Source organism: Nitratireductor sp. WH36-1, assembly GCF_058725515.1.
Window position 1 is genome coordinate 3,800,330 of record NZ_CM178970.1, and the last position, 55,689, is coordinate 3,856,018.

Below are 55,689 nucleotides of genomic sequence, written 5' to 3' on the forward strand. Positions count from 1 at the left end.
ATAACGGAACGCCCGCCAACGGTTCGATCGATCTCGACCCTGCGCTGCTCGACGACATTCTCGCCATTCACGACCATCACATAGGTGCCGCTCAGATCGTGAAGCACGGAGCGCTGATCCACAGTGAGCTGGGGTTCCGGCTCGCTTGACGCGAGAACGACGCGAACCAGTTCCTGATCCAGCAAAACGCCATCGGCATTGTCAAAGCGCGCGCGGAGATTGATCGAGTCCGTGCCGGGACTGACCGTGCTTTCAATGAAGTCGAGATCTCCCGGCAGCGAATACTCCGACCCGTTTGCGAGCACCAGGTTTACAGACGCTTTGGTGCTGGCTTCCCCTGCCTGAACGCGCTCGGAATAGTCACGATAGATCGCGGTTGGCACAGGAAAGATCACGTGGATCGGATCGAGCTGCGTGAGCGCGACAAGGGGGCCGCCCTCAGGACCGATGAGCGCACCTTCATCAACTGTCGCAGCGCTAAGACGCCCCGCAAAAGGCGCTTCCACACTGGTGTAAGAGAGATTGAGCTCCGCCCGCTCCAGAGCCGCACGCGCCCGAATGAGCGCGCCATCGGCATTGCCGAGATTTGCAACTGCGTTGTCCAGCATGGCCTGCGACGTGGCCTGCCGCTTGACCAGTTCCGCCTGCCGCTCCCTTTCAAGCTCGGCAGACTTTTGCAGCGCCTCTGCAGACCGCACAGCGCCTTCCGCTTCTTTAACGGCGGCGGCATAAAGGTCATCATCAATCTGGAAAAGGATATCGCCCTTGTTCACCCGATCACCCGGCTGAAAATCGATGCTCTCCAGGGTTCCTGCGACACGCGGCCTGATGGCCACACGCTTCTCCGCCTCAAGGCGACCGTTGAAGACAGCGGTCTCCCCGACATCCACCAATGCAACGGGTTCCACGACCACCGCCGGCGGCGGCATGTCCTGAGCGACCGAGTTTGCAGAACCGCCCATCAGGAACAGCGCGGAAAGGAGCAATGCCCCCGTTGCGTTGCGCCCTCTGTCAAACCTCAGACCGGACACGCGACTGCTGCGGTTTCTGGACATCTAACCCCTCCCTCCGGCCTGAACCGGTGCCACCCCCAAGGCGCAACACGGTTTCGCTAATATAAACGGCTAATTAAACAATATACGGCGCAACCTCAGAGTCCAGAGGATGCACAATTTTGCTTTTTTGATCGCTGGCGACGATCACCGCGCGCTCATCGGCAAGCGTGAAAGCCAACTCATCATGCATGCATACATGCGGTTCATCTCATGCACGGGGATGCACCGCACGGTATCCATCCGGTCCGGGCCGTTACATGAAGCCCACTCCCAGGCATTGATGCAACGTCCCCCGCCTCGCCGGAGCGGCATCTCGCTTTTCAACCTGACCAACAACAACCGCACCACCCAGGTTCGCACAATCGGTCTCGCATCGATGAGAAACGATGGCGCGGAGAAGTGAGAAGGCGTAAGATGCGGCCTGTTCACTGATCCGGGCCCAGGCCGCCAGCGCGGTCATTTCGAGGTTCTCACTTTGCATTTCCATTCCGGGGAATGTCTTCGCATCAAATACGCCTTGCCGGACCCTGCGGACGGTCTTGACCGCACAGGCACATTTTTCGCGTCAGGGCGACGGTGGCATGCCTTTTGATATTCGAACGCCACATGCGCGCGACCTCGAAGCGCTGCTTGCGATTGAGAATGCAGCGTTCCCCGGCGACAGGCTGTCGCGCCGCTCCTTGAGACGCCTGATGGAGGCGAAGAGCGCCATCATCTGTGCGACCGAGGAAGACGGGCGCATCATTGGCTATGCGCTGGCGTTGACCCGGCGCACCAGCACCATTGCGCGGCTTTATTCCATCGCGGTTGATCCTGCCGAAAGCGGCAGGGGCGTGGCGGCGGCTCTGCTTCTGGAGCTCGAACGCCGGGTGCTGGACAGGGGCCTGCGCGCGGTGCGGCTGGAAGTGCGGGAAGACAATGAAGGGGCGATCCGGCTCTATCAGCGCGCCGGCTATCACCCATTCGGCCGATACGAGAATTACTATCAAGACGGCATGAGCGCGCTTCGCTACGAAAAGGCGTTGCGCGCTTTCAACACGGAGAGCGGCCCCAGATGAGTTGGGTCATCCTGACAGGCAAGAAAGGCGACCTCGACGAGACCGCCACCCCCTACAAGATCATCACCAATCGCGATTACCTGGCGCATCCAGCCCTGTTTCGGGGCCAGCGGCCGAAAATCATCAACCTGTCGTCCAGTTACGCCTATCAAAGCCGCGGATATTATGCATCGCTGCTGGCGAGCTCTCGCGGCCATCGCGTCATTCCCTCGGTCGAAACCATGATCGACCTGTCGGCGCGCAAACTCTATGAAAACGCACTTCCCGAACTGGAGCAGGCGCTCAATCGCTGCCGGGCGGAGACAGGCGGCGTCTTTCCTGCAAGCGTCAGCGTGTTCTTTGGCATTGGTCCCGACAGGGGCTGGGAGCGTTTTGCAAAACTCCTGTTCGACTGGTTTCGCGCCCCCGCGCTCGAAGTCGCCATCAAGGACGGAGAATGGGCGACGATCACGCGCATCGGCTTTCGCCCGCTATCGCGCATGAGCGCGGAGGAGAAAGAACGCTTCACCGCCTCCCTGCACAGCTATACCAGCCGGCAGTGGCGCGACAGCCGCACCCGCGTTCCGGCACGCTACAGTTTCGCAACGCTGATCGACCCGCGCGAGGAACTGCCGCCATCGAGCGTGACCTCGCTGAAGCACTGGTCGCGCATTGCTGCCCGGATGGGAGTGGAGGTGGAGCCGATCACCCGGAAGGATCTGCCGCGGCTGGCGAATTTCGACGCCCTTTTCATCCGCGAGACAACGTCCATCTCCAACCACACATATCGGTTTGCACGCCGTGCGCAGCAGGAAGGGATGCCGGTCATCGACGATCCTCTCTCGATGATCCGCTGCACCAACAAGGTCTACCTGAACGAGTTGATGGCAACGCACCGCGTGGCGGTTCCGCCGACCGTGATGATTGCCGGCCCCGCCGATCTTGAACGCGCGGCTGACCTGCTGGGTTTTCCGCTGGTGCTCAAAACGCCAGACAGCTCGTTTTCGCGCGGCGTGAAGAAGGCCTCGAACATGGCCGAATTGAAAACACTGGCGATGAAATGGCTGGAAGATTCCGATCTTCTCATCGCGCAGAAGTTTCTGCCGACCGCGTTTGACTGGCGCATCGGGGTTCTCGATGGCGAGCCCCTCTTCTCCGTGCAGTATCTCATGGCGAAGAAGCACTGGCAGATCGTCAATCACGAGCGGCAGGGCCGTCCCGACGAAGGGGGCTTCCGCTCGTTCCGACTGACCGAAACGCCGGCTGACGTTCTCGATACCGCAGTGCGCGCCGCCCGCTGCATCGGAAGCGGTCTCTACGGCGTCGACATCAAGGCGACACCGGAGGGCATTCACGTCATCGAGGTCAACGACAATCCCAATCTGGATCACGGCTGCGAGGATGCCGGAGAGAAAGACGAAGTCTGGACCCGTCTGACACAGTGGTTCATCGACCGGCTGGAGCGCTGAAAACTTTTCTCCGGCCAAAAACCTGCCCGACTGGCCGGGGTTGAGGCCCTCAGGCCCGCGACTTTCCACCGGCTGTCAAATCACCGTCGCACGCCTCCGCTAGGAGTCTGGGCATTTGCCGAGACAGGTCGGCTCGGTCCAGCACAAAGCCAGAGGAATGCCGTCATGAAAAAGCAGGATATCGTCAATCTCTCCTGGGATGAATTCGATGAAATGCGCGATCCCCGCCCCGATGCCAATGGCTTCGATGCGGTTGTCGAGCGCGCCATTTCGCGCCGTGGCTTTCTGGGCGGCGTGCTTGCCTTCGGCTCTGCCGCAGCCGTGATGGGCAGCGGAGTTCTCTCCTCCACCACCTCCGCAAAGGCGCAAGTCTCGGCCTTCGCGTTCGAGCCGATTGGCATCGCCACCGACCACGACATTCACGTCCCGAAAGGCTACGCCTGGAAGACGCTGGTGCGCTGGGGCGATCCGCTTTTCAAGGAAGCCGAGGGCGCCTATTCGCCGGAAACGGGCGTGTCCGTCGACATGTCCGACAAGGTGTTCGGTGAAAACACCGACGGCATGGAAACCTTCGTCGACGGCGACAAGACGATCCTCGCGATCAACTCGGAATATGTGAATCCGAAAATCAACCTGCCGGCCGCCTCCGAAGGCATGCCGCAGAACGCCGATGAAGTGCGTCTTCTCAAGAACATGCAGGGTGTCACCGTGCTCGAGATCGCCGACAGCGGCGACGGCTATGAAGTCGTGCTCGACAGCCCCTACAACCGTCGCATCACCCATGAAACGCAGATGACCATGGACGGCCCCGCCGCCGGCTCCGATCTGGTCAAGACCAACGCAGATCCTGAAGGCGTTTCGCCCAAGGGCACGATGAACAATTGCGGCTCCGGCAAGACGCTCTGGGGCACCTATCTGACCTGCGAAGAAAACTTCAATGGCTATTTCGGTGCGACCGCCGAGCGTGAAGCCACCGAAGGCGAAAAGCGCTACGGCATCGGCGGCGAAGGCCGTTACGCCTACGAAAAGTTTGAAGAGCGCTTCGACCTCGCAAAAGAGCCCAACGAGCCGAACCGCCATGGCTGGGTCACGGAAATCAACCCGCTCGACCCGTCCTCCACCCCGGTCAAGCATACGGCGCTCGGCCGCTTCAAGCACGAGAACGCCGAGATGGTGCAGGCCGCCGACGGACGCATCGTGGTCTATATGGGCGACGACGAGCGCGGCGAGTTCATCTACAAATATGTCTCCGACAAGAGCTGGGCCGAAGGCCAGCCGACCGATGGCCTGCTGTCGAACGGCACGCTGTATGTCGCAAAGTTCAATGACGACATGACCGGCGAGTGGCTGCCGCTGACCCCGGAAAGCACGGGCATGGAACTGGCGGACATTCTGGTGTTCTCGCGCATGGCGGGCTCCAAGGTCGGCGCGACCACCATGGACCGCCCTGAATGGGTTGCCGCAAACCCGCTGCGCGTGGAGGTGTATTGCGCCCTCACCAACAACAAGAACCGTGGCGTGAAGGCCAATGCCGGTGGTGATGAACAGCCGGTGGGCGGCCCCAACCCGCGTGAGACCAACAATTACGGTCAGATCGTGCGCTGGCGCCCGGCTGGCGAAGACCACGGCGCAGACGGCTTCACCTGGGATCTCTACGTCATGGCCGGCAACCCGACCGTCTACGACAACGTCTATGCCGGCTCGGAAAACGTCAACGAAGGCAACATGTTCAACTCGCCCGACGGTATGGCCTTCTCCTCCGATGGCATGCTGTGGATCCAGACCGACGGCGACGACAGCAATGAAGGCGAGTTCGCTGGCCAGGGCAACAACCAGATGCTGGTCGGCAATCCCGAAACCGGCGAGATCGCCCGCTTCCTGACAGCGCCGAACGGCGCGGAAGTGACCGGCCTCAGCTGGTCGCCGGACGGCAAGGTCGCCTTTGTCGGCATCCAGCATCCGGGCGGCAACTGGCCGGACGGAAACGGCAAGCCGCGCTCGGCGGTCATCGCGGTCTGGCGCGAAGATGGCCAGGCCATCGGCTGATTGCCCACCGCCGCAGATCAGAAAGGGGACGTCCTGCGGGACGTCCCCTTTTGCATGCGGGGGCGAATTCGGAGATGGCGCACCATCCCGCTCACTCTCTTGACCCGCACAGCGGACAGCCCTTTTCGTTTCAAAACGAGCCGTTTATGACGGCTTGACGCAGACACATTTCCACCCCACCTGTCAGCCGCCCCGCATAATGCAATTCACCAACCGGATCACCACACCGTGCAAGCGCTCAAGAGCCTGATTGAATCCCGCCGTTTCGAGGCGGTCATCACCGTCCTCATCGTCATCAACGCCGTCACGCTCGGGCTCGAAACCTCAGAGCGCGCCATGGCCGCCCTTGGCCCGCTGCTGCTGACGATCGACCGGGCAATCCTCGGCGTCTTCGTGCTGGAACTCATGGCGCGCTTCGCGGTCTACCAGAAGAATTTCTTCCGCGATCCCTGGCGCATCTTCGACCTGTTGATCGTGGGCATCGCGCTGGTGCCGGCAACGGCCGGCCTCTCGGTGCTGCGCGCACTGCGCATTCTGCGTGTGTTGCGGCTGGTCAGCATGGTGCCGTCGCTGCGCCGGGTCGTTGGCGGCCTTGTCGCGGCGCTGCCCGGCATGGGCTCCATCATGCTGCTTCTGGGCCTCGTCTATTATGTGTTCGCCGTGATGGCGACGAAGCTTTTCGGCGCATCCTTCCCAGACTGGTTCGGCACGATCGGTCATTCGGCCTATTCGCTGTTCCAGATCATGACGCTGGAAAGCTGGTCGATGGGCATCGTGCGACCGGTGATGGAAGTCTATCCGCTTGCCTGGATGTTCTTCATCCCCTTCATCGTCTCCACCACCTTCACGGTGCTCAACCTCTTCATCGGCATCATCGTCTCGGCCATGCAGGCCGAGCATGATGAGGAAGCATCGGCAGAGCGCACGGCGCTACAGGCCGAGCAGGAAGTCATCCTCGATGAAATCCGCGCCCTGCGCAAAGAAGTGCAGGCGATGAATGCCGAAAAGCAGAAGGTGGAGCGCTGATCGGAACGATCAGCGCATCCGGAAATGCTTGGAGAGCTTGAGCGACTGGCCCTGATAGTTTGACTTCAGGTCCGCGCCATAGAGCGCGCTCGGCCGCGACAGCATCCGCTCATAAACGAGCCGGCCAACGATCTGTCCATGTTCGAGAATGAACGGGACTTCGTGGCTGCGCACTTCCAGAACGGCGCGGCTGCCGGTGCCGCCTGCCGATGAATGGCCGAAACCGGGATCGAAGAAGCCGGCATAGTGAACGCGGAATTCGCCCACCAGCGGATCGAAAGGCGTCATCTCGGCGGCATGGAAAGGCGGCACATGCACCGCCTCCTGCGACACGAGAATATAGAACTCGTCCGGATCGAGAATCAGGCCGCCAGCGCCATCGCCGGTGAGCGGTTCCCAGAAATCGGCAACCTCGTGCTGGTCGCGCTTGTCCACGTCGATCAGCGCCGTGTGATGCTTCGCGCGGTAGCCGATCAGCCCGTTTGCGTCGCCACTCAGATCCACCGAAAGCGCAATGCCGCCCTTGGTGATGTTCGGCTCTTCCGCCGCGACCAGCGTTTCACGCGCATGCAGGTCAGAAAGCGCGCTTTCATCAAGCAGCGCCTTGCCGGTGCGGAAACGGATCTGCGACAGGCGCGAGCCGGTGCGCACAACGATGGGGAAGGTGCGCGGGCTCACCTCCATGTAGAGCGGGCCGGAATAGCCGGCGGGGATCTTGTCGAACTCCTGGCCATTGTCGGTCATCACGCGCGTGAAGATGTCGAGCCGGCCGGTTGAGCTTTTCGGATTGGCGGAAGCCGAGATGCCATCCGGCAGATCGAGCCCTTCCAGAAGCGGCACGATGTAAACACAGCCGGTTTCCAGAACCGCCCCCTCGCCCAGCTGGATCTCGTGCAGCTTGAGCCGGTCGAGCTTTTCCGAAACGCGATGGTTGGGACCGGGCAGGAAGCTGGCGCGCACGCGATACGCCACAGCGCCAAGCCTGAGGTCGAGACTGGCCGGCTGGATCTGGTCAGGGTCCAGTGGGCGGGCCGAGGCCAGCGCCCCGTTGTCGAACAGTGCCGCGATGTCCTTGTCCGGCAGAATTCCCGCTTTTGCCAACGCCCCTTCTCCTTGCACAGGGTTTAATTGAACGAGGTTTAGCGCCGCTTGTCGTTGACGCAAGGCGCTTGAGGGTCTAATGGACCTTTATCCCGTGGTGATTTGGCCGGTCGGCTTGCAGCCACGTTAAAGAAGTCGCTAAAAGGCCGCGCTCGATGGACGAACCGGCATGCGACTTTTCGCGGCCGGTTTTTTTGTTGGGTAAAGAAGCGATGACCGATCATTTCGAAGACAACTGGAAACCACAGACAGCCCTCGTGCATGGCGGGGTCACCCGCTCGCATTTCGGCGAGACCTCAGAAGCGCTCTATCTGACTCAGGGCTTCGTTTATGACAGCGCGGAAGCCGCCGAGGCGCGCTTCAAGGGCGAAGAGCCCGGTTTCGTTTACTCGCGCTATGCAAACCCCACCGTGGACATGTTCGAGCGCCGCATGTGTGCGCTGGAGGGTGCAGAAGAAGCCCGCGCCATGTCATCCGGCATGGCTGCCGTCACCGCCGCCCTTCTCTGTTCTCTCAAGGCGGGCGATCACGTGGTCGCCGGCCGCGCTTTGTTCGGCTCCTGTCGCTGGGTGGTCGAGACGCTGATGCCGCGCTACGGCATCGAAACCACGCTGATCGATGGCGCAAAGCTTGAGAACTGGAAAGCCGCCGTGCGGCCCAATACCAGGCTGTTCTTCCTCGAAAGCCCGACCAACCCGACGCTGGAAGTGGCCGACATCGCCGGTGTCGCCGCACTTGCCAACGAAATCGGCGGGCGACTGGTGGTCGACAACGTGTTCGCCACGCCGCTCCTGCAAAAGCCGCTGGAGCTTGGCGCACACGTGGTCGTCTACTCCGCCACCAAGCATATTGACGGTCAGGGCCGTTGCCTTGGCGGCGTCGTGCTTTCGGACCGGGAGTGGGTGGACGAGCACCTGCAGGATTTCTTCCGTCACACCGGGCCGAGCCTCTCGCCGTTCAACGCCTGGACGCTGCTCAAGGGGCTGGAGACACTGCCGCTGCGCGTGCGCCAGCAGACCGAGAGCGCCGGCCGCATCGCGGATCTGCTCGCCGGGCATCCGAAGATCGCGCGCGTCATCTATCCCGGCCGCAAGGACCACCCGCAGGCCGACATCATCGCCAAACAGATGAAGGGTGGCTCGACGCTTCTCTGCGTCGAACTGAAGGGCGGCAAGAAGGAAGCCTTTGCGTTTGAGAATACGCTGAAAATCTTCCAGATTTCCAACAATCTGGGCGATGCCAAGAGCCTCATCACGCATCCCGCCACGACGACCCACAAGAACCTGTCGGACGAGGCGCGCGCCGAGCTTGGCATTGGCGATGGCACGCTGCGCCTTTCGGTGGGCCTCGAAGACGGCGACGACCTTGTCGCCGATGTCGAGCGCGCGCTGGACGCGGTCTAAACCTCAGCCCCGCGCTCCAGGCCGGTTCAGCCGAACCGGCCTGCCGCCAGAACGATGCGCGACACGGTCGTGTAGAGCGTGATGAGAGCAAAGGCGTAGGCAAAGATCGCGAACCATTGCGGGAAAAGGCACATGGCCACGAACACGGCCAGCGTCTCGCTGGCCTCGGCAAGCCCCGTGGTGAAGAACAGCGATTTCTCGCCCCGCGCCCTGCTCTTGAGACGGTGTTTTTCGGCCATCACCGCATAGGCGAGAAAGCTCGCCCCATTGACGTAGAACGCAAGAAGCAGCACCCCGCCGGCAATGGCGTTGGCCTCCGGATCTGCAATGATGAAGCCAAGCGGCACCGCGCCGTAGAAGGCGAAATCGAGCACAATGTCGAGATAGCCGCCGAAATCTGTCTTGCCATTGATGCGCGCCACAGCGCCATCCAGCCCGTCGCACAGGCGACTGGCGAGAACAAGCGCCAGTCCGGCCCAATAAGCGCCGAATGCGATGGCCGCCGCTGCCGCCAGCCCCAGAACCAGACCTGCATAAGTGATGGCGTTCGCGCGCACTCCCGCCGCCGCGAGCTGCGTCGCCATGGCCGACAATCCGGGATCGATCTTTCGGTGCGCCCAACCGTCAAGCATGTTTCACCACTGTTTCCCTGCTGAACGGCCCATGATTAGCGTCTTTCCTGCTCTCATGCCGCTCACAATGGCGTCATGGGAACGTTATGGAGAGCGTCACTGGGGAGCATTATGGGGCCTTCCTGAGCGAAGACGCCATGAGCTCTGCCGTAATTTCTGCTATAGTCGCGGTCTTTCATGAAGACGCGCAACGCGATGCTCGCGTGGCGCGTCCAGCAAGAGCTTGCCCCAATGTATCGAACCGTCACCCAATCCATCGAAGTGTGCGCCGAGCCCAGCTATCTGTCGTCCCAGTCGGACCCGGAAAGCCGTCATTTCGTCTGGGCCTATCGGATCACCATCACCAACCATTCGCCCGAAACCGTTCAGGTGGTTTCGCGCTACTGGCACATCACCGATGAAACGGGACGGGTGCAGGAAGTGCGTGGCGAGGGCGTGGTCGGCGAACAGCCGGTGCTGCAGCCCGGCGACAGTTACACCTACACCTCCGGGTGCCCGCTTACGGCACCCTCGGGCATCATGGTCGGACGCTACACCATGCGCGGTCCGCATGGTGCATTCTTCGATGTGGACATCCCGGCCTTTTCGCTCGACCTGCCGGGCGCGGCCGCACGGATCAACTGAAGTCGGCGGGGTCGAACACGTATTCCGTCGAGCAGAACTCGCAGGTCACACGGATGGAGCCTTCATCCGTGCTCTCAGCCAGCTCTTCCGGCGTAAAACCGTCCAGAACCGCCTTGATCTTGTCGCGCGAGCAGGAGCAGTCGTCCAGCACGTTCGTGCCTTCATAGACACGCACGCCATGCTCGTGGAACAGGCGATAGAGAAGCCGCTCCGACCCCACGGTGGGATCGACCAGCTCGGTCATCTCGGCCGTGGAAAGCAGCATGCGCGCTTCCTGCCAGGCATCATCTTCGGGATGCGTCGAGCCGTCATGGTTCTCGTCGCCGTCACCGCCGTGCAGATCCGCGCCGCGCATGCGCTCATGCGAAGCCGGCAGGAACTGCAGGAGAACGCCACCCGCGCGCCAGTGTTCCTGGCCGCCATCGGCGCCCGGCAGAACCATCTTGGCCACGCCAAGCCGCACCTCGGTCGGGATCTGTTCGGACTGGCGGAAATAGGTCTTCGCCACGTCTTCGAGATTGGTGCCGTCGAGCTGGACGATGCCCTGATAGCGCTGCATGTCCGAGCCCTGATCCACCGTCAGCGCCAGAACGCCGGCACCGAGCAGATCTTCAGGCGAATCCTTGCCCGCTTCCACGGCCTGCGCCAGACGGTCCTCATCGAACCGCGCATAGGCGCGCACCGAGCTCGGCGTCGCGAAATCGGCAACCAGCATGTCCACCGGCCCGTCGGAACGGGTCTGCACGATGAACTTGCCCTCGAATTTGAGCGAGCTGCCCAGAAGCACCGTGAGCACGATCACTTCGGCAAGCAGCCGCGCCACCGGTTCGGGATAGGTGTGACGGGCGAGAATCTGGTCGAGCATCGGCCCGAGCTGGACCGCGCGGCCGCGCACATCCAGAGGCTCCACATCGAAGGGCACGACGTGATCGTCGCCGGCGAAGCCGAACTCGCCCAATTTTCTCGCTTCGCTCGTCACCGGGTTAAACACCATGCAAGGACTGCTTTCTGTGCGTGAAGACGGTTTTCAGCCTCGTCAAACACCACTGAATGCGGGCCGTCAATAACCTCGTCGGTCACTTCTTCGCCGCGATGCGCCGGCAGGCAGTGCATGAACAGCGCGTCGGACCTGGCGTGTTTCATCAGCGCTTCGTTCACCTGGTAGGGCATGAACACGTTGCCACCGCGTGCGCGATGCTCCTGGCCCATCGAAACCCAGGTGTCCGTGACGACACAGTCGGCGTCCGCCACCGCTTCTTCTGCGGTCTTGGTGAAGGTGATGCGGCCACCATTGGCGCGCGCCCACTCGACATATTTCGCGTCCGGCTCGCTGCCCTTCGGCACCGCGATGTTGAGACGGAAATCCATGCGCGCCGATGCCTCGATGAGCGAGTGCAGAACATTGTTGCCGTCGCCGGTCCAGGCGAACAGCTTGTCCTTCACCGGGCCGCGATGCTCCTCGAATGTGAGGATATCGGCCATGATCTGACAGGGATGCGTATCATCGGTCAGGGCGTTGATAACCGGGACCGTCGCGTTTTCCGCCAGTTCCAGCAGGCGCTCATGCGCCGTGGTGCGGATCATGATCGCATCGACATAGCGCGACAGAACCTTCGCCGTGTCGGCGATGGTTTCCGAGCGGCCAAGCTGCATTTCCGCGCCGGTCAGCATGATGGTCTCGCCGCCCAGCTGACGCATGCCGACATCGAACGACACGCGGGTGCGCGTCGACGGCTTGTCGAAGATCATGGCAAGCGCCTTACCCTCGAGCGGCTTCTCGCGCTCGCCGGCTTTCAGACGCTCCTTGCGCGCACGCGCATCGTCCAGCATGAAACGCAGGTCCTGCGCGTCCACGGTCGAAAGATCAATGAAGTGGCGAAGACCGCTGGCCATGCCCGTCTCCCTGGTTTTATCAAGCATCGGCTTTTTCGGTCGCGTTCACCGCGGCAGCGGCATCGTGAATGCGCTTCACCGCCTCGCGAATTTCGTCTTCGGTCACGATCAATGGCGGCAACAGACGCAGCACATTGTCGCCGGCCGGCACCACCAGCATCTTCTGGTCGCGCAGGGCTTCCAGAAGGCGCAGGTTCTGCACCTTGCATTTGATGCCGATCATCAGACCTTCACCGCGAATACCCTCGATCACATCGGGGAACGCGTCGGCAACGGCGGCAAGCCCCTGCTTGAGCTGGAGGCCGCGCGCGGCGATGTTTTCGAGGAAACCGTCCTCCAGCACCACATCGAGCACAGCATTGCCGACCGCCATGGCGAGCGGATTGCCACCAAACGTCGTGCCATGGGTGCCGGGCGTCATGCCCTTGGCAGCCTCGGCCGTGGCAAGGCAAGCGCCGAGTGGGAAGCCGCCGCCAATGCCCTTGGCAACCGCCATCAGATCCGGCGTGATCTCGGCCCATTCATGGGCAAACAGCTTGCCCGTGCGCCCGACGCCGCTCTGCACCTCATCAAGGATGAGCAGCAGACCGTGCCGGTCGCAAAGCTCGCGCAGACGACGCATGAAGGCATTGGGAACCGGGCGCACACCGCCCTCACCCTGGATCGGCTCCACAAGGATAGCCGCCGTTTCCGGGCCGATTGCCTTTAAGAGCGCATCTTCGTCACCGAACGGCACCTGATCGAAACCTTCGACCTTGGGGCCGAAACCTTCAAGATACTTCGCCTGTCCGCCGGCAGCGATGGTAGCGAGCGTGCGACCGTGGAACGCGCCCTCGAACGTGATGATACGGATACGCTCGGGCTGGCCGTTCACATGGTGATAGCGTCGCGCCGTCTTGATCGCGCATTCCAGCGCCTCTGCGCCCGAATTGGTGAAGAACACCTTCTCGGCAAAGCTGCTCTCTGCAAGGCGCTCGCCCAGACGGGCCTGACCGGGAATTTCATAGACATTGGAGACATGCCAGAGCTTGCCGGCCTGTTCCGTCAGCGCCTCTACGAGGTGCGGGTGCGCATGCCCCAGTGAATTGACGGCAATGCCGGCAGCGAAATCGAGATAACGCTCGCCATCAGCCGTTTCGATCCAGCAGCCCTCGCCGCGCTCGAATGCGAGGGGTTGACGGGCATAAGTTCCATAAAGCGCAGATTCACGCATCCACACGGTCTCCGCTGAGCCTGAGAATTGGTTCCTGCCTCGCGCGGACGCGCGTGCAGAAGGATGAAATCAAAATGCCGCCCCAAGGGCGGCACTACGGGATTTATCGGTTGTTTCCGCATAAGTGTCAACGCACGCGGCACGACAGCCAGGTGACACCGAAAACCAGCAAATTGGGGAAAACCCTAAAAAGCGAATCAGCTTACGGTAAGGACTCTTGTCACGGAGTCAGACGATAAGGTAGTTTCTGGTCAAGCAAAAAGACTACATTTTGTGCGGCGGACCACTTCTACCATGATTATATGGTGCTCCCTCGGCTTTGGCTGAGCGAGACTGGATTCGGATTCCGCACGCTGGACAGGAGCGTGTCCCGATGAACTGGACTGACGAAAGAGTCGAAACCTTAAAGAAACTTTGGGCGGAAGGACTGAGCGCAAGCCAGATCGCAGCCCAGCTTGGCGGCGTCAGCCGCAATGCCGTGATCGGCAAGGTGCACCGCCTCAAACTCTCCAGCCGCGGTCGCGCAACGAGCCCGCGCACGCGCCAGAAGAAGGCAGCCACCGCAGCGCCGACCACGACGACGACCACCACGCGTCGTCCGCGCGCCACGCGGCCAACCACGGTGTCCATCGGCGCAACCGCGCTTCAGGCGCAGTTCGACCAGGAGCCGGTGGCCCAGACCTATATCCGTCCGGTTTCGGACGTGGTTGTGCCGATCTCGCGCAAGCTGGAGCTGGTGCAGCTCACCGAAACGACGTGCAAATGGCCGAACGGCGACCCGCTGTCGGAAGAATTCAGCTTCTGCGGCAACGAAGCCGGCGAGAACGGCCCCTACTGCGCCTACCATTCGCGCATCGCCTACCAGCCCGCTTCGGAGCGGCGCCGGGCGCGCTGATCGCGAAAGACTTCTCCTCTGCACTACCCGGCTCGCATCATGCGCAGCCGGGTTTTTCTTTGCCTGAGTGAAATCTGAAGCACCGCACGGGCCGAGGGCGCGGGAAGCCCCTCGCCCTCGCCTCAATCAACGGCTACCGGCTTGCTTGCCCGCTCTCGTGGCTAGTTTTCGGGCGCCGCGACAACCCGGTGGCTCTGATCTTCCTTTGGACGCTCGAGCGGTAACTGCCGGCCCGTCACGATGTGATGCACCGTTTCCGCAATATTGGTCGCATGGTCGCCGATGCGTTCGATGTTCTTGGCGCAGAACAGAAGATGGGTGCAGGCCGTGATGTTGCGCGGGTCTTCCATCATGTAGGTGAGCAGCTCCCGAAAGAGCGACGTGTACATGGCGTCGATTTCCTCATCCCGGTCGCGCACGAAACCGATGCGCTCCACGGAACGGGAGGCATAGACATCGAGCACCTCCTTGAGCTGGGTCAGCGCCAGGCTCGCCAGCGCCTCCAGCCCGCGGAAAAGACGGATCGGCTGACTGCCCTCGGTCACCGCAACAACGCGCTTTGCGATGTTCTTGCCGAGATCGCCGATGCGCTCCAGATCCGATGAAATACGAATGGCGCCCACGATCTCGCGCAAATCGTCGGCGACCGGCTGGCGCTTGCCGATGATGATAACGGCGCGTTCACCGATCTCCCGCTCCTTCTCATCAAGGAACAGATCATCCTCGACCACCTTGCGGCCCAGTGCGGCATCCGACTGCACGAGCGCAGCGACGGATTCCGCCACCATGCGCTCAGCATAGCCACCCATGGCTGCAATCTGGTCCGACAGATAGTTCAACTCATCGTCGAATGACCGCATCGTGTGCTGTGTCTGCATGGTTTCAATCCTTCTCAGCCCGACCTTCTCAGCCCGGTCGGCCTCGTTGCCTGCCATCCCTACTAAGTTATTGTGATGGCGGTAAAATGAAAGTGGTGACGCAATCTGCGCCCGGACTGTTCTGCCTTACCCTGCCGGCGGCACGGGCGGGAAATGAACGGTGAACGAAGAGCCCTCTCCCGGCGCCGATTTCACGGAAAGCCGCGCATCGTGCCGCGTCAGAATGTGCTTCACGATGGAAAGGCCGAGGCCCGTCCCCTTCTGGATCCGGCTCGTTTCGATATCCACGCGATAGAAGCGCTCGGTGATGCGCGGGATGTGCTCTTCGGGAATGCCGGGACCGAAGTCGCGCACCGTGATCCGCACCTCATCCATCGGGCTTGCCTGCTCGGCCGATACGATAACACGCTCACCGTCACTGCCATATTTGCAGGCGTTTTCGATCAGGTTCTCGAAAACCTGAACAAGCTCATCGGAATGCCCGGCGATCAGCATCGGTTTGACACCGAGCTCCGAAACAAACTCGACATCATTCTCGCCGGCAATGTGACGCATGGACTCCATCACGCCCTTCACGAGCTCCACCACATCGAGTTGCGTGCTCGGCTTCTGATAGGGCTTCATCTCCAGCCGTGACAGCGACAGGAGATCATCGATGAGCCGCGCCATACGCTGCGTCTGGTTCTGCATGATCTGCAGGAACTTTTCCCGCGCCGCCGGGTCATCGCGGGCCGGGCCGCGCAGCGTTTCAATGAAGCCCGCAACGGAGGCCAGCGGCGTGCGCAGCTCATGGCTGGCATTGGCGATGAAGTCCGCCCGCATCCGGTCGATCCGGCGCGCTTCGCTCTGATCCTTGAAGAGAAGGACATAAAGGCCAGTATCATTGCCAATGCGGCTCGCCACCACCCGGTAGGCGCGCTCGACGGGGACCCGCTCCGCATAATTGATCGCGACGGACTCCTCCGCACCCGAGATCACCTTGGCGACCAGCTCATGCATTTCAGGCGCACGGAATTTCAGGCGCAGCGACACGCTCTTCGACACAGGGCCGAACGCAAGATCAGCCGCCTCATTGGCATAGAGTATGCCGCCATTGCTGTCGAAGATGTACAGCGGGTCAAGCACCGCCGCCGCCAGATAGACGGCAGGCAATGAATTGATGTCGCCCTTCTTCGGGCGCGGCTTCTCGGCCTTGCCATTGCTGCGTGCGCCCGCAAAAAGGGCGCCAGCGGCTTTCAGGGCCGATCCGATACGAGCAACAAGACCGCGCTCAACGCCGTCCTGATTTTCCTGCCCATTGTTCTCATTCGCACTCATTACGAAGTCCATTCCCGCGATCGTCAGGCACGCCCGCTTCAGGGTCTCTTGTTATGAAGAAGAATTGTCATTCCGTCTTCACTGCTGGACCTTGTATCAAGCTGCAAATAGCATTGACACTCTCATGATTCAGGATCGGTTTTATGAACAAGCCTTTGGAAAACCCTGCCCTCGAAAAAATCAAACCTTTCAAGCTCACGATTGCAGGCGAGGAAAGGACTTTCGACATTGACGAACCGGACCTTCCTGACTGGGTCAAGGAGCGGGAACTCACAGCCGGCGGTTTTCCATATGACGAAAAAATGGACCGTGACGACTACGAAAAGCAGCTCGAAACGCTGCAGATCGAACTGGTAAAGCTGCAGGCATGGATGCAGAAAAGCGGCGCGCGGGTTATGGCGCTCTTCGAAGGGCGAGACGCTGCTGGCAAGGGCGGTACGATTGCGCGCATTCGCACCTATCTCAATCCGCGCAATGCCCGCAATGTCGCGCTGCCCAAGCCCACCGAGACGGAGCGCGGGCAGTGGTATTTCCAGCGTTACGTCACCCATTTCCCGACGAGCGGCGAATTGGTGACCTTCGACCGCTCCTGGTACAATCGCGGCGGCGTCGAGCCGGTGATGGGTTTCTGCACGCCCGAGCAGCATGAGCAGTTCCTGAACGAAGCGCCCGACTTCGAGCGGGCCATCGTCAATGACGGCATCCATTTCTTCAAATTCTGGCTGAACATCGGCCAGGAAACACAGCTTGAGCGCTTTCATGACCGTCGTCACAGCGCGCTCAAATACTGGAAATTCTCTCCCATGGACGTGGCCGGCATTCAAAAGTGGGACGCGTACTCCCGCGCCCGCGACACCATGCTGGAACGCACCCACAGCGCCCACGCGCCCTGGACGGTGGTGCGCGCCAACGACAAGCGCCGGGCACGGTTGGCGGTCATTCGGCGCATGCTGCTCGCCATCGCCTATGACGGGCGTGATCTCGACGCCATCGGCCCCGAAGACCAGCTCATCATCGGCACAGGTCCCGGCTTCCTGGATTAACGGCCAGCTGCATTCAGGAACGGCAATGTCGGGCGGAGACGCCCGACACACGATCTTTCGCCCCTGCCTGAACGCCCGTTTCAAAAACACCGCCGCAGCCAGGCTACGGCACACCGACCCTTCAGGATCACGCCTGACGCTCCTGAACCTTTCCGACCGGCAAATGACCGCGGCTATGCCGCCTGTGCGGTGTTTTCTCCCAGTGATGCGGGGTCCAGTAGAGCTGCCAGATGCATCGCCATGCGGCCACCGACATCAGGCACCAATAGGCCGGCGTCCATACGATCCGCTTCCAGAAGGCGGGTCGCTCGGTCTTCTGCAAGGTCATCCAGCCGAGCAGCAGAAACGCGCCATGCCCGAGAACCACGTTCACTATATCGATATAGAGCAGCGACTGCTGGAAGGCCTGAAACTCGCCGCCCAGCATCAGATAGACGATGACGCCGAATGCGGTCAGGAAGAAAAAGCCATAAGCCAGCGCCGAGAGCACCATCCCTGCGAACAGAACCTGCATGATCACGAAAGAACCCAGCCCCAGCTCGCGCGCGGTCAACTGCGGATTGCGCATATGGACGAGCCATGTCTGCGCCCACCCCTTGAACCAGCGCGTGCGCTGCGGCAGCCATGTGCGCACATCCGTGGGCGCATCTTCCTGCGTCGGGTTCCAGATGACGCTCGCACGATAGCCAAAGCGGCTGAGGCGCGCCCCGAGGTCGGCGTCCTCGGTGACATTGTAAGGGTCCCAGCCGCCCGTCGCTTCCAGCGCCACACGCCGGAAATGATTGGAAGTTCCACCCAGCGGAAGCATCAAGCCGGATCGCGCCAGCCATGGAAGGACCGCCCGAAACAGCGCAGCGTATTCCAGCGCGAACATCGCTGAAATCCAGCTCTCCCGACTGTTGGATATGGTCAGCGGCGCCTGTACACAGGCCAGCTTCTCGTCGGCAGTCTCGAAAGCGTTCCAGGCCTCCACCAGCTGGAACGGATGCGGCCTGTCTTCCGCATCATAAAGCGCCACAAAATCGCCGGAGGTCATCGGCAGGGCGTAGGAAAGCGCTTTTGGCTTTGTGCGCGGGCCGCCCGCCGGCACCTCAATCACTTCGATATAGGGGCGCAGCTCCTGCGCCCGAAGCGCTGCAAGCGTTTCATGGTCATCCGCCTCGCAGACCAGCTTGATTTCCAGCTTGGCGCGCGGCCACACGATCTTGCCAAGCGACATCAGAAGATCGGGAACGATCTCGGCTTCCTTGTAAAGCGCCACCAGAACCGAATAGACCGGCATGTCAGCCGGCCCGATCGTGGTGAAGCGCGGCCCCGGCGAACGTTTGACACCCAAACCGACAACCACCCGCAGCAAGACGCAGGAAAGGAACGCCAGCGAAAACGCGCCATGGAGCACCAGCAGCGTGGCAGAAGGCGCAAAGACGGCCGCAAAAAGCAGCGCCACCACCGCAGCCCCGAGCGCCGCCCCCTGCCAGGCATTGACCACAATGCGCGCCGACATCTCCGGTGCTTCCCTGAAAAGCCGCTCCGTGGCGACCCGCATCAGTCTGCCCCGCGAGCGCCTGGTGATCGCATCCCGCAATGCGCTGGGCTGAACCACGCGAATGCGCTTCGATGCGCGCGGATACCGTTCCACGAAAGAGTGCAATGCGGGAATGTTGAGCTGGTCGGGCGCGATCAGGACAACGGACTGCCCCCGCGCATCGACGGAAAGGCTGACCCGCGCGCCACCACGCTGCGCCAGCGCCGCCAGCCCCTGCCACCCACGCATGACAAGCGCGTCAGCATCGGGATTGGCCAGAAAGGCCAGCCCCAGATTGTCTGCCAGCGCCCGAAAAAGCGCATGTTCAGGCACCAGACCGGACGCAAGCAGTTCCGTCTGAAACGAAACGCCGGCAAGCTTCGCCCGCGCCTCAATGCCGTGCGCTTCCGCTTCGGTGATCGAAAGTGTCTTGAGAATGGGCAGCCAGTCAGCGGCTGGCGATGGTGTTGTAGCGTCAGGCATTTCGCCTGCCCCACCAGAACGATCTGAACCAGATGAATGGCCAGAGGCCCGGTCTGTCTTTGATGTGTTCATCAGATGGTCCATGACAACCACCTAATTCAATGTGGACGCGTTGCTCTCGGCAAAACTGAAACTTCGTTTTCTATGAAATCCGGGCCCAAAAGGCCAAAATTCAAAACACAGTAGCGATACGAAAACTCTCCCAACAATCGAACGATCCATTCACCTCACCATTGAATGATTAATCCATCAATTCGATTTCCCCGCATTTCAGTCTGGATAAATCACCAATCACAGTCAACCAGAAATAGCACTCTGAAAGAAAGGCACGCCCTAGTCGAAGACGCCGCAGCGAATGGCTTCGGCAACCGCATGCACGCGATTGGCCGCCCCCAGTTTTGTCTTGGCATTCAGCAGGTGTTTTTCCGCCGTATGCTCGGAGATCCCGAGAATCTGCGAAACCTCCCATTCGGATTTTCCGAAAGCCGCCCATTCAAGACACTCTTTCTCTCTCGGCGTCAGGCGCGGCGCTTCCCCGAGGCGATAAAGCGTGTGACCGGGACCAAGCTTTCTCTTGGCCTGCTCGATGTTATGCGTGACCTCGTCATGATCGATGCACAACCGCTCGGAGATTTCACAATGAGAGCGACCACGGGCGGCGAGCTGAAGGCATTCCTTTTCAAGCATGTCCAGGTCGCCATATCGATCCGCGCCGCGCAACCCGAGCGCATGGGCAACGGCACAGGTTGCCGCGAAAGAGACGACACCGAGATCCTTCTTGGAAAGCTCGGCCTCTTCCCCTCCGAAAGACATGATGATCTGGCTGCCTTCGAGGGTAGGAAAAGACATCGCAATGCCGTCAACCAGCTTGAACCCCTTGGCCTCGCTCATCATTTTCGATGTCTGACGGGTTTCCTCGACATCATTCAGGATATCGCGCCACAAAACGGCATTTCCGCTTTCGCGGACATGTTTTACGATCGGGTCATGAAAAATGTATCCGCGCGAGACATATCGGTCGATCCATTCCTGGGGCCAGCTGCTCAGAACGAGGTGCCCAACCTGGTCTCCGGGTGCGGCTCCTCTGGGCGGCAGCGTCCCCGCACACACCGTATGCAGCCCGAAACGCTGCGTAAAAGCGATCAGGACGTTGCAAATCGCCGCCGGTGTCTGCGCCTTCTGGATAGCGTCAACAAAAACCCGCGTTTCCCGGAAATCACCCATACATGCCTGTCCCTGCCCCACATTCCTCGCGACTCACCCCCAGAATGCGGACAATTCGCCTTTGTCTTAAACAATAAAGCCTATCGGTAATAACAATGGAATTGTTCCATAGACAAAAAAAATCAGTAGAAGCAACAAAACATAATTCGTCGGCTACTATTCTATGAGAAAAATGCTGCACCGCAACAAGGCAATCCTTGCAATCATTTTGACGCTTGCATCAATACCTGCAGCGGCAGAAGAAGCGACGCCACCAGCCTTCACGGATCCAAAGCAGCAGCTGTCAAAACCGGATATTTCATCGCTTTCCAGACTGCGGTTTCTCACAACGGTCGATTTTTATCCGTTCAATTATCTGGACGAGGAAAACCGGATCAGTGGCGTTCACATCGATCTCGTTCGACAGATATGCGGCGTGCTCGGCATCTCGGAACGATGCCAGATACAGGCGCTGCCATGGAATGAAATCGGTCCGGCGATTGAAAACAGTCGTGCCGAAGCCGTCATCGCCGGACTGGCGATCACCGAGGAGAACCGCGAGCGCTATCTTTTCTCGCGCCCCTATCTGCGTTTTCCGGCAAGGCTTGTGACGCTTCGCTCGGCCCCTCTGGCAGAACCGCTCCATGAAGCGCTGAAGGGGAAGCGCATCGGCGTCATGGATGAAACCGCCCACGAACTCATGCTGCGCGACCTTTTCACGGAGGTGCAAAGCGTCGTCTACACGCGAAACGACTGGCTCCACGAAGATCTGAAATCCGGGAAGATCGATGGCATATTCGGCGACGGGGTGAAGCTGGGCTATTGGCTGGCGAGCAGGGATGCGCAGGACTGCTGCGTCTTTTCCGGAGGCTCCTATTTCGCACCCGAATATCTCGGCCAGGGCCTTGCCGTGGCGGTTCCGAAGGACATGCCGCAACTCGTCGAGGCCATCGACTTCGCATTGCAAAGCATGAATGCGACCGGCGGCTTCACCCACACCTATCTGCGATACTTCCCGGTCGACTTCTACTAGGGGTGCATTGTGATCTAACGCCGGCGAAGGCTGCGGAACGGCAGCACCAGCATCCACACGAGCTGCGCCGTGAAACTGCCGCGATAGTCCGACAGGCCGATCTCGATGTCGTCATGCCCGCGCTTCGGCTGCGCGATATAGGTACCGAAAAGGCGATCCCAGAACGGAAAATTGAACCCGTAATTGGAATCCGTCTCCCGCCTTATGGTCGAGTGATGCACGCGGTGCATGTCCGGCGTCACCAGCACAAGACGCAGGATCCGGTCGAGACCGAGCGGGATTTTCACATTGGAATGGTTGAACATGGCCGTGCCGTTGAGCACGATCTCAAACAGGAGCACTGCCAGAACCGGCGCGCCCAGCAGCACCACGATCGCCGCTTTCCAGAGCATGGAGACGACAATCTCCAGCGGATGGAAGCGCAGCCCCGTGGTCACGTCGAAGCCATTGTCGGCGTGGTGCATGCGGTGGATGCGCCATAGAAGCGGGATCTTGTGGCTTGCCACATGCTCCAGCCAAACGGCGAAATCCAGAATGATGAATGAGATGACGCCGGCAAGAAGCGGATGGACGCCAAGGGCATGGAAAAGCCCCCAGCCCTCCGCCTCGGCCCACATGGCGGCCCCCACGGCGGCGGCGGGAAACACCACCCGCATCATCGCGGACGAGATCAGCACCATTGAAAGATTGGCAAACCATCGGCGCGATTTCAGCGCGCCGACCATTTCGGGTCGCTCGAGCCGCGGCGACCACAACTCGTAAAGCGCCATGATCGAAAAGATGCCGACAAAGGCGAAGAGGCGGATGGCCGCTTCGGAGAAGAGAAAAGAAGTCATGCCGCCATTATTCCGTAGCGCCGTTCAAACGCCAGTCACATGCGCTTGAACGGCCATATGTGTCAGCCGAGCGCCCGCTTGCGCGCCTGCGCCGTGCGCTCGATGGCGGCGGCGACCAGCGGCTCCAGATGCAGCCTGCTGCGCACGATGTGCAGCAGGCGCTTTTCTTCCGGTTCCACATGCCGGTCTGCTGCGACAACCTCGACAGCCAGCGCATAGGCGGTGTCGTGCAGCCTGGCAGGCACGGTGTCGCGCACGGCGTTCAGAATACGCTCAAGCCCGTCATCTTCCTGAAGGATCTGCTGGCACTGCCGCGCCACCTCGATAATCCGGTTGTCGTCGAACTCCTGAAAAACCGGCCAGGAGCGGATCGTGTCGCCGATAATGGCAAGTTCTGCATCGGTCATGTCGCGGTCGGCGGCCGACATGACGACCATCAGGTAAATCAGGGCTTCGTGGGCGGACGGCTGCGCCATCTTGTTCTCCGCTATCACAATAAGGGAGCCTGAAAGTAGGTAGCCGGGCGTCATGCCGCAATGAAAAATCGTCGCTTCGATTGACGCACCGGCTGCGCCGCCTTACAGGCTTGGCCCTTGATCGAAACGAAATTCTGGAAAGCGACATGACGACGGCAAGCCAGGACGCGCTTGAATTGACGCCCGAAGTGATTGAGGCCGCAGCCGACAGCAAGGCGTGGCCCTTCGAAGAGGCGCGCAAAATCGTCAAACGCTACGAAGGCGGCTTCCCCGAAACCGTGCTCTTCGAGACGGGCTACGGCCCCTCGGGCCTGCCGCATATCGGCACTTTCGGCGAAGTGGCCCGCACCTCCATGGTGCGCCATGCCTTCCGCGTGCTCACCGAAGACAGGATCAAGACCAAGATCCTGTGCTTCTCCGATGACATGGACGGCCTGCGCAAGGTGCCGGACAATGTGCCCAACAAGGAGATGCTGCGAACGCATCTGGGCAAGCCGCTGACAAAGGTGCCGGACCCGTTCTCCAACGAATACCCATCCTTCGGCGCGGCCAACAACGCCCGGCTTCGCGCGTTCCTCGACCGGTTCGGCTTCGACTACGAGTTCGCCTCTTCGACCGAGTACTACGCCGCCGGCCGCTTCGACGAAATGCTGCTCACCATGCTCGAGCGCTACGATGCGGTGATGGACATCATGCTGCCATCGCTGCGCGAGGAGCGCGCGCAGACCTATTCGCCCTTCCTGCCCATCCACCCGAAGACGGGCGTGGTGATGCAGGTCGCTCTGGAAGAGCGCAAGCTCGGCGCAGGCAGCATTGTCTGGCGCGATCCCGAAAGCGGCGAATTGTTCGAGACGCCCGTGACCGGCGGCCACTGCAAGCTGCAGTGGAAGCCCGACTGGGCCATGCGCTGGGCCGCGCTGGACGTCGATTACGAAATGTCCGGCAAGGATCTGATCGACAGCGTCAAGCTGGCAGCGCAGATCTGCGCAGCACTTGGCAAGAAGCCGCCGGAAGGCTTCAACTACGAACTGTTCCTGGACGAGAACGGCCAGAAGATCTCCAAGTCCAAGGGCAATGGCCTGACCATCGACGAGTGGCTCGCCTATGCCCCGACCGAGAGCCTCTCGCTTTACATGTTCCAGAAGCCGAAAGCGGCCAAGAAGCTCTATTTCGACGTGATCCCGCGCGCGGTGGACGAGTATTACACCTTCCTGTCGGCCTATGACCGTCAGGACTGGAAGAACCGTCTGGGCAACCCGGTCTGGCACATCCATGACGGCACACCGCCGGAAATCGAACTGCCGGTGCCGTTTGCGCTGCTGCTCAATCTGGTCAGCGCCTCAAACGCGCAGAACACCGACGTTCTGTGGGGCTTCATCTCGCGCTATGCGCCCGGCGTCACGCCGCAGACGCATCCCGAGCTGGACCGTCTCACCGGCTATGCGCTGCGTTACTTCGAGGATTTCGTGAAGCCGTCCAAGGCGTTCCGCGCGCCCGACGAGGTCGAGCGCGAGGCGCTTGCCGGCATCAACGAAGCCCTTGGCGCGCTGCCGGCCGACGCCGATGGCGAAGCCATCCAGAACGCCATTCTGGATGTGGCGCGCGGCATCGAGCGGTATCAGGATCACAAGCGCAAGAGCCCGAATGGCGGGCCGGGTGTCTCGGTCGCCTTCTTCCAGATGCTCTATCAGGTGCTTCTGGGACAGGAACGCGGTCCCCGCTTCGGTTCCTTCGCAGCGCTTTACGGCATCGCCGAAACGCGCGGCCTCATCACTGCCGCGCTCAACGACGAGCTGTCGGCCTGACAAACGGATCTGGCCTTTTCGTGCTCCCTGAGCGGGAAGAGGCCAGTCCCTTCAAGATCTCGGATTACGAGCCGGAAGGCCCGCCGCTGAATATGCCCTTGCCGGCATTGCGGGCCGCCTTCGCCTCTTCGGCGTAAGGGCCATCTGGGTTTGCGAGCGCCCAGCCATTTTCCACCAGCCAGCTGCCCACATCGTAACCGGCGAGCGAGCAGCGCATCGGCGCATCACTCTCATTATCGGAAGCACCTTCGTCCGCCGCCCCGCCTTCAGCATGGCACTCCAGCGCACGACCGCGAAGCCAGTAACGAAACGCCGTCCGCGCCCGCTTGCCGCAAAGCCATGCGCCGCCACTGCTCGCATCACAGGACTGGTCCGCGCCGATGACGCGGATGCCGGCAATCGTGATGGTGCGCCCTTCGGATTCGAACATGCCCGCCGCAATGGCGACAGGCCGATAATAGAGCGTGTCCTGCGGCTTGGGCTCGGGAGCGGGGCCCGCCAGTTCACTGAGCGGTGACCGGGGCTGCGCCCGTTCAAGCCCGGTGGAATCGATCGGCGGCGGCGCGACAAGCTCCGGCGCGATGACACGCGGCTGCCGGCGCTCCTGCGCCTGCGCGGAACCGGGCGTCAGGAGTGCAGCAGCGCCAGAAAGAAGCGCCAGTGAAAGAACGCCTGCCCGCTTCATTACTGGCTCGCCCACACGATACGCGCCATCCATTCCATCTGCGCTATCTCGATCACACGATTGGGATGTTCGGGGTTCAGCGAAAGCAGTTCGACCTGCTCGCTCGTCTGCCGCAGCAGAACCTTGGCCATGACCTCGCCGCCCGCCGTCTTGACCACCACGCGGTCGCCACGCCGTAAGCGGGCCGTGGGATCGACGATCAGCGTATCGCCGTCACGATAGAGCGGCATCATGGATTCACCCTGCACCTGAAGCGCATACGCGCCTTCGCGCGCCGCGCCCGGCAAATCCACCTGCTCCCAGCCCTCGCCGAGCGGGAACCCGGCATCGTCGAAGAAACCGCCGGCGCCCGCCTGCGCAAAGCCGATCAGAGGCACGCTGGACGGTGGATTTCCATAAGGTTCGGTGGGCCTAGCGTCACGCTGCAGAAGCGCAAAGAACTCCGACAGCGTCGTGCCCGTGGCAAGCATGATCTTCGACAGGGATTCGGTTGACGGCCAGCGCGGGCGTCCATCGGCTGAAAGGCGCTTCGACTTGTTGAAGGCAGTCGAATCCAGGCCTGCCTTCCGGGCCAGACCGGAGGCGGAAAGCGAGTGACGCGCCGCCAGCGCGTCTATGGCTGCCCAGACCTTGTCGTGCGAAAGCACGCGACACATCCTTCCGGTATCAAAGAGACAGGAAAATATACCTGTCTTTTGCTTTTAGCGCCGGCGGCAGGGCTTGTCCACAAACCCATGCTTGCCGCCAGACGCGCCACACCCGCAAATTAAGCCGACTTACTATCAAGTGACATTGCGGGCTTCCCTGCACCATGCAGGGGGCATCACGTCACGGTCAGCGCGGAGCGCGCTTGGCCAGAATACGCTGCAGTGTGCGGCGATGCATGTTCAAACGCCGCGCCGTTTCCGAAACGTTGCGGTCGCACATCTCGTAGACCCGCTGGATATGCTCCCAGCGCACACGGTCGGCGGACATCGGATTTTCCGGCGGCGCAACCTTTTCGCCCGACTGCCGCGTCAGGGCGGCGTAGATGTCGTCGGCATCGGCAGGCTTTGCCAGATAATCGACAGCGCCAAGTTTCACCGCCGTCACGGCCGTGGCGATGTTGCCATAACCGGTCAGAATGACCGTCCGCGCATCCTTGCGCTTTTCGCGGATGGTGGCCACCACGTCGAGGCCATTGCCATCGGCAAGGCGCATGTCGACCACGGCGAAAGCCGGCGGCGTGGCCCTTGCGCGCGCAACGGCTTCTTCCACGCTCTCGGCCGTTTCCACCGTGAAACCACGGCTTTCCATCGCCCGCGCCAGACGCGTCAGAAAGGGTTTGTCATCATCAACGATGAGAAGGGAGCGGTCTTCGCCCAGAGCGGCGTCCGGGTCTTCCACGGTGTCGCTTGTCATATCCAACACGTTCAGCACGTTACTCTTCCTAGAATCTTTCTAGCCTAAATCTGTCAGCTTTCCAATTTAGGACTATTTTCGCCCATTTCCAGATTGTTATCCGGAGCAACAAATACGGCTCTGGGCCAGATAACCTCGGCATAAGCGCCTTTTCCGCTTTCGGCGAGGTTACCAAAACGAATCTGTGCGCCCGAGCGCTCAAGCAGTGTCTTGGCGATGAACAGACCAAGCCCGAGCCCGCCGCCGCTGCTGGAGCCCGGCGCGCGCTTGGACATATAGGGTTCGCCGATCCGGTCAAGGATTTCAGCCGGGAAGCCGTGTCCGTCATCGATCACCAGAAGGCCGACCTTGTAGGAATCCCAGTGCCAGCGGATCGTCACGCTCTCTTTCGCGAAGTCGACCGCGTTCTCGACCAGATTGCCAAGCCCGTAGATCACACCGGGATTGCGCCGCCCCACGGGCTCCGGCCCGTCGGTTACGCCGGGCTCCAGACGGATATCGATGCCGAAATCGCGATGCGGGGCCGCCGTTTCCTCGATCAGCGAGGTGAAGGGCTGCCGCGCCATATGCGCCTCGCCCTCCGATGACAGGCTGGTGAGCTGGCGCAGGATCTCGCGGCAGCGCTCGCTCTGGGTGCGCAGGAGCGTCACATCTTCGCTGAAGCGGTCGTCATTGCCAAGCGCACGCTCCATCTCGCGCGCCACCAGCGCAATGGTGGCAAGCGGGGTGCCGAGTTCATGCGCGGCGGCAGCAGCCAGACCATCGAGCGCCGAAATATGCTGTTCGCGCTGCAGCACGAGTTCGGTGGCGGCGAGCGCATTGGCCAGAAGCCGCGCCTCCTTCGCCACCCGGTAGGCATAAACACCGGTAAACGCGATGCTCGACACCACGGCGATCCACACGCCGATGATGTAGATCAGCGGCATCACCAGCTCCGTCCCCGGGAACCAGGGGAGCGGGCGATGGAACACGGCGAGCGCCGTTGTCAGCGCCACCACCAGAAAGCCAAGAAGCGCAGTCCAGCGCAACGGCAGCGATGTGGCCGAGATCACCACCGGCACCGTCATCAAAAGCGAGAACGGGTTGGTGAGACCGCCCGTCATGTAGAGCAGGCCCGCCAGCTGAAACGCATCAAATGTGAGAATGCCGAGAGCGGGCAGCGGCGCAAGCCGGTGCGCCACGGAATATCTGAGCGCCAGATGCACGTTGAGCCAGGCGGATGCCGCGATCAGCGCAAAGCACATGCCCACCGGCAGCGGGAAGTCGAGCCCGAAGGCGACAACAATCACCGCTGCGCTCTGACCGATGATCGCCAGCCAGCGCAGCTTGATGAGCGTGTTGAGCCGCAGGCCGTGGCTCGGATCGTGTGCCCTGATATCCTCAAGCATGGCGGCGTTATGGGGGAAGTCCGCCCGCACTCCAAGAATTATTTTTTGCGCGGTTTGGCGCGATGTGTCGCGGCTGCGTTCGCCGGATCTTCCGGCCAGACATGCTTGGGGTAGCGCCCGCGCATGTCGGCGCGCACATCCGCCCACGATCCGGCCCAGAAGCCCGGCAGGTCCCGGGTAGTCTGGATTGGCCGGTGCGCCGGCGACAGAAGCTCCAGCTTGAGCGGAATGCCATCGGCCACCGTCGGGTGTTCGGTCAGACCGAAAAGCTCCTGCACGCGGATCGCCAGAACCGGCCCCTCCGCCTCATAGCGAATGGGCACATGGCTGCCCGAAGGCGCGTCATAATGGCTGGGCGCCATCCTGCCGATGCGCCTTTGAAACTCGTGCGGCACCAATGCAGTCAGCCCTTCGCGCAGGATGTGCGGCGCCAGTCTGGAAAGCGACGCCTCGCCGGTGAGAAAGGGCAGAAGCCACTCATCCAGCCGGTCGAGAAGCGCCTCGTCGGACATGTCCGGCCATGGATCGCCCTTCGCCGCATGAAGCCAGGCAAGCTTGCCCCGAAGCGCCTTCGCCTCCCTGTCCCATGGCAGGAGCGACAGCCCGTTTGCCCGAACGGCGTCGATCACCGCGCGGTCGGCGGCAGCGCCCGATGGCGGCGGCAAAACCTGCTCGGCCAGCACCAGCGCGCCCAGCCGGCGCACCCGTCGTTGCCTGAGCGTGCCCGCGCTCCGGTCAAAGCGTGTCTCGGTAACCTCCTCGATCAGATGTCCGAGTGCCGCCACGATCTCTTCTTCGTCAATCGCCGCTGCCGAGGCGATGCGCGCATTCTGCGCCCGCCCCTGCAGATCGGCGACGACCAGAAAGGCGCTGCCGGCAAGCCGCTCCTCCGGGGCAAGCACGCCGCCACGACCATTCGCCATGACGAAATGCCCATGTGCGCCCCGCGCCTTTGCAACGCGGTCGGGCCAGGCGTTGATGAGCAGAGCGCCCGCATGCGGCGCATCGCCGGCGCGTTCGCCACCGGCAGACCTGGCAAGCCGCGCTGCCAGTCGCCGCGCCTGTTCCGCCCGCGCACCCCGCTCCCTGCGGAAGCGCTGCAACCGGTCGTCCAGATCGGCAGACCGGCCACCCAGCCCGCGCTCCGAAAGGAGTACGGCGAGTTCGGCTGCGGCCAGCGCGTGACCATCTTCCGCCGCGCGCGCAACCATATGCGCCAGGCGCACCGGCAGGGCGAGCCTGCGCATCGCTTCGCCCGCCGCCGTCAGCCGCCCCGCCTCGTCCAGCGCTTCGAGCCGCTGCAAGAGGCTGCGCGCCTCGGCAACCGCCGCAGCCGGCGGCGCGTCGAGAAAGGAAAGAGAAGCCGGATCGCTCACGCCGAAGGCAGCGCAGTCGAGCAGCAGGCCCGACAGATCCGCCTCCAGAATTTCCGGCGGCGTGAAGGCGGGCAGCGCCGCCGTCTGTTCCGCCCGCCAGAGCCGAAGCGCAATGCCCGGCGCGGTGCGCCCCGCACGACCCGCCCGCTGATCGGCGGAAGCGCGCGAGACGCGCACCGTTTCAAGCCGCGTCAGCCCCGTTGAGGGCTCGAATTTCGGCAGCCGCGACAGACCGCTGTCGATCACCACCCGCACGCCGTCAATGGTAACCGAGGTTTCCGCAATGGCCGTCGCCAGAACCACCTTGCGCCGCCCCGCATCCGCCGGGCGGATGGCCGCATCCTGCGCCCGCCCGTCAAGACCGCCATAAAGCGGCGTGATGTCCACATCGGCGGGCAGCCGTTCGGCAAGACGCTCCGCCGTTCGCTCGATCTCGCGCTGACCGGGCAGGAAGGCGAGCACGCTGCCCTCCTCCTCCGCCAGAACCGTGCGCACCGCCCGCGCCATCGTTTCCTCGATGGCCTCGCCGGCGGGCCGTTCCGCATGGCGCAGCTCGACGGGAAAGCTCCGCCCCTCGCTCTCGATCACCGGCGCATCGCCAAGAAGCGCCGCCACCCGTGCGCCATCGAGCGTGGCCGACATCACCAGAAGCCGCAGGTCCGGCCGCAATGCGGCCTGCGCATCAAGCGCCAGCGCCAGCGCGAAATCGCAATCAAGCGAGCGTTCGTGAAACTCGTCAAACAGCACCGCCGCGATGCCGGAAAGCTCCGGGTCATCAACGATCATGCGCGCGAGAACGCCTTCCGTCACCACGAGGATGCGGGTTCTGGCGGAGACCTTCCGCTCCATGCGCATGGCGTAGCCGACGGTCTCGCCCGGCTCCTCGCCAAGGATCGCCGCCATGCGCCGGGCCGCGGCCCGCGCGGCAAGCCGGCGCGGCTCCAGAAGCACGATGCGCCCGCGCGACGCCCATTCGGCGTCCAGAAGCGCGAGCGGCGCAAGCGTCGTCTTGCCCGCTCCCGGCGGTGCGACCAGCACCGCCTTGCCCTGCGTCTCCAGCGCCGCGCTCAGCGCCGGCAGCACTTCCGTTACCGGAAGATCGGGGAGTTTCAGTCTCTCCATCACGCGCCAATCCGCACGATGTCGCCGCCGGCGGCCTCCGCGTCGGCCTCGTCATGCGTCACCAGAAGCACCGGCAGCCCGCTATCGCACGCCTTGGAGAAGACCAGTTCGCGGGTCTGTGCACGCAATTCAGCATCAAGCTTGGAAAAGGGCTCATCCAGAAGCAGGGCGCGCGGCGAAGAGGCCAGCACACGCGCCAGCGCCACACGCGCCTTCTGCCCGCCCGACAGCGTTGCCGGATCGCGCGTCTCAAGCCCTGCAAGGCCCACGCCCTCAAGCACCTGTGCGACACGCGCCGCCCGCGCCGCGCGGCCGCGCACAGCCTCCGGCAGCGCAAACATCAGATTGCCGCCCACACTCATATGCGGAAACAGAAGCGGGTCCTGAAAAAGCACGCCCACATGCCGGTCTTCAGGCTTCAGCGCGGTCACCTCGGTTCCATCGACGAAAACCCTGCCGCGCGCCGAAAACACCGGATCGAGAAACCCGCCAATATAGGCGAGCAGCGTGGATTTTCCCGCACCCGACGGCCCCATGACCGTCAGCACCCCGCCGGGCGCAACCCGTCTGGTCAGCGAAACGATCTCGCGCCCTTCAAGCGCAATCGTCACCCGGTCGATGAAGAGTCCGGCTTCCGTCAAATCCCGTGTCCGTTCAAACATGCATGTCGCGATACCGGCGGAATATCAGCGCCGGTACGATTGTGGCAACGGCAAAGCCGGCGGCCGGCAGCACCATCTGCATGAAGGCATAGATGCCGATCACGCGGCGATTGCCACCCGAGGCGAGCGCCACCGCCTCCGTGGTGATGGTCGTCAGCCGCCCCGCGCCGATCAGCACCGTGGGCAGATAGAGCCCCACCGACACCGAAAAGCCAATGGCCGCAACGGCAAGAAGCGGCCGCGCCAACATGGGAAGGCGTATCTGGAAGAACCGCCGCACCGGCCCCTTGCCGAGCCCCGCCGCGATCTGGTCGTAGCGCCGGTCAAAGGCCCGCCAGGGGTCTTTCAGGGCGAGCCAGGCATAAGGCAACACGAAAACGAGATGCGCGAAGACGAGCGCCGCCAGCGTCGCCTCCACACCGGTCAGGATGAAGAGAAGCTGGAGCCCGAACAGGAACGCCACCTGCGGCACCAGAAGCGGCAGATAGAGAAGCGCCAGCGCGCCCCGCCCCGGCGGACGCCCCATCTCATCCTCCCGCACGAAACACAATATGGCGATCACCGCCGCAACGAATGTGGAAATGAACGCCACGAACAGCGTGGTTGCCAGCGGCTCCACCAGATTGGGCAGAACCCGCATCCAGTTGCGCAGGTCAAAGCGCGCCGGCAGCACGTCTGGATATTGCCACAGCCCCGCCACCGACCACAGGCCGAGCGCCACAAGCCCGGCAAAGATTGCGCCGGCAGACACAAGCATCGCGGCCAGCGCGCCCCAGCGCAGAACACGGTCGCGCCGAAAGCGCCGCCCGGCGCAGGAAAACCGGTCGCGCAGCCGCGCGCCGAGCTTCTCGAAGCCGATCCAGATCAGGATTGCGGCGGCCGTGACGCCCAGTTGAAGCACCGCCCCCGCCGACGCCAGAAAGCGCATGGAGAGGTCGGGATCGTTCATCCAGTCGACCAGCCGCACCGCCAGCGGCGCGGGCGTGGTCGGGCCCAGAATGGTGGCCACATCCACCACCGATGTGGCAAAGGCGATGACCGCGAAAACGGGCAGACGGATCTGCGGATAGATCGACGGCCAGAGGCCGAACACGAAACCGGAGATGCGCCCATATCCCATTGATGCAATGAGTGCCCGCATGCGCGCCGGCTTCACCTGCGGCAGTGCGGCCAGCGTGACGAGAAGCAGGAACGGAATTTCCTTCACGATCAGGCCCGCCATCATCGACAGGCCGAACGGATCATGCACGATCAGGAGGTCGGGCGGGCGCTCCCAGCCGGTCAACCCCGGTGAGATCAGCCGCGCGATCATGCCCGACGGCGCAATGAGAAAGGCGAGCGCGAAGGCGCTGGCCGCGTGCGGCACGGAAAGCAGCGGCGAAATCAGATGCTGGATGCGTGCAAAGAGCTGCGTGCCGCCCCAGGCGGCGGTGAAAAGCATCACCACCGCAAGCGAGATCGCCGCCGTCGCAAGCCCGCTGAAGAGGCTCATCAGCGCCGACATGAAAATGGCCGGCTCGGAAAACAGCATGGCGAAGGGCGCAAGCCCGAACTCCATGCCACCCAGCGCCGGCAGATAGCCGAAGGCCGGCAGCAATGTGCCGGCCAGCCCGAACGCGACCGGAACGGTCAGAAGCCCGATGGCGAGAAAAGGACCGAGGCGCGTCAGCATCAGGCTGGTCCCATGCCTTGGCTAATTTCCAACCCCATAGCGCCGTTTCCACTCGGTTTCGATGCGCTCCATCCAGCTCGGATGCGGCTCGTCCAGCGCCGGGCCGAGTTCGTCGGGCCGCAGCGTTGCGACGCCGAGATCGATGGCGTCGAAGCGGGCGCGGTCATCCACATCCAGCCTGTCGAGCGCGAGCACCGTCGGATCGCCCCAGATGGCTGGATCCTGCTTGCGCGCCTGCGCCTCGGGCGACATCAGGAAATTGGCAACCACCAGCGCCCCCGCCTTTGCCGAAGCATTGTAGGGGATGGTCAGGAAGTGGGTGTTGGCCAGCGTGCCGCCGGGAAAGGTGAAGGAACGCACCGTGTCCGGCAGCTCGCCATTGGCAATGGCGTTCGAGGCTTCAGCCGGATTGAAGGCGAAGATGATGTCGAGTTCGGAATCGGCCAGAAGCTGCTTCATCGCCGGGTAATTCTGCGGATAGGCACGGCCGGAGCGCCACATGGCCGGGTTCAGCGCATCGAGATAGTCGAAAAGCGGCTTTGCCACCTGATCGAACGCATCTTCATCAACCGGTTTTTGCAACACTGCCGGGTCTTCGACCGTTTCGGCCAGAACCTGCTTCAGGAAGGAAGAGCCGATGAAATCCGGCGGCTGCGGATAGGAGAAGCGGCCGGGGTTTTCCTGCGCCCATTTCAACAGCCCGTCGGCATCCTGCGGCAGGTCTTCCACATGGATGCGCGCGGTGTCGTAGAAGAAGACAAGTTTCGCCATGCCCCACGGGCTTTCCAGCCCTTCCACCGGCACGGTGAAGTCGGTGCGGATGGTCGGCTTGTTCTCGACATCCACAAAGGCCCAGTTCGGCAGTTTTTCCGCCCAGCCCGGCGAGAGGATCAGCCCCTGTTGCTTCATGGCGGCAAAGTTCTCGCCATTGATCCAGATGAGATCGACCGTTCCGCCCGCATCGCGACCGGCAGCCTTTTCCGCCACCACGGTGGCGACCGCGCTTGCCGTATCCTCAAGCTTCACATGTCTGAGCGTGACGCCGTAGCGTTCTTTCAGCGCGTCACCCGCCCACTCGATGTAATCGTTGATGTTCTGCGAACCGCCCCAGGCGTTGAAATAGACTGTTTCGCCACGCGCATCCTTCAGAACCGCATCCCAGTTCGAGGGATCGGGCTGCGTCGTATCGGCGGCGGCTGGAACCGCGCCAATGGCCAGAAGTGCAGTCGAGAATAGCAGTGCGCGCAAGCGAAACCCCTTTGTTGCCCTTGTTTGAAACCCGTTGGGATAGAGCACGTCAGGGCGGATCAAATCAACGCAAACCACCTCGCGTTGCGGTCACTTCGCGGTGAGTTGTGGGTGATGGGCGCTCTCAGCCGGTCTCGTCCGCGCCGGGTATGTGCAACTCGATACGGTCGGCGGCAAAGCGGGTCTCGGAATACTGCACGGGCTGTCCCTGCGCATCCACATTGATGGCAATGGTCACCAGAACGATCGCGCCGGGCGAAAGCTGCAGGTCTTTCAGATCGCCCGCTTCTGCGTGCCGGGCTGTTACAGTGGTGCTGTGGCGCAGATAATCGGCAAGGCCCAGTTCCCGGAACGAGGCCGTGATCGAGCGCGTTCGCGAAAAAATTTCCGCCATGCCCGCAAACCGCTCTGCGTCGAACCAGCCACGGGCGCGGGAAACGGGCCGTCCATCGGCATGCGAAAGCGTCTCCAGCCGGATCACCGGCGCGCCGGGCGAAAGACACAACGCCTTTGCAACATCAAGGCTCGCGGGCTCCACCGCATGATCGAGCAGATCGGCGGCCAGCCCGCGCGACTGCCCCGCCAGCCCTTCCGAAAAACGCGTACGGCTGCGAATGGGATAGGCCAGCCGCCTGCGTGCCTCGACAAAGGTACCGCGCCCCTGCTCTGCGCGTAAAACGCCTTCCTGCACAAGCGCCGCAATCGCCGTGCGCACCGTGTGCCGGTTGACGCCAAAACGCTCCGCAAGCGCCACTTCCGGCGGCATGCGTCCTCCCTGCCCCAGAAGACCTTCACTGATCTCGCGCCGCATGCGGTCGGCGATCTGCCGCCAGAGCGCAACGCCGCTGCGCCGCTCGATCACCGCTTCCTTTTTCTTCGCCTGCGCCAAAATCCCGTTCTCCCCGGCTGCGCTGTCATCAGCGCGTCATGGACACCCGTTAGGCAAAACCCATAATATGTTTGGTTGTCTAGAACAATAGACAAATTGGCGAACGAGGAAGGAGACATCATGGTCTCACGACAGGAAAGACAGGCGGTCACCGAGCGGCGGCGCGAAGCGATGGCGGTGCTGGCCATGGCGAGCGGCACCGATCTCATGCAGCTCTGGAACGAAGCCGGGCTGCCCGACGAGGCCGAAACGCTGCGCGGACCTGAAACCGGCCTTGTGACCGTTCGCGGCCGCATGGGCGGCGGCGGCGCGCCGTTCAACTTCGGCGAAGCCACCGTCACGCGCGCCACCGTCAAGCTTCCCGGCGGCGAGGTTGGCCACGCCTATGCGCTTGGCCGCGAGAAAATGAAGGTGCGGGTTGCCGCCCTCATCGACGCGCTGCGCCAGCAACCTGACCTTGAAGCCCGGATCGAGGAGAAGATCCTCGCGCCGCTGCGCGCCCGCCGCATCGAGGCTGACGCGATCCGTCGCGCCGAAACGGCAGCCACCAAGGTCGACTTCTTCACCATGGTTCGCGGAGAGGACTGATGACGCTCGATTCCATCGCCATCGAAGGCGGTTTCCAGAACCCGGTCTTCGACGCCCAGACCATTTTCCGCGCCGTCATGCAGGCCATGGCCGAGCCCGGCACGATCCACAGGGGCATTGCGCTCGCCAAGCCGCCCGCACCGCTGACGCCGGAGGCCGCAGCCGTCGCGCTGGCGCTTTGCGATCAGGACACGCCGATCTGGCTCGACCCCGCGCTTGCGGGCGATGAGGCGGTCCGCGCCTGGCTCGCCTTCCACACCGGCGCGCCGCTCGCCAACACGCCGGCCGATGCGCATTTCATCCTGGCGGCTGATCCCGAGCACCTGATCGGGCTGGAGAACTTCGCCCAGGGCTCGCAGGAATATCCCGACCGCTCGGCCACGCTCGTTCTTCAGGTGAACGACCTTTCGGGCGGCGAGGAACTGGTTCTCGACGGCCCCGGCATCGAGAGCGAGGCGCGCCTCGCGCCCCGTCCCATGCCGCGTCATTTCACCCGCCAGTGGGCGCAGAACCACGCCCGCTTTCCGCGCGGCATCGACCTGATCCTGGTCAGCCGCGAGGGCCTTGCGGCCCTGCCCCGCTCCACCCGCATCACCAGCCAGGAGGCCTGAGCCATGTATGTAGCCGTCAAGGGCGGCGAAGCCGCCATCCAGAACGCGCACCGGCTTCTGGCCGACCGTCGCCGCGGCGACCGCAACCTGCCCGCCATCACGCTCGAGCAGATCGCCAGCCAGCTTTCGCTTGCCGTCGACCGCGTCATGTCCGAAGGCTCGCTTTACGACACCGGCCTCGCGGCACTTGCCGTCAAGCAGGCGCGCGGCGACATGATCGAGGCGATCTTCCTTCTGCGCGCCTACCGCACCACCCTGCCGCGCTTCGGCTATACGCGCCCCGTCGACACGGCAGCGATGCTGGTCGAGCGGCGCGTCTCCGCCACCTACAAGGATCTGCCCGGCGGGCAGCTTCTCGGCCCCACCTTCGATTACACGCACCGTCTGCTTGATCCGGAACTGGCCGAAGACGCCGAACCGGCAGCGCCCGAGGCGCGCAGCGAGGCCGAAGAAGCCATGCCGCGTGTGTCCGACATTCTCGCCAATGAAGGCCTGATCGAGGAAGACGGCTCCCTGCCGGAAGACCGCGAGCCCGGCGACATCACCCGCGAGCCGCCGGAGTTTCCCATGGAGCGCGACCAGCGCCTTCAGGCCCTGTCGCGCGGCGACGAGGGGTTCCTTCTGGCGCTCGGCTATTCCACCCAGCGCGGCTATGGCCGCAACCACCCCTTCGCCGGCGAGATCCGCATTGGCGAGGTGGATGTGGAGATCGACGTGCCGGAACTCGATTTCCCGCTCACGCTCGGCCGCATCCGCGTCACCGAGTGCCAGATGGTCAACCAGTTCAAGGGCTCGCAGAAAGTGCCGCCGCAGTTCACCCGCGGCTACGGGCTTGTGTTCGGCCAGTCGGAACGCAAGGCCATGGCCATGTCGCTGTGCGACCGGGCGCTGCGCGCCAACGAGCTGGATGAAGACATCACCGCACCGGCGCAGGACGAGGAGTTCGTCATTTCGCACTGTGACAACGTGCAGGCGACCGGCTTCGTCGAGCACCTGAAGCTGCCGCACTATGTCGACTTCCAGGCCGAGCTCGGTCTGGTCCGCCAGATGCGCCGCGAATACGAGGAGCGCCGCGAGGGCGCAGCCGCAGACACCGAGCGCCGGGAGGCCGCCGAATGAACGCCCACACCGACAACATCGCCCAGTACAATTTCGCCTATCTGGACGAGCAGACGAAGCGCATGATCCGCCGCGCGATCCTCAAGGCCATCGCCATTCCCGGCTATCAGGTGCCCTTCGCCAGCCGCGAAATGCCAATGCCCTATGGCTGGGGCACCGGCGGCGTGCAGGTCACCGCATCGGTGATCGGAACCGACGATGTGCTCAAGGTCATCGACCAGGGCGCGGACGACACCACCAATGCCGTCTCCATCCGCGCCTTCTTCCAGAAGGTCGCCAATGTGGAGGTAACCACCCACACCGCCGACGCCACCATCATCCAGACGCGCCACCGCATCCCCGAGGAACCGCTGAATGCCGGTCAGGTGCTCGTCTATCAGGTGCCGATCCCCGAGCCACTGCGCTTCCTCGAGCCACGCGAGACCGAGACGCGCAAGATGCATGCGCTTGAGGAATACGGCCTCATGCATGTGAAGCTCTACGAGGACATCGCCCAGCACGGCCACATCGCCACCACCTTCGCCTACCCGGTCAAGGTCGAGGGGCGTTACGTGATGGACCCCTCGCCGACGCCGAAATTCGACAATCCGAAAATGCACATGTCGAAGGCGCTCCAGCTTTTCGGCGCAGGCCGCGAAAAGCGCATCTATGCCGTTCCGCCCTACACGCGGGTCGAAAGCCTCGACTTCGAGGATCATCCCTTCGAAGTGCAGACCTTCGATGAGCCCTGCGCGCTGTGCGGCGGCACGGATGTCTATCTCGATGAAGTGGTTCTCGATGATCGCGGCGGGCGCATGTTCGTCTGCTCCGACACCGACAATTGCGAGGCGCGCCGCGCCGAAGGCCATCGCGGACATCTGTCCGGCGAAGAGGCTGCAACGTGAGAAACGACAGCGCATCGATGACAGCGCCCGGATCGCGGCCCTCCTCCTTCTCCCCGTCGGCGGGGAGAAGGCGTCGGCAGGCGGATGAGGGGCTGCGCAAACTTTTGAAAATTCGCGGAGAAATCCAATGACTGACGAACCGCTGCTTCGCGTTCGCTCCATCTCGAAATTTTACGGCAACCGTATCGGCTGCAACGACATCTCCTTCGACCTGTGGCCGGGCGAGGTTCTGGCTGTGGTGGGCGAGTCCGGCTCGGGCAAGACCACCCTCCTGAACTGCCTCTCCACCCGCCTCCTGCCGACCTCCGGCACCGTGTCCTACCGCATGCGCGACGGGGCCTTCCACGACCTCTACCGCATGAGTGAGGCCGAACGCCGCTTCCTGATGCGCACCGACTGGGGCTTCGTGCACCAGAACCCCTCCGACGGCCTGCGCATGACGGTTTCCGCCGGCGCGAATGTCGGCGAGCGGCTGATGGCCGTGGGCCAGCGCCACTATGGCGACATCCGCGCCACCGCCACCGACTGGCTCGGCCGCGTGGAGATCTCCAGCGACCGCATCGACGACCAGCCGCGCGCCTTTTCCGGCGGCATGCGCCAGCGCCTGCAGATCGCCCGCAACCTCGTCACCGGCCCGCGCCTCGTCTTCATGGATGAGCCGACCGGCGGTCTCGACGTGTCGGTGCAGGCCCGCCTGCTCGATCTCCTGCGCGGCCTCGTTCACGAGCTTGGCCTGTCCGCCATCGTCGTTACCCACGACCTTGCGGTCGCCCGCCTTCTCTCCCACCGCATGATCGTCATGAAGGACGGTCACGTGGTCGAAAGCGGCCTCACCGACCGGGTGCTCGACGATCCGCAGGCGCCCTACACCCAGCTTCTCGTTTCCTCCATCCTGCAGGTGTGATCATGGCAACGCCCCTCGTCGTCTCCGAAGTCTGCAAGAGCTTCACCATGCATCTCCAGGGCGGCATCCGCCTGCCCGTGGTGTCCGATGTCTCCTTCTCGCTCTCCGCCGGCGAATGCGCCGTGCTTGGCGGCCCCTCGGGCGCCGGCAAGAGCTCCATCCTCAAGATGATCTATGGCAGCTACGCCATCGACACCGGTCAGGTAATCGTCAGCCATGGCGGCAATCTGGTGAACCTCGCCACCGCCGATCCGCGCACCGTCATCGCCATCCGCCGCGACACGATTGGCTATGTCAGCCAGTTCCTGCGCGCCGTGCCGCGCGTTTCCGCGCGCGACGTTGTAGCCGAACCGCTCATCGCGCGCGGCGAAGTTCTGGAAACCGCCCGCGGCAGGGCCGAGATGCTGCTCGAACGCCTCAACCTGCCCGAGCGCCTGTGGGATCTGCCGCCCGCCACCTTCTCCGGCGGCGAGCAGCAGCGCGTGAACATCGCCCGCGGCTTCATCACCGACCACCCCGTTCTGCTGCTCGATGAACCGACCGCTTCGCTCGACAAGGCAAACCGCGAAATCGTGGTTTCCATGATCGACGAGAAGAAGAGGGCGGGCGTCGCCCTTCTCGGCATCTTCCACGATCAGGATGTGCGCGAGATCGTCGCCGACCGCATCATCGACGTCACCGACTTCGCACCAGGCAGGAAAGCGGCATGAAACAGCTATCGGAAAAGCCGGCCATTCACCCCACCGCAAAGGTCGTCGAGTCCACGCTCGGCCGCTACACCGAGATCGGCGAGCGCTCCCGCGTGCAGGAAACGGCGTTCGGCGACTACTCCTACATGACGCAGGACTGCAGCGTCTGGTGCGCGCAGATCGGCAAGTTCTCCAACATCGCCGCCGCCGTGCGCATCAACGCCACGAACCACCCCACATGGCGGCCGACCCTGCACCATTTCACCTACCGCTCCGGCGATTACTGGCCGGATGCCGAGCATGACGCCCAGTTCTTCGAATGGCGGCGGGAGAATATGGTGCGGATCGGTCACGACACATGGCTTGGCCATGGCTGCACGATCCTGCCCGGCGTCACCGTCGGCGATGGCGCGGTGATCGGCGCAGGCGCGGTCGTGTCGAAGGATGTCGCGCCCTACACGATTGTCGGCGGCGTTCCCGCCCGCCCGATCCGCGAGCGTTTCGACCGCAAGACCGCCGAGCGCTATCAGGCGCTTGCCTGGTGGGACTGGGACCATGACCGGCTGCGCGCCGCACTGGACGACTTCCGGTCGCTGAACGCGGAAGAATTCCTGGAAAAGCACGGCGGCTAAAGCAATTCCAGGAAAAGCGGGAACCGGTTTTCCGTCCGGAACTGCGTAAAAGAAGATCCGATTTATTGATGGAGCATCGGAGAAACCGGAAGCCGGTTATCGCTTTCCGGTCCGATGCTCTCATCGCCGCGCCAACGGGTCGCAGCTTTCCCTGAATATGATTGTCATGTTTTTATTGACAGGAACGCCCGTCCGCGTGTTCTATGCGCCTGCATCTACGCGATGCGTCCATGGTGTTGGGGCCTTTAACCCTTTCGATCGCAGGACGTCTGTCGTCGCCCGCAAGCCCTGCCTGCCGCAAAACCTGCCGGCAGTCTTTCGCTGATACGGGCGCGTTTTCCGACACACTCCGGCACGAAGGTTCAACCCTTGCCTGTGGGCTTGACCTTGCAAAGCCACGGAGCGTTTGACGTCGCCATGCTCGTCTGTCAGTGCAACCTGATCACCCAGAAAGAGGTCGAGGACACCATCGTTTCGATGCTGGACGAAGACCCCTGGCAGCTCATCGTACCGGCCAAGGTCTATCACACGCTTTCCAAACGAGGTCGCTGTTGCGGCTGCTTCCCAAATGTGGTGGAAACGATCATCCGTGTAACGGAAGAATACCACCACCGTCACGCCGAAAGCGAAGGCGCTGAAGTCGTGACATATCTTGACCAGGTTCGCGCCCTGCGCGAGCGCTACGGGAGCAGGTTTAATGAAAGGCGACAAAAAGGTTATCGAGCGGCTTAACGAAGCCCTCACCCATGAACTCGGGGCGGTCAACCAGTACTGGCTGCACTATCGCCTTCTGGAAGACTGGGGCTTCACCAAACTGGCGAAGAAGGAACGCGAGGAATCCATCGAGGAGATGCACCACGCCGACAAGCTGGTCGAGCGCATCATCTTCCTTGAAGGTCATCCCAACCTTCAGGTCGTTGGACCGCTGCGCATCGGCCAGAACCTCAAAGAGGTTCTCGAAGCCGATCTGGCTGGCGAGCACGATGCCCGCAAGCTGTACAAAGAGGCCCGCGACGACTGTAACGCCGCCGGCGACTACGTATCCATGAAACTGTTTGAAGAGCTTCTGGCCGATGAGGAAGGCCATATCGACTTCCTCGAAACCCAGCTTGAGCTTCTTGAGACCATCGGCGAGGCCAAATACGGCCAGCTAAACGCCGGCTCTGCCGACGAAGCCGAGTAATCTGGCTTAGGAATGGCCGGTCGAGCACCCGCTCCCGGCCATTCCACTCCCGTGATCAATGCGCTCTTGGCCGCTGTTTTGTACCCGGAACGAGCGCCGCATCGCCCAGCTTGCGCGCCGCCCCGGTTCGCTCCGCCACCACGATCAGCCCTTCTATGGGCTCACCGCGATCCATCCGGATCACCGCCTTCTCCAAAAGGACCGGCTCGAACCCCGCTTCCGCCAGCGCTGCACGCAGATGCGGCTCGGAATGGGCATAACGGCGCGAGGCGCGCAGCACCATTGCCTCCGGCCCCGCGTGATGTTCGACCGAGAAGACGAAGAGCGCTCCCGGCGCAAGCGACGCGCCCGCCGTCGCAAAAAGCCGCTCCAGCGCGCCCAGATACATGAACACATCGGCCGCCGTCACCAGGTCGGCCCTGCGCGGCAGGGTCGAGAGCGCTGCCAGATCGGCCCGCTCCAGACGGTCGTATATGTGCTTTCCGCCGGCCCGCTTCAGCATCTCGGCGGAGATATCGAGCCCTTCCAGAAAGCTCACGCGGGATCGCAGGCGCTCGCCCATGAGGCCGGTGCCGCAGCCAAGATCGACCGCATGGGCAAAGCTGTCGCGGCCAAGGCGCAGAAGCGCCTCTTCCAGCAATTGCGGCACGCGGTAGCCAAGCTTGTCCACCAGCGAAGCGTCGAAGGTTTCGGCATATTGATCGAACAGCGTTTCGACAAAGGCGGAAGGAGCGGCTTCAAGACCGTCCAGCGCGCCATGCAGCTCAAGCTTGAGCGCCGCGCCCAGCCTGTCTTCGCGATCGAGCCGCAGCACCGTGCGCCAGGCGTCCACCGCCGCCGCGATCTCGCCAGCCTCGGCCAGCATTTCGCCATGTCGATAATGCCCTGCGATCCAGTCCGGCGCGAGCTCCAGCGCCTCGCCCATCAGGCTGGCAGCGGCCTCGAACTCACCGTTTTCCAGCAACATCTCGGCGTACTCCGCCCGGCGATCGGCCAGGAGGTTACCCGAGGTGAAGATGAATGGGTTCATACAGTTTGAATTTTTCCGGGGTGCCCTGGGTCAGGACCCACGCGGGCGGTGGGCGTTTATGCTCCCGGAAATCTCTCCTGACAAGCATATCTTTCACCATCAGAAAAAAATCCTATCTTGTGGTTCCATGAAGCCGCACGATCTGCTCCACCCGCGTCCGGCAGGGCTTTATTGCCCGCCCGGCGATTTCTACATCGATCCCGTTCGCCCGGTGGAGCGGGCGCTCATTACGCATGGCCATGCCGACCACGCCCGCGCGGGCCATCGCCACGTGCTGGCGACAGGGCAGACACTCGACATCATGAAGCTGCGCTACGGCGCGGATTTTGCCGAAAGCCGGCAGGCCCTTGCCTATGGCGAGAAGCTTTCCATCGATGGTGTCACCGTCTCGTTTTACCCCGCCGGCCATGTGCTCGGCTCGGCGCAGATCGCGGTCGAGGCCAACGGGCTGCGCATCGTCGCCTCCGGCGACTACAAGCGCCATCCAGACGCCACCTGCGCGCCCTTCGAGCCGGTGCGCTGCGATGTCTTCATCACCGAAGCAACCTTCGGGCTCCCCGTCTTCGTCCATCCCGATCCGCTGAACGAGATCCGCAGGCTGACCGCCTCGCTTGCCCAGTTCCCCGAGCGCGCCCACATCGTCGGCGCCTATTCGCTCGGCAAGGCGCAGCGCGTCATCGGCCTCCTGCGCGCCGCCGGCCATGATGCGCCGATCCTCATTCACGGCGCACTGGCCAAGCTCTGCCGCTACTATCAGGGTCAGGGCATCAAGCTCGGCAAACTCGCCCCGGCCACCGACGAGGAAGGAATTGTCGATCGCGGCGCGGGCCAGATCATCGTCGCCCCGCCCTCGGTTTTCGGCGAGCTCTGGACCCGCCGTTTCGCCGACCCGCTTAATGTCTTCGCCTCCGGCTGGATGCGCATTCGTCAGCGCGCCAGACAGCGCGGCGTCGAGCTTCCGCTGACCCTGTCCGACCATGCCGACTGGAACGAACTCACCGCCACTATCCGCGAAACGGAGGCGGGCGAAGTGTGGGTGACCCATGGGCGCGAAGAAGCCATCGTGCGCTGGTGCGAGCTGAACGGCATCGCCGCGCGTCCGCTCAACCTTGTCGGCTATGAAGACGAGGCCGAGTGATGCAGCGTTTCGCCGATCTCCTCGACCGTCTCGTCCTCACACCGTCGCGCAATGGCAAGCTGCGGCTTCTGGCGGATTATTTCCGCAACGTGCCCGATCCCGACCGGGGCTACGCGCTGGCCGCACTCACGGGCGGTCTGGATTTTCCGGCGGTCAAACCCGCCATGCTGCGCACCCTGATTTCCGAGCGCATGGATGAGGTGCTTTTCGCCTATTCCTACGATTATGTGGGCGATCTCGCCGAAACCATTTCGCTGGTCTGGCCCGCCGCCCCCGACAGTGAGACCCCGCCGCCGGCGCTCTCCGAGATCGTCGAAACCCTCACACAGCTTGGTCGCGCCGAAGCGCCAACAGTCATCGCAGGCCTGCTCGACCGGCTCGACCCTTCCGCCCGTTTCGCGCTCATCAAACTGGCGACCGGGGGCCTGCGGATCGGCGTTTCGGCGCGTCTTGCCAAACAGGCGCTTGCCGCCTTTGGCGACAGGGATGTGGGCGAGATCGAAGAGCTCTGGCACGGACTCGAACCGCCCTATGAAACGCTTTTCGCCTGGCTTGAGGGCAAGGCCGAAAAGCCGGTCAGCGCCGCACGGGCGCTGTTCCGCCCGGTCATGCTCGCCCACCCGGTCGGCGAGGGCGATCTCGAAAAACTCGATCCGGGCGACTATGCCGCCGAGTGGAAATGGGACGGCATCCGCGTACAGGCTGCGGGCGAAGACGGTGTGAAACGGCTTTATTCGCGCACGGGCGACGATATTTCCGGCGCATTTCCCGATCTTTTGGCGGAATTCGATGCCGAAATGACGCTGGATGGAGAACTTCTGGTCGGAAATCCGGGCCTCAAAACCGGCACGTTTTCAGATCTGCAACAGCGCCTGAACCGCAAGACGGTCTCGAAGAAGATGCTCGCCGAATACCCCGTTTTTCTGCGCTGCTACGATCTTCTCCAGATAGGCGATGATGATCTGCGCGCCCTGCCCTTTGCCGAGCGGCGCGCCATTCTGCAAAGCGAACTGCCGGCGCTTTCAGAACACCGATTCGACCTGTCTCCCATGGTCGGCTTTTCAGGCTGGGAGGAGCTTGAGGAAAAGCGCCGCAATCCGCCGCATCCCGTGATCGAAGGGGTGATGCTGAAACGGCGCGATTCCGCCTATGTGCCGGGTCGTCCAAAGGGGCCGTGGTTCAAATGGAAGCGCGATCCGTTCACCGTCGATGCGGTCCTGATGTACGCCCAGCGCGGCCACGGAAAGCGGTCGAGCTATTATTCGGACTATACATTCGGCGTCTGGAGAGGCCCGGACGACGCACCCGAACTGGTGCCGGTCGGCAAGGCCTATTTCGGCTTTACCGATGAAGAACTGAAGCTGATCGACAAATATGTGCGCGACAACACGGTGGAGCGTTTCGGCCCCGTGCGCTCGGTGCGCGCAGAGCCCGGCCATGGCCTCGTTCTGGAAATCGCCTTTGAAGGGCTGAACCGCTCGACGCGCCACAAATCGGGCGTCGCCATGCGCTTTCCACGCATCTCGCGCCTGCGCTGGGACAAGCCGGCGGCCGAGGCCGACCGGCTGGAAACCCTTATGGCGCTCTTGGCGGACTAGCGGGCAGTCACTGCGTTGCGACCGCTGCCCGGATCGCGAAAATATCGAGCGCCTTGCCGCCGCCCGTCACATCGGGAACGATGGTGATGGCGCCGCCGCCATTGGGCCGCTCATCCGGCAGCGTGACCTCGAACAGATAGTCCGCCCGTGAGGGGCCAACCACATAGCGGGTGCGTCCGCAGCCGCCGAGCGCGCCGAAATTGCACGACAGCGAAAGCTGTGTCTCCTCGCCATCCTGCGAACGCGCCTCAATGCTGAAGATCGCGCTGCGGCCTGCCAGCGTTTCGAGAATGCCCTGCCCCACATCGAAGGTGACGCCGGCATTGCCCGCCGTGCTGATGCGCAGGAACACACGATCATCATTGCGCATGACATCCACATTGCCGCCATTGGACGCGGCGACCGTCGTCGGGTCGGTCGGATCGAACACGGTGATCCACTCGCCCGCAGCGCGGCTTGTGCCCGATGCGCCCTGCGTGCCCGTGGTCTCGTCGCTGCCCGTCGAGAACTCTTCTTCCTCAAGCGCCAGCGGCGGATTGGGAACGCTGGTGTCGCGTTCGGCGCTGGACATCAGGATGCCACTGGAAAACGTCCACCAGAGCCCCATGGCGACAAAGGCCACCAGGGTCGCCACGAGAAACAGCATGGCGTAGGGGCGGCGCTGCCTTGGCAGGGCCGCGCGAATGCGGCGCTTGGTTTCCGCATCCGACGGCTGGTCGGGTGCGGAAGGCCGGTCTGCGCGGTCGATCTGCGGCGTGAAGTCGCTTTCGGCGCGCCGCACTTGTGCGCGACGCGGCTCGGACGCCACTTGGGGCGCCACCTCGGGCGTCACCTGAGGCGAAGGCGCCTGACGCGGCGCGGGCCTCGGCTCCTGCCGCTGTGGCGCTTCGGGTTCCGGTGCGGCCGGGCGACGGGGCGCGGCTGCGGGAACGAATTCCGTTTCGATTTCGGTGATCGTCGCCTTCAGGTTCTCACGCCGGGCGAGTTTCGCCTCGTCCGAGAGATCCTCGCGTGCCTCAAGCGTACGCTCCAGCGCGGCAAACGCCGAGCGGTAGACCTTCTCACGAAAGGACCGCTTGTCTGCGTCGCCCTTTTCGAACGCCTTTCTTATGGCTTTTTCTATTGCGTCCAAGGCTGGCTGCCCTCTTTGCCTGCTTTGCCCCATGGTTAACCGTTGGTGAGTATGCAATCAACGGTGATAACAAGGTGTGAACAATCCATCGTTCCGGCGCGACGCGCGGAAAACGGTTCACAATCCGCTCAAAACAAGGCCGGAGGAGACTAAAATGCGGGATTTCGCGCTCGAAGTTCATTTTTCCCGCTGGGAGTTCAATGCCCGGCATCACATGACCGCTTCGGACATGGAGAGCATGACGCTCGGCGAACTGACGCAGATGGCAGGGCCGGCGGCGCGCGAACAGCTCGACAGTCTCTGGCTCGGCTACACGGAAACCTGGGGCGCGCCTGATCTGCGCGAGGCCATCGCCGCCACCTATGACGGACTTTCCGCCAGCAACATTCTCTGCTTCGCCGGGGCGGAGGAAGGCATCTACGCCGCCATGCGGGTGATGCTCACGCCCGACGACCACGCCATCGTCTCGGTGCCCAACTATCAGGCGGCCGAGACCGTGCCGCTCGGCCTGTGCGCCGTTACCGGCGTGCCGCTTCTGGAAGACGAGAACTGGCGGCTCGACCTCGACGCGGTGCGCGCCGCGATCCGCCCCAACACAAAGCTCATTTCCGTCAACCTGCCCAACAACCCGACCGGCGCGCTGATGCCGCAGGACGATTTTGCGGAACTGGTGGAGATCTGCCGCGCGCATAATCTCTATCTTTTCAGCGACGAGGTCTATCGGCTTCTGGAGCGCGACGAGAGCAAGCGCCTGCCGCAGGCCGCCGAGATCTATGAGAAAGGCATCTCGCTCAACGTGATGTCCAAGGCCTACGGCCTGCCGGGCCTGCGCATTGGCTGGATCGCCAGCCCGGACACGGCGCTCCTGCTGAAATTCGAGCGCTACAAGCACTACCTCTCGATCTGCAATTCCGCTCCCAGCGAGCGTCTGGCGGTGTTGGCGCTTTCGGTGAGCGACCGCATTCTTGAGCGAAACCGCGCGCTGATTGCCGAAAACCTGGAGAAGATGGACGCGTTCTTCGCCGACCATGCCGACCTGTTCGACTGGACACGGCCCGATGGCGGCTGCGTGGCCTATCCGCGTTACAGGGGCGCCGACGGCGTGGAAGCCTTCTGCCGCGATCTGGTCGAAGAGCAGGGCGTGCTGCTTCTGCCCGCCTCGGTCTATCACTCGGAGCTGATGGATGCGCCGGCCGGACGCTTCCGCATCGGCTTTGGCCGCCGGGGCATCGACGCGGGACTGACCGCGATGCGGGCCTTTCTCGAACGCCGTCACAACGGTGTTGCGGCCGGGTGAGGAGACGCCCGGCGCAAAAAATGCGACAAGGGTTCCCGGGACGCTTCGGGAGCCCGCAAGATCAAGGGTTCCCAACAAGGGGTGAGATGCTGTAGAAGTTTTGACGTTTACGAATACGTCAATTGAGGGGATAGCCAATGGCGCTTCCGGCCGTTTTCGACAAATTGCGTTTGCCCGTGGTCGGCGCGCCTCTGTTCATCATCTCGCATCCGCCGCTGGTGGTGGCGCAGTGCAAGGCTGGCGTGGTGGGCTCGTTTCCCGCGCTCAACGCCCGCCCCAAGGAGCAGCTCGACGAGTGGCTTTCGCAGATCACCGAAGAACTGGCTGCGCATGACGCACAGAACCCGGATCGTCCTTCCGCCCCCTTCGCGGTCAACCAGATCGTTCACCGGTCCAATGACCGGCTGGAGCATGACCTGAGGGTCTGCGTGGACCACAAGGTGCCAATCGTCATCACCTCGCTGGGCGCGGTCGAGGAAGTGAACCAGGCCGTCCACTCCTATGGCGGCATCGTGCTGCACGACATCATTCACGACCGCCATGCGCGCAAGGCCATCGAGAAGGGCGCTGACGGGCTGATCGCGGTTGCAACCGGGGCCGGCGGCCATGCAGGCACGCTCTCGCCCTTCGCGCTGGTGCAGGAAATCCGGCAGTGGTTCGACGGGCCGCTGCTTCTCTCGGGCGCCATCGCCAATGGCGGCGCGGTTCTGGGCGCTCAGGCCATGGGCGCGGACCTCGCCTATATCGGCTCGCCCTTCATCGCCACCCATGAGGCGCGCGCCAGCGACGACTACAAGGAGATGATCGTCTCTTCGCGCGCAGCCGACATCGTCTATTCCAACCTGTTCACCGGCGTGCACGGCAACTATCTGAAGGGGTCCATCGTCAACGCCGGCATGGATCCCGACAACCTGCCGGAAGCCGACCCCTCGAAGATGAATTTCGCCAGCGCCGACGCAAAGGCCTGGCGCGACATCTGGGGCAGCGGACAGGGTGTCGGCGCGGTGAGCGAGATCACCGGCGCAGGCGCGCTGGTGGACCGGCTTGCGGCAGAATATGCCGCCGCAAAGGACCGGCTCTGCACACCGCGCTGAGACCAGATCCTGATCTTGGAGAGATCACCCCTCGTCGCTCAGACTGTCCTGTAGCGACGAGACGATCTTCTCGAGCAACGCCAGATAGTGCGCGCGCTCCGCATCGGTGAGGGTTTCGAGCGCAAGGCCGTTCACGGCACCAACCGCCTGCCTGACACGCACCGCCTTTTCCATCGCATCCGGGGTCAACCCGATCAGCCGGCTGCGCCGGTCTTCCGGGTCGGCCCGTCTCTCGATCAGACCATCGCGCTCCATGCGCAACAGCGTTGCCGCCATGGTCGGCTGCTCAATGCCGGCGCTTTTCGTGAGCGCCTTCTGCGATAGCCAGGCTCCCTCACCCAGCGCGAAGAACACCGGCAGCATGCCGCTGGTCACGCCGATGTCCCTCAAATTGCGGTCGATGGCGCGCGCGAAAAGCCGCGCCGCCCAGTTCGTCATATAGCCTGCAGATCGTTCACGCCTGAAAGTCATTTATATAGCTTGCTATTCATTTATATTGCATGCTATGTATATTGCATCGACGGTATCCCCGCAAGGAGAAGGACCATGCGCTGGAAAAGCACTGATGACCGCTATGGAGCGGTTGCGATTGCCATTCACTGGACGACGGCCGTGGCCATTGTCGGCATTCTGGCCTCCGGTTTTCAGGCGGCAGACGCGATGGAGGCGGCAGACAGGCTCGTGCTTCTGCGCATCCATGCCACGCTTGGCATCTTCGTTGTGCTTTTGACGCTGATGCGGATCGGCTGGTGGTGGCTGGGCGATGCCAAACCGGCCGATGCCGCCGGCACGCCGCGCTGGCAGGCGCGAGCCGCGCATATCGTGCACGGCCTGCTTTACGTGATCATTCTTGGCATGGGAGCCAGCGGCATCGGCATGCTGGCGCTCTCCGGCGCGGGCGCGACCCTTTTTGCAGGCGCCACGACGCCGCTGCCGGACTTCACCACCTATCTGCCGCGCGCGCCGCATGGTCTGGGAAGCCGGCTTCTGATCGCGCTTCTGGCATTCCACACCGCCGCCGCGCTCTACCACCATTTCGTCATGCGCGACGGGCTTCTTGGGCGCATGGGGCTGGGGCGCTAACGCCCCGCTCACACGCCGCCGGCCAGAACGCACCGGCAATGGCAAAGGCGTTTAACCCGGCAGGCCCTCCAGCCGGGTTACCTCATCCAGCCCGTCATCCCAGTTGGCGCGGCTGGAAAGACAGATATGCGCGTTCGGGCGAATGTCGACCGGTGTGTCGAGGCTGCCCGCAGGCACGACGAGAAGTGCGCCATCCATCTGGATGCCTGGAACTGCCGAGCCGCATTCGCTGCAGAAGCTTTTTTCATGCCGGCTTTCGGGCACCCGGTAAGTCTTGATCCGGTCTTCTCCCGACAGCCAGGTGATCTTCGCCACGGTGGAGAAAAGATTGGCCGCATGCGCCGACCCGGTATCCTTGCGGCAACGGGAGCAGTGACAAAGAAAGAAGCTCTCGAACGGGCCGGAAATCTGAAATTTGACTGCCCCGCACTGGCAGGAACCCTCGTTCTTCTGGGTCATATACTCTCTCATCTCTTTTTGAAGCGGCCGTGTCTCTATCACAAAGCGCCCGTGCGCGCATCCAGATGCACGCCGACCGCATGAGCGGCCATCGCCCCAGGGCGGCTCCGGCGCTTCAATCGCTGCTGTGCGCTGTCAGAAAACCGTCATCTCATCGACATGCAGGTTTCATCCGCGCCCGTTAGGCGAATGACCAACAAGGGCGACAAGCCCACGGAAGAGCCGCAACAAGGCGCTTAACGGGAAGAGCACATGCTTGAAATTCGTCAGGTCACCCGTCGTTTCGGGCCAAACACGGCCGTGCGCGACGTGGAACTGAAAATCGAACAGGGCCAGATGGTCGGTGTCATCGGTCGCTCAGGCGCTGGCAAATCGACGCTTCTGCGCATGATCAACCGCCTGATCGATCCGTCCGAAGGGTCGATCTTCTTTCAGGGCAAGGAAGTCTCGGCGCTGAAAGGCGCGGAACTGCGTCGCTGGCAGCGCGACTGCGCGATGATCTTCCAGCAGTTCAACCTGGTGCCGCGCCTCGACGTGCTCACCAATGTTCTGCTTGGCAGGCTCAACCACCGCTCCACGGTGCTCAACCTGCTCAACATGTTCACGCGGGAAGAGCGCATTCAGGCGATTGCAGCGCTTGAGCGCCTCGACATCGCCCAGACGGCGCTGCAGCGCGCCGGCACGCTTTCCGGTGGTCAGCAGCAGCGTGTGGCGATTGCCCGTGCGCTCATGCAGGAGCCGAAGGTGATCCTCGCAGACGAGCCGATCGCTTCGCTCGATCCGCTCAACGCCAAAGTGGTGATGGATTCACTCGCCGACATCAACGCCCGCGAAGGCATCACCGTCATCACCAATCTGCACACGCTCGACACGGCGCGCGCCTATTGCAACCGCATCGTCGGCATGGCCAAGGGCGCGGTGGTTTTCGACGGCCCGCCCGAGGCGCTGACCAGCGAAGCGGTGCGCACCATTTATGGCGGCGAGGAAGGCGCGGAACTTTCCGAAGCCATCACCTCCACCAGCATCAATGTTCCGGCTCCGCAGCCGGCAAGGAAATCGACCGGTCAGGCTCAACCGGCGCTCGCCGCCGTCTGATCCACGGGATCGTCTCGCCCGCGTAACGGGCTCCACCTGCTTGAAACCCCGCCGGCAAGGCCGGCACCCAAATGGAGAGACATCATGTTCAAGAAAGCTCTTATGGGCGCCGTTGCGCTCACCGCGATTATGGTTGGCGGCGCACAGGCCGAAGATCTGAAAGAGTTCCGCATCGGCATTCTCGGCGGCGAAAACGAAGCCGACCGCCTGCGCAATTTCTCCTGCATCGTCGACAAGCTCCCCGAGGTTCTGGGCGTCGAGAAGGTCGCCCTGTTCCCGGCTGCCGACTATGACGGCGTGATCCAGGGCCTGCTCGGCGGCACGCTCGACTATGCCGAGCTCGGCGCCTCGGGCTATGCAAAGGTCTATCTGGAAGATCCGGAGGCCGTTGAGCCGATCCTCACCACGGTGCAGACCGACGGTTCGACCGGCTATCACTCGATCATGGTGGCCCGCAAGGATTCCGGCATCGCAACGCTGGAAGACATGAAGGGCAAGAAGCTCGGCTTCGCCGATCCGGACTCCACCTCCGGCTACCTCGTTCCTGCTGTCACGCTGCCCAAGGCAGTCAACGCTTCGGTTGAAGAGTTCTTTGGCGAGACCGGCTTCGGCGGCGGCCACGAGAACCTGGTTCTTGAAGTCGTGAAGGGCACGTTCGACGCCGGCACGACCTGGGCATCGGGCGTTGGCGAGTTCTCCGACGGCTACACCTCCGGCAACCTGCACAAGATGGTCGAGAAGGGCATTCTCGACATGGACGATCTGGTTGAGCTCTGGAAGTCCCCGCTGATCCCGAACGGTCCGCTCGTGGTTCGCACCTCCATGGACGCCGACATGAAGAACAAGTTCAAGACCTTCATGATGGAAATGCCGGAAGCCGATCCGGAGTGCTTCGCAGCCATCCAGGGCGGCGACTACAAGGGCTACACCGAAGTGACGCCGGCATTCTACGAGCCGATCATCGACGCCCGTCGCTCCAAGATCGGTTCCTGATCCCTTTCCCGCAATCTGACGCGCCGCCGGCCTGTGCCGGCGGCGTTGTCGCACAGGCGTGCCAAACATGACAGCAACGACCCATTCCCCGCTTCTTTCCGAAGCCGGCCAGGCCGTGGAGCGCCACTGGCGCGAACTGGCCGAACGCCGTCGTCTCTACACCATTGGCGGCATCGTGTTCATGGTTCTCGCCATGAGCGGTTCGCTCTGGTTTGCCAATGAATCGAACGCCGGCAAGTTCTTCGACCGACTGCCCTATCTGTTCGATTTCGTGGGACAGATGATGCCGCGCGATGGCTGGGAAATCTGGCGCGCCCTGTTCGACCTGCCCTCGCCCTATGACGATGGCAGCCTGAAATACAATTATCCCGACGGGCGGATCTATCTCACCGAGACGCTCTATCTGCCCGAATATTTCTACAAGATGCTGGAGACCATCAACATTGCGCTGGTTTCCACGCTGATCGGCTTCGGCCTTGGCTTCGTTCTGTGCTTCCTGGCCGCATCGAACCTGACGACGCGGCGCTGGCTGCGCTTCTTCGTGCGCCGTTTCATGGAAGTGCTGCGCGCCTTCCCCGAGATCGTGATCGCCGGCTTCTTTCTGGCCGTGCTGACCATCGGGGCAGTGCCCGCCATCATCGCGGTGTCGATCCACACGGTCGGCGCGCTTGGCAAGATGTTCTTCGAAGTGGTCGAGAACGCCGACATGAAGGCCGAGGAAGGCCTGCGCGCCGCCGGTGCGAACTGGGTGGAGCGCGTCTGGTTCTCCATCGTGCCGCAGGTCATGCCCAACTTCCTGAGCTACGCGCTGCTGCGTCTGGAAATCAACGTGCGCGCCTCCACCATCATCGGCGCGGTCGGCGGCGGCGGCATCGGCGAGGCGCTGCGCCTCTCGATCAGCCGCACGCATGAAGCCAAGACGCTCGCCATCATCCTTCTTCTGTTCTGCACCATCGTCGCGGTCGACCAGCTTTCGGCCTGGCTGCGCGGCCGCATTGTCGGCAAGCAGGCATTCGAATTCGGCCGGGGAGGCTGATCATGACCGAGATCGAAGCCAACGCCATCGCCGCGCGCCACGCGGATGTGTTTCACCGTCCGCTGATGGAGCGCCTGCGCGGCGTGATCATCATCACCGCCATCGCCCTCTACATGGTCTTCGCCTGGTGGTTCTTCGCCATCGGACAGGTCATCTCCAACGGCAACTGGGACATTGCGGGCAGCTATCTGGCCGACTGGGTTTCCTATGAAATCCGCCCGGACATCGAATATGACGGCGATGCGCTGGATGTTTCCTTTCCGCGCTTCTCGCCGCTCGGCAGCGACCCAAGGCCGGAATGGCTGACGACCGAGACCGCCATGGTCGAACGCCGCGTGGCGGCAAGCGCTGCGGCGGGCAACACCACGGGCGGCGCGACCAGCGGAGCCGGTTTCCTCGGCTCGCTCGACGCCGAACCGGCCAAGAAGGAAGACGGTGGTTTTCTGGGCGCTATGGCCCCCTCTTCCGCCACGGAGGAAAGCCCCGCGACCGAGGCGGAAGCTGCGCCGCAGGCTCCCGCGACGACGCGTGAGGAAGCCGTGGTCAGCGCCGACATCTCCTTCGGCGGCGACACGCATATCCGCGTTCAGCCGGGCTTCGTGACCGTGACCCACAGGGGCGAAACGCTGGAACTCGACATTGAGGAGCGCGTCAGCGTCAATGCACGCGGACCGCTGCCCGAGTGGGCAAGTCAGCGCGCGCCGGGCGCGAAGGTGATCGTACGCTTCGGATTTGCCGGACGCGCCGAGATCGAGGATGACGAAGTGAAAGTGCGCCGCCGTTTCATCGGCTGGGAGAACTTCTTCTTCGACACCCGCTCGCCCTATTGGGACATGTCGGCCGGCGAGGTTCTGGGAACGATCTTCCTCGGCGACCGCATCGAGGCGGACCGCTCCAACCTGTCGCTCGCCTGGAACAATTTCGTCAACAATGCCGACTGGCAGCATGGCGATGTGTGGCTGAAGCTGTTGCAGACCATCGTCATGGCCTTCGCCGGCACGGTGCTGGCGTCGATGCTGGCCTTCCCGCTGGCCTTTGCCGCAGCCCGCAACATCATGCCCAACCAGGTCGTCAATCAGGTGCTCAAGCGCTTCTTCGACTTCCTGCGCTCGGTGGACATGCTGATCTGGGCGCTGTTCTTCACCCGCGCCTTCGGGCCGGGACCGCTGGCCGGTATCTCGGCGATCTTCTTCACCGACACCGGCACGTTCGGCAAGCTCTACTCGGAAGCGCTGGAGAACATCGACGACAAGCAGCGTGAGGGTGTGCGCTCCGTCGGCGCGGCCCCTGCCTCGGTCCAGCGCTATGGCGTGGTGCCGCAGGTTCTGCCGGTCTTTTTGAGCCAGGCGCTCTATTTCTGGGAGTCCAACACCCGCTCCGCCACCATCATCGGCGCCGTTGGCGCCGGCGGCATCGGCCTCAAGCTCTGGGAAGCGATGCGCACCAATCAGGACTGGGAAAACGTGGCCTACATGGTCATCCTGATCCTGCTTGTCGTATTCGTCTTCGACAACATCTCCAACCTTCTGCGTCAGCGTCTGATCGGCAGGCAGCCGTGAAGAGGATGACGCAGGGGAAATTGGCTGCTAGCCTTCGCGGTCCTTTTGAGGGATTCGTTAACCTGTCACACAAATCGCCTATTGCATCGCTTTCGGCGAGGATATGCTCATGCGCTACGCAATCTACTT

55 protein-coding genes and 1 riboswitch (2 of these 56 only partly in view) are annotated in these 55,689 nt (G+C 62.8%); of the genes, 30 read left to right on the forward strand and 25 right to left on the reverse strand.

The genetic code is table 11. The annotated features are described in order from the left end of the window. On the reverse strand, positions 1-1,055 hold the 5' portion of the coding sequence (locus AC4PTT_RS18115) for an efflux RND transporter periplasmic adaptor subunit (RefSeq protein WP_492161810.1). It extends 100 nt beyond the left edge of the window; only the first 1,055 of its 1,155 coding nucleotides appear in the window; it begins with the start codon at positions 1,053-1,055; its stop codon lies off the left edge, out of view. 109 nt (positions 1,056-1,164) lie between these two features. Here AC4PTT_RS18115 and AC4PTT_RS18120 point away from each other — a divergent pair, with 109 nt between their 5' ends. From AC4PTT_RS18120 to AC4PTT_RS18140, 5 genes are all read left to right on the forward strand, one after another. Next, on the forward strand, positions 1,165-1,458 hold the full coding sequence (locus tag AC4PTT_RS18120) for a hypothetical protein (RefSeq protein ID WP_492161811.1): 294 nt from the start codon (positions 1,165-1,167) through the stop codon (positions 1,456-1,458). Positions 1,459-1,636: 178 nt separating this feature from the next. Further along, a complete protein-coding gene (locus AC4PTT_RS18125; RefSeq protein WP_113156148.1) occupies positions 1,637-2,113 on the forward strand; it encodes a GNAT family N-acetyltransferase in 477 nt (158 codons plus the stop codon). Further along, the gene (locus AC4PTT_RS18130) at positions 2,110-3,561 is read left to right on the forward strand and encodes a RimK family ATP-grasp domain-containing protein (RefSeq protein ID WP_492161812.1); all 1,452 of its coding nucleotides are present in this window, start codon (positions 2,110-2,112) and stop codon (positions 3,559-3,561) included. Before AC4PTT_RS18125 ends, AC4PTT_RS18130 begins: the two co-directional genes overlap by 4 nt. A 165-nt stretch (positions 3,562-3,726) precedes the next feature. After that, positions 3,727-5,607, forward strand: a complete 1,881-nt coding sequence (locus AC4PTT_RS18135) for a PhoX family protein (RefSeq protein WP_206544509.1) — start codon at positions 3,727-3,729, stop codon at positions 5,605-5,607. Positions 5,608-5,835: 228 nt separating this feature from the next. Beyond that, a complete protein-coding gene (locus tag AC4PTT_RS18140; RefSeq protein ID WP_206548677.1) occupies positions 5,836-6,633 on the forward strand; it encodes an ion transporter in 798 nt (265 codons plus the stop codon). Positions 6,634-6,642: 9 nt separating this feature from the next. Here the strand turns inward: AC4PTT_RS18140 and AC4PTT_RS18145 are convergent, their stop codons facing one another. Next, on the reverse strand, positions 6,643-7,734 hold the full coding sequence (locus AC4PTT_RS18145) for a 2'-deoxycytidine 5'-triphosphate deaminase (protein ID WP_113154013.1): 1,092 nt from the start codon (positions 7,732-7,734) through the stop codon (positions 6,643-6,645). An 84-nt stretch (positions 7,735-7,818) separates the two neighbouring features. Continuing rightward, a riboswitch (SAM riboswitch) is annotated at positions 7,819-7,896 on the forward strand. A gap of 50 nt (positions 7,897-7,946) precedes the next feature. On the opposite strand from AC4PTT_RS18145, the gene AC4PTT_RS18150 reads away from it, so the two are divergent. Then, positions 7,947-9,137, forward strand: a complete 1,191-nt coding sequence (locus AC4PTT_RS18150; RefSeq protein WP_492161813.1) for an O-succinylhomoserine sulfhydrylase — start codon at positions 7,947-7,949, stop codon at positions 9,135-9,137. Between the two features lie 26 nt (positions 9,138-9,163). On the opposite strand, the gene AC4PTT_RS18155 is transcribed toward AC4PTT_RS18150, so the two are convergent. Next, positions 9,164-9,769, reverse strand: a complete 606-nt coding sequence (locus AC4PTT_RS18155) for a CDP-alcohol phosphatidyltransferase family protein (RefSeq protein WP_299940522.1) — start codon at positions 9,767-9,769, stop codon at positions 9,164-9,166. A gap of 231 nt (positions 9,770-10,000) precedes the next feature. Between AC4PTT_RS18155 and apaG the strand changes: the two genes are divergently transcribed. After that, positions 10,001-10,393 (forward strand): Co2+/Mg2+ efflux protein ApaG, encoded by a 393-nt coding sequence (gene apaG, locus AC4PTT_RS18160; RefSeq protein ID WP_113154011.1) that lies wholly within the window; start codon positions 10,001-10,003, stop codon positions 10,391-10,393. Here the strand turns inward: apaG and AC4PTT_RS18165 are convergent. From AC4PTT_RS18165 to AC4PTT_RS18175, 3 genes are read right to left on the reverse strand one after another with little or no spacing between them, the layout of a single operon-like run. Further along, positions 10,386-11,387 (reverse strand): Hsp33 family molecular chaperone, encoded by a 1,002-nt coding sequence (locus tag AC4PTT_RS18165; RefSeq protein WP_206544505.1) that lies wholly within the window; start codon positions 11,385-11,387, stop codon positions 10,386-10,388. The genes apaG and AC4PTT_RS18165 overlap by 8 nt on opposite strands. Continuing rightward, a complete protein-coding gene (argF, locus tag AC4PTT_RS18170) occupies positions 11,369-12,286 on the reverse strand; it encodes an ornithine carbamoyltransferase (RefSeq protein ID WP_113154010.1) in 918 nt (305 codons plus the stop codon). Before argF ends, AC4PTT_RS18165 begins: the two co-directional genes overlap by 19 nt. Positions 12,287-12,305: 19 nt before the next feature. Beyond that, positions 12,306-13,499 (reverse strand): aspartate aminotransferase family protein, encoded by a 1,194-nt coding sequence (locus tag AC4PTT_RS18175; RefSeq protein WP_492161814.1) that lies wholly within the window; start codon positions 13,497-13,499, stop codon positions 12,306-12,308. Between the two features lie 373 nt (positions 13,500-13,872). Between AC4PTT_RS18175 and AC4PTT_RS18180 the strand changes: the two genes are divergently transcribed. Then, positions 13,873-14,394: a GcrA family cell cycle regulator gene (locus AC4PTT_RS18180; RefSeq protein ID WP_297561166.1), complete on the forward strand. Its 522-nt coding sequence runs from the start codon at positions 13,873-13,875 to the stop codon at positions 14,392-14,394. Positions 14,395-14,555: 161 nt separating this feature from the next. Here the strand turns inward: AC4PTT_RS18180 and phoU are convergent, their stop codons facing one another. Both phoU and AC4PTT_RS18190 read right to left on the reverse strand, forming a co-directional pair. Further along, positions 14,556-15,272: a phosphate signaling complex protein PhoU gene (gene phoU / locus AC4PTT_RS18185; RefSeq protein ID WP_113156145.1), complete on the reverse strand. Its 717-nt coding sequence runs from the start codon at positions 15,270-15,272 to the stop codon at positions 14,556-14,558. Between the two features lie 126 nt (positions 15,273-15,398). Beyond that, positions 15,399-16,589: an ATP-binding protein gene (locus AC4PTT_RS18190; RefSeq protein ID WP_113156144.1), complete on the reverse strand. Its 1,191-nt coding sequence runs from the start codon at positions 16,587-16,589 to the stop codon at positions 15,399-15,401. A 143-nt stretch (positions 16,590-16,732) separates the two neighbouring features. Here AC4PTT_RS18190 and ppk2 point away from each other — a divergent pair, with 143 nt between their 5' ends. Then, the gene (gene ppk2, locus AC4PTT_RS18195) at positions 16,733-17,632 is read left to right on the forward strand and encodes a polyphosphate kinase 2 (RefSeq protein ID WP_492161815.1); all 900 of its coding nucleotides are present in this window, start codon (positions 16,733-16,735) and stop codon (positions 17,630-17,632) included. Positions 17,633-17,759: 127 nt separating this feature from the next. Here the strand turns inward: ppk2 and AC4PTT_RS18200 are convergent, their stop codons facing one another. Together AC4PTT_RS18200 and AC4PTT_RS18205 are read right to left on the reverse strand one after the other, a co-directional pair. Continuing rightward, a complete protein-coding gene (locus AC4PTT_RS18200) occupies positions 17,760-19,640 on the reverse strand; it encodes a glycosyltransferase (RefSeq protein ID WP_492161816.1) in 1,881 nt (626 codons plus the stop codon). A gap of 333 nt (positions 19,641-19,973) precedes the next feature. Then, complete coding sequence (locus tag AC4PTT_RS18205; RefSeq protein ID WP_297564310.1) at positions 19,974-20,864, reverse strand: helix-turn-helix transcriptional regulator; 891 nt, start codon at positions 20,862-20,864, stop codon at positions 19,974-19,976. Positions 20,865-21,036: 172 nt separating this feature from the next. Here AC4PTT_RS18205 and AC4PTT_RS18210 point away from each other — a divergent pair, with 172 nt between their 5' ends. Continuing rightward, on the forward strand, positions 21,037-21,876 hold the full coding sequence (locus AC4PTT_RS18210; protein WP_492161817.1) for a transporter substrate-binding domain-containing protein: 840 nt from the start codon (positions 21,037-21,039) through the stop codon (positions 21,874-21,876). 14 nt (positions 21,877-21,890) lie between these two features. On the opposite strand, the gene AC4PTT_RS18215 is transcribed toward AC4PTT_RS18210, so the two are convergent. Together AC4PTT_RS18215 and AC4PTT_RS18220 are read right to left on the reverse strand one after the other, a co-directional pair. Continuing rightward, positions 21,891-22,712, reverse strand: a complete 822-nt coding sequence (locus AC4PTT_RS18215; protein WP_206548681.1) for a sterol desaturase family protein — start codon at positions 22,710-22,712, stop codon at positions 21,891-21,893. A 62-nt stretch (positions 22,713-22,774) separates the two neighbouring features. Next, the gene (locus tag AC4PTT_RS18220) at positions 22,775-23,188 is read right to left on the reverse strand and encodes a tellurite resistance TerB family protein (protein WP_113154002.1); all 414 of its coding nucleotides are present in this window, start codon (positions 23,186-23,188) and stop codon (positions 22,775-22,777) included. Positions 23,189-23,334: 146 nt separating this feature from the next. On the opposite strand from AC4PTT_RS18220, the gene AC4PTT_RS18225 reads away from it, so the two are divergent. After that, positions 23,335-24,993 (forward strand): lysine--tRNA ligase, encoded by a 1,659-nt coding sequence (locus tag AC4PTT_RS18225; protein ID WP_492161818.1) that lies wholly within the window; start codon positions 23,335-23,337, stop codon positions 24,991-24,993. A 64-nt stretch (positions 24,994-25,057) separates the two neighbouring features. Here the strand turns inward: AC4PTT_RS18225 and AC4PTT_RS18230 are convergent, their stop codons facing one another. The 9 genes from AC4PTT_RS18230 to phnF form a co-directional block, all read right to left on the reverse strand. Beyond that, a complete protein-coding gene (locus tag AC4PTT_RS18230) occupies positions 25,058-25,678 on the reverse strand; it encodes a thermonuclease family protein (protein ID WP_492161819.1) in 621 nt (206 codons plus the stop codon). After that, positions 25,678-26,325 carry a S24 family peptidase gene (locus AC4PTT_RS18235; RefSeq protein WP_206548684.1) on the reverse strand — a complete coding sequence of 216 codons (648 nt, stop codon included), beginning with the start codon at positions 26,323-26,325 and terminating at the stop codon, positions 25,678-25,680. Before AC4PTT_RS18235 ends, AC4PTT_RS18230 begins: the two co-directional genes overlap by 1 nt. Before the next feature lie 187 nt (positions 26,326-26,512). Then, entirely contained in the window at positions 26,513-27,079 is a 567-nt protein-coding gene (locus AC4PTT_RS18240; RefSeq protein WP_113153999.1) for an ActR/PrrA/RegA family redox response regulator transcription factor, read from the reverse strand. A gap of 53 nt (positions 27,080-27,132) precedes the next feature. After that, the gene (locus AC4PTT_RS18245) at positions 27,133-28,467 is read right to left on the reverse strand and encodes an ActS/PrrB/RegB family redox-sensitive histidine kinase (protein ID WP_113153998.1); all 1,335 of its coding nucleotides are present in this window, start codon (positions 28,465-28,467) and stop codon (positions 27,133-27,135) included. Between the two features lie 38 nt (positions 28,468-28,505). Beyond that, complete coding sequence (gene hrpB, locus AC4PTT_RS18250; protein WP_492161820.1) at positions 28,506-30,965, reverse strand: ATP-dependent helicase HrpB; 2,460 nt, start codon at positions 30,963-30,965, stop codon at positions 28,506-28,508. Next, a complete protein-coding gene (locus tag AC4PTT_RS18255) occupies positions 30,965-31,627 on the reverse strand; it encodes an ATP-binding cassette domain-containing protein (protein WP_492161821.1) in 663 nt (220 codons plus the stop codon). Before AC4PTT_RS18255 ends, hrpB begins: the two co-directional genes overlap by 1 nt. Continuing rightward, a complete protein-coding gene (locus AC4PTT_RS18260) occupies positions 31,620-33,299 on the reverse strand; it encodes an ABC transporter permease (RefSeq protein ID WP_492161822.1) in 1,680 nt (559 codons plus the stop codon). Before AC4PTT_RS18260 ends, AC4PTT_RS18255 begins: the two co-directional genes overlap by 8 nt. 21 nt (positions 33,300-33,320) lie before the next feature. Beyond that, positions 33,321-34,547 carry an ABC transporter substrate-binding protein gene (locus AC4PTT_RS18265; RefSeq protein WP_492161823.1) on the reverse strand — a complete coding sequence of 409 codons (1,227 nt, stop codon included), beginning with the start codon at positions 34,545-34,547 and terminating at the stop codon, positions 33,321-33,323. A gap of 124 nt (positions 34,548-34,671) precedes the next feature. Next, positions 34,672-35,358, reverse strand: a complete 687-nt coding sequence (gene phnF / locus AC4PTT_RS18270) for a phosphonate metabolism transcriptional regulator PhnF (protein WP_492162623.1) — start codon at positions 35,356-35,358, stop codon at positions 34,672-34,674. A 198-nt stretch (positions 35,359-35,556) separates the two neighbouring features. Here phnF and phnG point away from each other — a divergent pair, with 198 nt between their 5' ends. From phnG to bfr, 9 genes are all read left to right on the forward strand, one after another. Then, positions 35,557-36,024, forward strand: coding sequence for a phosphonate C-P lyase system protein PhnG (phnG, locus tag AC4PTT_RS18275; protein ID WP_492161824.1), 468 nt, complete (start codon positions 35,557-35,559; stop codon positions 36,022-36,024). Further along, entirely contained in the window at positions 36,024-36,635 is a 612-nt protein-coding gene (gene phnH, locus AC4PTT_RS18280; protein ID WP_492161825.1) for a phosphonate C-P lyase system protein PhnH, read from the forward strand. Before phnG ends, phnH begins: the two co-directional genes overlap by 1 nt. A gap of 3 nt (positions 36,636-36,638) precedes the next feature. Continuing rightward, a complete protein-coding gene (locus tag AC4PTT_RS18285; protein ID WP_113153990.1) occupies positions 36,639-37,754 on the forward strand; it encodes a carbon-phosphorus lyase complex subunit in 1,116 nt (371 codons plus the stop codon). After that, positions 37,751-38,638, forward strand: a complete 888-nt coding sequence (locus AC4PTT_RS18290) for an alpha-D-ribose 1-methylphosphonate 5-phosphate C-P-lyase PhnJ (protein ID WP_113153989.1) — start codon at positions 37,751-37,753, stop codon at positions 38,636-38,638. Before AC4PTT_RS18285 ends, AC4PTT_RS18290 begins: the two co-directional genes overlap by 4 nt. Before the next feature lie 127 nt (positions 38,639-38,765). Next, a complete protein-coding gene (gene phnK / locus AC4PTT_RS18295; protein ID WP_206544491.1) occupies positions 38,766-39,542 on the forward strand; it encodes a phosphonate C-P lyase system protein PhnK in 777 nt (258 codons plus the stop codon). Between the two features lie 2 nt (positions 39,543-39,544). Further along, a complete protein-coding gene (gene phnL / locus AC4PTT_RS18300) occupies positions 39,545-40,252 on the forward strand; it encodes a phosphonate C-P lyase system protein PhnL (RefSeq protein ID WP_492161826.1) in 708 nt (235 codons plus the stop codon). After that, positions 40,249-40,863: a DapH/DapD/GlmU-related protein gene (locus AC4PTT_RS18305; protein WP_206544489.1), complete on the forward strand. Its 615-nt coding sequence runs from the start codon at positions 40,249-40,251 to the stop codon at positions 40,861-40,863. The genes phnL and AC4PTT_RS18305 overlap by 4 nt, the downstream gene beginning before the upstream one ends. Positions 40,864-41,280: 417 nt before the next feature. Next, on the forward strand, positions 41,281-41,595 hold the full coding sequence (locus AC4PTT_RS18310; RefSeq protein ID WP_113153985.1) for a (2Fe-2S)-binding protein: 315 nt from the start codon (positions 41,281-41,283) through the stop codon (positions 41,593-41,595). Continuing rightward, positions 41,561-42,046 (forward strand): bacterioferritin, encoded by a 486-nt coding sequence (gene bfr, locus AC4PTT_RS18315; RefSeq protein ID WP_113153984.1) that lies wholly within the window; start codon positions 41,561-41,563, stop codon positions 42,044-42,046. The genes AC4PTT_RS18310 and bfr overlap by 35 nt, the downstream gene beginning before the upstream one ends. Positions 42,047-42,101: 55 nt before the next feature. Here bfr and AC4PTT_RS18320 read toward each other — a convergent pair whose 3' ends face one another. Continuing rightward, the gene (locus tag AC4PTT_RS18320) at positions 42,102-43,076 is read right to left on the reverse strand and encodes a class I SAM-dependent methyltransferase (protein ID WP_492161827.1); all 975 of its coding nucleotides are present in this window, start codon (positions 43,074-43,076) and stop codon (positions 42,102-42,104) included. A gap of 127 nt (positions 43,077-43,203) precedes the next feature. Here AC4PTT_RS18320 and AC4PTT_RS18325 point away from each other — a divergent pair, with 127 nt between their 5' ends. Further along, positions 43,204-44,214, forward strand: a complete 1,011-nt coding sequence (locus AC4PTT_RS18325; protein WP_492161828.1) for a ligase-associated DNA damage response exonuclease — start codon at positions 43,204-43,206, stop codon at positions 44,212-44,214. After that, positions 44,214-45,812: a cisplatin damage response ATP-dependent DNA ligase gene (locus AC4PTT_RS18330; protein ID WP_492161829.1), complete on the forward strand. Its 1,599-nt coding sequence runs from the start codon at positions 44,214-44,216 to the stop codon at positions 45,810-45,812. The genes AC4PTT_RS18325 and AC4PTT_RS18330 overlap by 1 nt, the downstream gene beginning before the upstream one ends. A 7-nt stretch (positions 45,813-45,819) precedes the next feature. Here the strand turns inward: AC4PTT_RS18330 and AC4PTT_RS18335 are convergent, their stop codons facing one another. Beyond that, the gene (locus tag AC4PTT_RS18335; RefSeq protein WP_492161830.1) at positions 45,820-46,944 is read right to left on the reverse strand and encodes a hypothetical protein; all 1,125 of its coding nucleotides are present in this window, start codon (positions 46,942-46,944) and stop codon (positions 45,820-45,822) included. 154 nt (positions 46,945-47,098) lie between these two features. Here AC4PTT_RS18335 and AC4PTT_RS18340 point away from each other — a divergent pair, with 154 nt between their 5' ends. Next, a complete protein-coding gene (locus AC4PTT_RS18340; protein ID WP_492161831.1) occupies positions 47,099-48,241 on the forward strand; it encodes an aminotransferase class I/II-fold pyridoxal phosphate-dependent enzyme in 1,143 nt (380 codons plus the stop codon). Between the two features lie 137 nt (positions 48,242-48,378). After that, a complete protein-coding gene (locus tag AC4PTT_RS18345; RefSeq protein ID WP_113153978.1) occupies positions 48,379-49,335 on the forward strand; it encodes an NAD(P)H-dependent flavin oxidoreductase in 957 nt (318 codons plus the stop codon). A gap of 24 nt (positions 49,336-49,359) precedes the next feature. Here AC4PTT_RS18345 and AC4PTT_RS18350 read toward each other — a convergent pair whose 3' ends face one another. Then, positions 49,360-49,773 carry a MarR family winged helix-turn-helix transcriptional regulator gene (locus AC4PTT_RS18350; protein ID WP_224873321.1) on the reverse strand — a complete coding sequence of 138 codons (414 nt, stop codon included), beginning with the start codon at positions 49,771-49,773 and terminating at the stop codon, positions 49,360-49,362. 108 nt (positions 49,774-49,881) lie between these two features. Between AC4PTT_RS18350 and AC4PTT_RS18355 the strand changes: the two genes are divergently transcribed. After that, positions 49,882-50,418, forward strand: coding sequence for a cytochrome b (locus tag AC4PTT_RS18355; protein ID WP_283800358.1), 537 nt, complete (start codon positions 49,882-49,884; stop codon positions 50,416-50,418). Positions 50,419-50,469: 51 nt separating this feature from the next. Here AC4PTT_RS18355 and AC4PTT_RS18360 read toward each other — a convergent pair whose 3' ends face one another. Then, on the reverse strand, positions 50,470-50,877 hold the full coding sequence (locus AC4PTT_RS18360; protein WP_206994342.1) for a GFA family protein: 408 nt from the start codon (positions 50,875-50,877) through the stop codon (positions 50,470-50,472). 252 nt (positions 50,878-51,129) lie between these two features. Between AC4PTT_RS18360 and phnC the strand changes: the two genes are divergently transcribed. The 5 genes from phnC to AC4PTT_RS18385 all read left to right on the forward strand — a co-directional run. Beyond that, complete coding sequence (gene phnC, locus AC4PTT_RS18365) at positions 51,130-51,972, forward strand: phosphonate ABC transporter ATP-binding protein (protein ID WP_206544480.1); 843 nt, start codon at positions 51,130-51,132, stop codon at positions 51,970-51,972. Between the two features lie 84 nt (positions 51,973-52,056). Further along, a complete protein-coding gene (gene phnD, locus AC4PTT_RS18370) occupies positions 52,057-52,965 on the forward strand; it encodes a phosphonate ABC transporter substrate-binding protein (protein WP_206994343.1) in 909 nt (302 codons plus the stop codon). 67 nt (positions 52,966-53,032) lie between these two features. After that, positions 53,033-54,001, forward strand: a complete 969-nt coding sequence (gene phnE / locus AC4PTT_RS18375; RefSeq protein ID WP_492161832.1) for a phosphonate ABC transporter, permease protein PhnE — start codon at positions 53,033-53,035, stop codon at positions 53,999-54,001. A 2-nt stretch (positions 54,002-54,003) separates the two neighbouring features. Beyond that, the gene (gene phnE, locus AC4PTT_RS18380) at positions 54,004-55,560 is read left to right on the forward strand and encodes a phosphonate ABC transporter, permease protein PhnE (protein WP_492161833.1); all 1,557 of its coding nucleotides are present in this window, start codon (positions 54,004-54,006) and stop codon (positions 55,558-55,560) included. A 109-nt stretch (positions 55,561-55,669) separates the two neighbouring features. Then, on the forward strand, positions 55,670-55,689 hold the start of the coding sequence (locus tag AC4PTT_RS18385) for a DUF1045 domain-containing protein (protein ID WP_283800355.1). Its footprint extends 688 nt past the window's final position; the window shows 20 of its 708 coding nt (coding positions 1-20); it begins with the start codon at positions 55,670-55,672; its stop codon lies beyond the right edge, outside the window.

Excerpts from the sequence above, each read along its gene's own strand:
- AC4PTT_RS18345 (WP_113153978.1), top strand. The coding sequence starts at position 48,379 with ATGGCGCTTCCGGCCGTTTTCGACAAATTGCGTTTGCCCGTGGTCGGC.
- AC4PTT_RS18320 (WP_492161827.1), bottom strand. The coding sequence starts at position 43,076 with ATGAACCCATTCATCTTCACCTCGGGTAACCTCCTGGCCGATCGCCGG.
- AC4PTT_RS18325 (WP_492161828.1), top strand. The coding sequence starts at position 43,204 with ATGAAGCCGCACGATCTGCTCCACCCGCGTCCGGCAGGGCTTTATTGC.
- phnL (WP_492161826.1), top strand. The coding sequence starts at position 39,545 with ATGGCAACGCCCCTCGTCGTCTCCGAAGTCTGCAAGAGCTTCACCATG.
- phnC (WP_206544480.1), top strand. The coding sequence starts at position 51,130 with ATGCTTGAAATTCGTCAGGTCACCCGTCGTTTCGGGCCAAACACGGCC.
- argF (WP_113154010.1), bottom strand. The coding sequence starts at position 12,286 with ATGGCCAGCGGTCTTCGCCACTTCATTGATCTTTCGACCGTGGACGCG.
- AC4PTT_RS18125 (WP_113156148.1), top strand. The coding sequence starts at position 1,637 with ATGCCTTTTGATATTCGAACGCCACATGCGCGCGACCTCGAAGCGCTG.
- AC4PTT_RS18215 (WP_206548681.1), bottom strand. The coding sequence starts at position 22,712 with ATGACTTCTTTTCTCTTCTCCGAAGCGGCCATCCGCCTCTTCGCCTTT.
- AC4PTT_RS18340 (WP_492161831.1), top strand. The coding sequence starts at position 47,099 with ATGCGGGATTTCGCGCTCGAAGTTCATTTTTCCCGCTGGGAGTTCAAT.
- AC4PTT_RS18210 (WP_492161817.1), top strand. The coding sequence starts at position 21,037 with ATGCTGCACCGCAACAAGGCAATCCTTGCAATCATTTTGACGCTTGCA.
- ppk2 (WP_492161815.1), top strand. The coding sequence starts at position 16,733 with ATGAACAAGCCTTTGGAAAACCCTGCCCTCGAAAAAATCAAACCTTTC.
- AC4PTT_RS18165 (WP_206544505.1), bottom strand. The coding sequence starts at position 11,387 with ATGGTGTTTAACCCGGTGACGAGCGAAGCGAGAAAATTGGGCGAGTTC.
- AC4PTT_RS18120 (WP_492161811.1), top strand. The coding sequence starts at position 1,165 with ATGCACAATTTTGCTTTTTTGATCGCTGGCGACGATCACCGCGCGCTC.
- AC4PTT_RS18330 (WP_492161829.1), top strand. The coding sequence starts at position 44,214 with ATGCAGCGTTTCGCCGATCTCCTCGACCGTCTCGTCCTCACACCGTCG.
- phnE (WP_492161833.1), top strand. The coding sequence starts at position 54,004 with ATGACCGAGATCGAAGCCAACGCCATCGCCGCGCGCCACGCGGATGTG.
- phoU (WP_113156145.1), bottom strand. The coding sequence starts at position 15,272 with ATGCAGACACAGCACACGATGCGGTCATTCGACGATGAGTTGAACTAT.
- phnG (WP_492161824.1), top strand. The coding sequence starts at position 35,557 with ATGGTCTCACGACAGGAAAGACAGGCGGTCACCGAGCGGCGGCGCGAA.
- AC4PTT_RS18230 (WP_492161819.1), bottom strand. The coding sequence starts at position 25,678 with ATGAAGCGGGCAGGCGTTCTTTCACTGGCGCTTCTTTCTGGCGCTGCT.
- AC4PTT_RS18305 (WP_206544489.1), top strand. The coding sequence starts at position 40,249 with ATGAAACAGCTATCGGAAAAGCCGGCCATTCACCCCACCGCAAAGGTC.
- phnH (WP_492161825.1), top strand. The coding sequence starts at position 36,024 with ATGACGCTCGATTCCATCGCCATCGAAGGCGGTTTCCAGAACCCGGTC.
- AC4PTT_RS18350 (WP_224873321.1), bottom strand. The coding sequence starts at position 49,773 with ATGACGAACTGGGCGGCGCGGCTTTTCGCGCGCGCCATCGACCGCAAT.
- bfr (WP_113153984.1), top strand. The coding sequence starts at position 41,561 with ATGAAAGGCGACAAAAAGGTTATCGAGCGGCTTAACGAAGCCCTCACC.
- AC4PTT_RS18205 (WP_297564310.1), bottom strand. The coding sequence starts at position 20,864 with ATGGGTGATTTCCGGGAAACGCGGGTTTTTGTTGACGCTATCCAGAAG.
- AC4PTT_RS18290 (WP_113153989.1), top strand. The coding sequence starts at position 37,751 with ATGAACGCCCACACCGACAACATCGCCCAGTACAATTTCGCCTATCTG.
- AC4PTT_RS18355 (WP_283800358.1), top strand. The coding sequence starts at position 49,882 with ATGCGCTGGAAAAGCACTGATGACCGCTATGGAGCGGTTGCGATTGCC.
- AC4PTT_RS18225 (WP_492161818.1), top strand. The coding sequence starts at position 23,335 with ATGACGACGGCAAGCCAGGACGCGCTTGAATTGACGCCCGAAGTGATT.
- AC4PTT_RS18240 (WP_113153999.1), bottom strand. The coding sequence starts at position 27,079 with ATGACAAGCGACACCGTGGAAGACCCGGACGCCGCTCTGGGCGAAGAC.
- AC4PTT_RS18220 (WP_113154002.1), bottom strand. The coding sequence starts at position 23,188 with ATGGCGCAGCCGTCCGCCCACGAAGCCCTGATTTACCTGATGGTCGTC.
- AC4PTT_RS18135 (WP_206544509.1), top strand. The coding sequence starts at position 3,727 with ATGAAAAAGCAGGATATCGTCAATCTCTCCTGGGATGAATTCGATGAA.
- phnE (WP_492161832.1), top strand. The coding sequence starts at position 53,033 with ATGACAGCAACGACCCATTCCCCGCTTCTTTCCGAAGCCGGCCAGGCC.
- apaG (WP_113154011.1), top strand. The coding sequence starts at position 10,001 with ATGTATCGAACCGTCACCCAATCCATCGAAGTGTGCGCCGAGCCCAGC.
- phnK (WP_206544491.1), top strand. The coding sequence starts at position 38,766 with ATGACTGACGAACCGCTGCTTCGCGTTCGCTCCATCTCGAAATTTTAC.
- AC4PTT_RS18130 (WP_492161812.1), top strand. The coding sequence starts at position 2,110 with ATGAGTTGGGTCATCCTGACAGGCAAGAAAGGCGACCTCGACGAGACC.
- phnD (WP_206994343.1), top strand. The coding sequence starts at position 52,057 with ATGTTCAAGAAAGCTCTTATGGGCGCCGTTGCGCTCACCGCGATTATG.
- AC4PTT_RS18360 (WP_206994342.1), bottom strand. The coding sequence starts at position 50,877 with ATGACCCAGAAGAACGAGGGTTCCTGCCAGTGCGGGGCAGTCAAATTT.
- AC4PTT_RS18285 (WP_113153990.1), top strand. The coding sequence starts at position 36,639 with ATGTATGTAGCCGTCAAGGGCGGCGAAGCCGCCATCCAGAACGCGCAC.
- AC4PTT_RS18310 (WP_113153985.1), top strand. The coding sequence starts at position 41,281 with ATGCTCGTCTGTCAGTGCAACCTGATCACCCAGAAAGAGGTCGAGGAC.
- AC4PTT_RS18180 (WP_297561166.1), top strand. The coding sequence starts at position 13,873 with ATGAACTGGACTGACGAAAGAGTCGAAACCTTAAAGAAACTTTGGGCG.
- AC4PTT_RS18255 (WP_492161821.1), bottom strand. The coding sequence starts at position 31,627 with ATGTTTGAACGGACACGGGATTTGACGGAAGCCGGACTCTTCATCGAC.
- AC4PTT_RS18200 (WP_492161816.1), bottom strand. The coding sequence starts at position 19,640 with ATGCCTGACGCTACAACACCATCGCCAGCCGCTGACTGGCTGCCCATT.
- AC4PTT_RS18260 (WP_492161822.1), bottom strand. The coding sequence starts at position 33,299 with ATGCTGACGCGCCTCGGTCCTTTTCTCGCCATCGGGCTTCTGACCGTT.
- hrpB (WP_492161820.1), bottom strand. The coding sequence starts at position 30,965 with ATGGAGAGACTGAAACTCCCCGATCTTCCGGTAACGGAAGTGCTGCCG.
- AC4PTT_RS18190 (WP_113156144.1), bottom strand. The coding sequence starts at position 16,589 with ATGAGTGCGAATGAGAACAATGGGCAGGAAAATCAGGACGGCGTTGAG.
- AC4PTT_RS18245 (WP_113153998.1), bottom strand. The coding sequence starts at position 28,467 with ATGCTTGAGGATATCAGGGCACACGATCCGAGCCACGGCCTGCGGCTC.
- AC4PTT_RS18175 (WP_492161814.1), bottom strand. The coding sequence starts at position 13,499 with ATGCGTGAATCTGCGCTTTATGGAACTTATGCCCGTCAACCCCTCGCA.
- AC4PTT_RS18150 (WP_492161813.1), top strand. The coding sequence starts at position 7,947 with ATGACCGATCATTTCGAAGACAACTGGAAACCACAGACAGCCCTCGTG.
- AC4PTT_RS18155 (WP_299940522.1), bottom strand. The coding sequence starts at position 9,769 with ATGCTTGACGGTTGGGCGCACCGAAAGATCGATCCCGGATTGTCGGCC.
- phnF (WP_492162623.1), bottom strand. The coding sequence starts at position 35,358 with ATGCGGCGCGAGATCAGTGAAGGTCTTCTGGGGCAGGGAGGACGCATG.